Here is a 55,095-nt window from a genome sequence, read left to right as displayed (position 1 = left end):
GTCTGCTCGGTGACTGCCGACAGCTCTTCGGCAGCGCTGGCGATCTGGGTGACGCCGTCACCGATACCGCTGATCAGTTCGCGCAGGCCCTGGGTCATGCGTTGCATGCTGGCTTGCAGTTGGCCGAGTTCGTCGCGACGTTGCACCAGCAGGTCCTGGCTCAAGTCGCCGCTGGCCACGCGTTCGGCGGCGCTGAGGGTCTGGCGCAGGGGCACGACGATCTGCCGGGTGATGGCCCAGGCGGCAATGATGCCTAGCAGCAGGGCCAGGGCACTGGCTCCGCCCAGTAGGGTCTTGGCCTGCAGGGCACCACTGTTGCGCACGGCGGTCTGCGATGCGGTCATCTGCGTACCGGCATCCATCAACACCTGGCCCTGTACAACCATGCGTTGCAAGGTCTGCTCCGCGCTGGTCTGCGCTGCGCCGAACTGGTTCACCGCATCGCGATAGGCGCCCATGGCATTGGCGGCATCATCGAGACTGGCGGCGTATTCGGCGGGCACCCTGGCCGGCAGGGCCTTGAGCACAGCGAGCGCCTGGTCGATGGCATCCAGCGCGGTCTGCTGGAATTCGGCCTTGCCGCTATAGGTGTAGCCGCGCACCTGGAAGCGCGCCTGCTGGAGCAAGGCGCTGGCCTGCACGATCTGTTGATAGAGGCTGATGTCGCCACCTTGCGCAAGGCGTTGCTGCACCTGACCGATCAGCGCAGCGGCCTTGTCGGCGCTGTCACCCAGCACACTGCGTGCGGCTTCACGGCGCTGGCCGGCCTGCTTGAGCTCGACGAAGGCCTGGCGGTATTGGCGCACGGCTTGACGCTGCTGCTCCAGGCGCTGGCGATCCTGCGGATGCTCGATCTGCCCGAGCATCATCTCGACCTGCTGCTCGAGCTTGCCGAGCGCTTTTTCCAGCTCGCCCGCCGATGCGTCGTCGCGATTGCGTTCGTACTGCTGGCGGGCGATGCGCAGGTCCTGGCTGTAGCCGAGGATCAAGGAGATGTTGCCCAGCTTGTCACCGCGGTCGATGATCGAGTCCATGCCGCGCCAGCCTGTGGCGGTGATCGCCATGGTCAACAACAGTACCAGGCCGAAGCCGGCCCCCAGTTTGCGACTGACGCTCACGTTTCCCAGCGACTGGACAACCTTTCCGTACATGACGATCTCCCCGGCGACTTGAAAAGCCAGAATTTTCTTGTGTTGCAAGGCCATCGGCCTGTTGGGGAGAAACTTGATGCCAGGATGCTGACCGAATGGTCAGAATATTCGGGAAAGCAGAGCCGTGACCGCCGTTTCCACGCGCAGGATGCGTTCGCCCAGTTGTACGGGGGCCAGGCCGGCCTTGCCCAGCAGTTCCACTTCGTAGGGAATCCAACCGCCTTCCGGGCCGATCGCCAGGGTCACCGGCCCTTGCACCGCGCGTGGGCAGGCCGGGTAGGGGCCGGGATGGCCAACCAGGCCGAGCGTGCCGTCGGCGATGGTGGGCAGCCGGTCTTCGACGAAGGGTTTGAAGCGCTTTTCGATGATGATTTCCGGCAGCACGGTGTCACGGGCCTGCTCAAGGCCCAGGATCAGGTTCTCGCGGATGCTGTCCGGCTGCAGGAACGGCGTCTGCCAGAAGCTTTTCTCGACCTTGTAGCTGTTGACCAGGATCAACCGTGGCACGCCGAGGGTGGCGATGGTCTGGAACAGACGGCGCAGCATCTTGGGGCGGGGGACGGCCAGCACCAGGGTGAGCGGCAGCTTTGCCGGTGGTTGCTGATCGAAGCTGACCCGCAGCTCGGCTTCGTGGCCCTCCAGGCGGATCACCTCGGCCTGGCCCATCAGGCCGCCGATGCGGCCCACGCGCAGGGTGTCGCCCACCGCCACGCGGTGGATGTCCTGCATGTGCGTGAAGCGGCGGTCGGCCAGTACGACACGGTCGGTCGCGACGAAGTCGGCCTCCTCGAGCAGCAGCAGGTTCACGCCTGGGTCGCTGGTGGCTGGTCGTTGTGGTCGTCCGCGGCTTCATCCTGCGGATGGCTGCGCTTGCGGATCAGGCCGCCGAACAGCACGCCGATCTCGAACAGCAGCCACATGGGCACGGCCAGCAGGGTTTGCGAGAAGATGTCCGGCGGGGTGAGGATCATGCCGACCACGAAGCAGCCGATGATCACGTAGGGACGGATCTTCTTCAGGTACTTCACATCGACAACGCCGATCCACACCAGCAGCACCACCGCCACCGGAATCTCGAAGGCGACGCCGAAGGCGAAGAACAGGGTCATGACGAAGTCGAGGTAGCTGGCGATGTCGGTCATCATCGACACGCCTTCAGGGGTGGCGCTGGCGAAGAAGCCGAAGATCAGCGGGAACACCAGGAAGTAGGCGAAGGCCATGCCGGCGTAGAACAGGATGATGCTGGAGATCAGCAGCGGGATGGCGATGCGCTTTTCATGGCGATACAGCCCCGGTGCGATGAAGCCCCAGATCTGCTGGAGGATGAACGGGATGGCCAGGAATAGCGAGACGATCATGGTCAGCTTGAACGGCGTGAGGAACGGTGATGCCACGTCGGTGGCGATCATCGTCGCGTTGGCCGGCAGGTGCGCACGCAAGGGTGCCGAGACCAGGGTGTAGATCTGCTGGGCGAAGGAGAACAGCCCGGCGAAGATCAGGAAGATAACGGCTACGCAACGCAGCAGGCGGGTGCGCAGTTCGGTCAGGTGCGAGACCAGCGGCATGGGCTGGTCGTGTTCCGGAGTTTCGCTCATGGGGCTCGGGGCGGCTGGTGCGGCTCAGGGGTGGTCGTGGGCGCCGCTGGGGCGGCATTGGCGTCGGCGACAGGTGCGGGAGTCTCGCTCGCGGCCGGCGTGTTCACGGGCTGCGCGGGCGGTGTCTGCGGGTTGAGGATGCGCTTGGCTTCCTGTTCCATCTGCAGGATGTGCTCGTTGTGCAACTGGCGGCGGATGTCATCGGCACCGATCTCGCGCTCGACTTCCATCTTGATGCTGTTGAAGCTGCGCTTGAGCCGGCCGATCCACAACCCCGCAGTACGCGCGGCGCCAGGCAGGCGCTCGGGGCCGAGCACCAGCAGGGCAACCAGGCCGACGAGCAGCAGCTCGCTGAAGCTGATGCCGAACATGGGTCAGTCTTTCCGTTGTGGCTCTTGGACCGGCTGAGCCTGGCCCTCGATGGTGTGCGGCTGGCTCAGCGGCGCGGTGTTGTGCGGCTGCTGGGTGGGTTGCACGGAAGGCTGGACAGGCGGCGGAGTCTGCTCTGCAGGCTTGCTCTCTTCCTCGTTCATGGCCTTGCGAAAGCCCTTGATCGATTCGCCCAGGTCGCTGCCGAAGTTCTTCAGCTTTTTGGTGCCGAACACCAGCACTACGACGACCAGCAGGACGATCCAGTGTTTCCAGTCAAAGATACCCATGGTGTACTCCCTTGAATGATGTGTAGCCTGAGCGGGCGTTATCGCAGGGCGAGCCCGCTCCTGCAGGGGCATGGCGATCAGGTCGGTTGGCGCGCGGCCTTCTCGTCATGGCCGGAAAGCCCGAAGCGGCGGTCGAGTTCGTCCAGTACCGCCTGTGGATGCTGCCCCAGTGCGCTGAGCATCACCAGGCTATGAAACCACAGGTCGGCGGTTTCATAGATGACATCACTGTAATCCTTGCTCACGGCGGCGTCCTTGGCGGCGATGATCGTCTCGATCGACTCTTCGCCAAGCTTCTCCAGAATCTTGTTCAGACCCTTGTGGTAGAGGCTCGCCACGTAGGAGCTGTCGGGGGCCGCCTGCTTGCGTTGTTCGAGCACTTCAGCCAGGCGATCGAGTGTGTCGCTCATGTTCAGTGCCCCGCGTGGTAGATAGTGTCAGGATCTTTCAGGACCGGGTCGACGATCTTCCATTCACCGTTTTCGAAGACACGATAGAAGCAGCTTTCACGGCCGGTATGGCAGGCGATATGACCCAGTTGCTCGACCATCAGGATGACCACGTCGGCGTCACAATCCAGGCGCAGCTCATGCAGTTTCTGCACATGGCCGGACTCTTCGCCCTTGCGCCACAGCTTGCCCCGCGAGCGCGACCAATAGATGGCGCGGTTCTCGGCGGCAGTCAGGGCGAGCGATTCACGGTTCATCCAGGCCATCATCAGCACACGCCCGGTCTTGTGGTCCTGGGCGATCGCCGGTACCAGGCCATCGCTGTTCCACTTGATCTCGTCCAGCCAGTCTTTCATCGTCGACTCCAAAACAGGCCCGCTCCCGTACCGGACCCTTTGCGCCTAGTGTGCCAGCCAGCAGCGCGGCTGGCTATCGGCGCACGATCAGGTAGAGCCCGGCAGCCAGCATCAGCCACGCCGGCCAGGCGGCCGGGGCGCTGAGGCTCGCGGCACCGGCGGCCAGGGTCGCGCCACCACCGAGCAGGCCGGCACCGAGCAGGCGCAGCGCCCAGTTGTCGCCCGCCCGGCGGCGCTCTGGCAGTTGGGGGTCGTGCAGGTGCGGTTGCGACAGGCGCTCGAGCAGGTCGCGGGTCATGTCGGCCAGGTGCGGCAACTGCTCGGCCTGGCTGTAGAGGTTGCCGAACACCGCCTTGGGGCTCATGCGCTCGCGCATCCAGCGTTCCAGATAGGGCTTGGCGGTGCTCCACAGGTCCAGGTCAGGGTACAGCTGGCGCCCCAGGCCTTCGATGTTGAGCAGGGTTTTCTGCAGCAGCACCAACTGCGGCTGAACTTCCATATTGAAACGACGGGCCGTCTGGAACAGGCGCATCAGCACCTGGCCGAAGGAAATATCCTTTAACGGTTTTTCGAAGATCGGCTCGCATACAGTGCGGATCGCCGCTTCGAATTCGTTGACCTTGGTGTGTGCCGGCACCCAGCCCGAATCGATGTGCAACTGCGCCACGCGACGGTAGTCGCGCTTGAAGAAGGCGATCAGGTTGCGTGCCAGGTAGTCCTGGTCTTCGGCGGTCAGGCTGCCGACGATACCGCAGTCGATGGCGATGTACTGCGGGCTCCACGGCTTGACCGTGCTGACGAAGATGTTGCCCGGGTGCATGTCGGCGTGGAAGAAGCTGTCACGGAACACCTGGGTGAAGAACACCTCGACACCGCGTTCGGCCAGAAGCTTCATGTCGGTGCGCTGGTCGGCCAGGGTGGCCATATCGGTGACCGGCACGCCATAGATGCGTTCCATCACCAGCACTTTCGGGCGGCACAGGTCCCAGTACACCTGCGGCACGTACATCAGCTCCGAGCCTTCGAAGTTGCGCCGCAGCTGGCTGGCATTGGCTGCTTCGCGCAACAGGTCGAGCTCGTCGTAGATGGTCTTTTCGTAATCGCTGACCACTTCCACCGGGTGCAGGCGGCGGGCATCGGCGGACGCCCGTTCGGCAACCTTGGCGATCAGGAACAACCACGCCAGGTCCTGGGCGATAACAGGCTTGAGCCCCGGGCGAACCACCTTGACGACCACCTCTTCGCCGCTCTTGAGACGTGCCGCATGTACCTGGGCGACCGAGGCCGAGGCCAGCGGCTCGACGTCGAAGCGGCTGAACACCTCGCCGACTTTCGCACCGAGCTGCGCTTCGATCAGCGCCACGGCTTTCTGTGGGTCGAATGGCGGCACGCGGTCCTGCAGCAGCATCAGCTCGTCGGCGACGTCCGTTGGCAGCAGGTCGCGGCGGGTGGAGAGCAGTTGGCCGAACTTGATGAAGATCGGCCCCAGGTCCTGCAGGGCCAGGCGCAGGCGCGCGCCGCGGCTGAGCTCGCTGGGCTTGCGCGGCAGCCAGCGCCAGGGCAGCAGCAGGCGGATGCTCAGCAGCCACCAGGGCAGGGGCAGGTCGAACAGCAGGTCATCGAGGCGGTAGCGGATCACGACGCGCTGGATGCGCAACAGACGGCGGACGGCGAGCAGCTTCATGCGTTATCGCTGGAATCAAGAGTGTGGGAAAGGCGACGGATGCGCGCCTCGAGACGTTCGATATCGACCTTCAGCGCATCGAGCTCGCTGAATGCCGCTTCGGCTTCGCGCTGCCCGACCAGGGTACGCGATTCCTCGGCCAGGTACTCGGACAGATTCTGGCTGAACCGCGACAGGCCCTGCCGGCTCCAGCGTGCGCGCAGGCGCAAGTGGCCGGCGATCAGCGCGGTGGGGACCGGCCCCAGCCAGCGCGACAGCTCGTACTCCCAGTCGAGCTCCAGGTCCTGGAGCACGCCGACCAGGTCGAGCAACACCGCGCTGTCGCCATGCAGTTCGACCTGCGGGCTGTGCAGCACGGCGTTCTTGTCCGTGGCGAAGGCCAACTGGGCCAGGCTGCCGGCCGGCGCACGCAGGGTGCAGTCGACCTCGCCCTCCCAATGCGCAGCGAGCATCAAGCCTTCGTCATCGGGCAGGATGAACAACTGCAGGGCGGGCTGGCGGCAGTCGATGGCGATCACCTTGCCTTCCAGTGCACCCAGGCGCGGCAGCGCCGTGCTGTCCATACGCAGCACACGGTTGAGCCCGTGCTCGACGCTGGCGAGCAGCCCGGCCAGGAGCATCAGGGTTTGATTCCCCGGTGCACGGCGACGATGCCGCTGGTCATGTTGTGGTAGGTGACGCGGTCGAAACCGGCATCGACCATCATGCTTTTCAGCGTTTCCTGGTCCGGGTGCATGCGGATCGATTCGGCCAGGTAGCGATAGCTTTCCGAGTCGTTGGTGATCAGCTTGCCGGCCAGGGGCATGAAGGCGAAGGAGTAGGCGTCGTAGGCGCGCGACATCAGTTTGTTGGTGGGCTTGGAGAACTCCAGCACCAGCAGGCGGCCACCAGGCTTGAGCACACGCAGCATCGAGCGGATGGCTTCATCCTTGTGCGTCACGTTGCGCAGGCCGAAAGCGATGGTCACGCAGTCGAAGTGGTTGTCGGGGAAGGGCAGCTTTTCAGCATCGGCCTGGACGAACTCGATATTGCCGGCCACGCCGCGGTCGAGCAGGCGATCGCGGCCAACCTTGAGCATCGATTCGTTGATGTCGGCCAGTACCACCTGGCCGGTCGGGCCGACCAGTCGCGAGAACTTGGCAGCCAGGTCACCGGTGCCGCCGGCGATGTCGAGCACGCGGTTGCCGGGGCGCACACCGGACAGCTCGATGGTGAAGCGCTTCCACAGGCGGTGCATGCCGCCGGAGAGCACATCGTTCATCAGGTCGTACTTGGCGGCCACGGAGTGGAAGACCTCGGCGACCTTCTTCGCCTTCTGGCTCTCGGGGACGTCCTGGTAGCCAAAGTGGGTGGTGGGTTCGGCGTGGTCGCCTTTGCGCTGGTCGTTCATATCGCTTCACCGAAAAAAATTACCGCCATTCTAGGGCGAACGGGCGGATTTGTCTTGGCGGGGTGTGCCGTCTCGCGGGCGCGGGCATAATGCCGATTATGTCTTCATTGCCTGGATACCCCGCATGACTCAGATCAGCGTCGAACGCAAACATTCCCTCGGTCGCGAAGCTGCCCGGGCCAAGGCTGAAAGCCTGGTCGACAAGCTGTCGCGCGAGTACGACCTCAAGGCCACCTGGAACGGCGACCGCGTCGATGTCGCGCGCAGCGGCGCCAACGGCAGCGTGCACATCGGCGAGGACAGCATCCGTGTCGAGCTGAAGCTGGGCATGATGCTGTCGATGATGAGCGGGACCATCAAGGGCGAGATCGAGCGCGCGCTGGACAAGGCGCTGGCCTGAGAACCGGGGCTGCCTGGCGGCCCTGACCCCTCACCTTAGGGTGAGAATTCTAATTTCCCACCCTATCTTCATGCTCAAGCCCGCATTTCAAGGGCAGTTCCTCCATCCACATCGAACGTGAGGTGCAGAGCATGGCCAAGTTGACCCTGAAAAAGAAAGAAGACGCCCAGGACAGCACCCTGAGCGAAGTGCGCGGCTACGCGCGCAAGATCTGGCTGGCAGGCATCGGCGCATACGCCCGGGTCGGCCAGGAAGGCTCGGAGTACTTCAAGGAGCTGGTCAAGGCCGGTGAAGGCGTCGAGAAACGCGGCAAGAAAACCCTCGACAAGAAGCTCGACGCGGCCAACGGCCAGCTCGATGAAGCGGCCGAGGAAGTGAGCCGGGTACGTGGCAAGGTCGAGGTCCAGCTCGACAAAATCGAAAAGGCTTTCGACGCACGGGTGGCCCGCGCCTTGAATCGCATCGGCATTCCGTCTAAACATGACGTTGAGGCGTTGTCCATCAAACTCGAACAGCTGACCGAGTTGCTCGAGCGTGTCGCGCGCAAACCATAAGGAGAGCAGGATGGCTGGCAAGAAGAACACCGAAAAAGAAGGCAGCTCCTGGATCGGCGGGATCGAGAAGTACTCCCGCAAGATCTGGCTGGCAGGCCTGGGGATCTACTCCAAGGTCGACCAGGATGGCCCCAAGCTTTTCGATTCGCTGGTGAAGGATGGCGAGAAGGCTGAAAAGCAGGCGAAGAAGGATGCCGATGCGGCCAAGTCGGCGACTACCTCGCGAGTCTCCGATGTGAAGGATCGCGCGCTGGGCAAGTGGAGCGAGCTGGAAGAGGCCTTCGACAAGCGTCTGAACAGTGCAATCTCGCGTCTGGGCGTTCCTAGCCGTAACGAGATCAAGGCGCTGCACCAGCAGGTCGACAGCCTGACCAAGCAGATCGAGAAGTTGACAGGCGCCTCAGTGGCACCGGTGTCCAAGGCCTCGGCGTCGAAGTCCGCAGCGAGCAAGACCGCTGCCAAGCCATTGGCCAAGGCTGCGGCGAAACCCGCTGCCAAGCCAACTGCCAAGACTGCTGCGGCAAAACCCGCTGCCAAGACCGCCGCGGCTAAACCTGCGGCCAAGCCCGCTGCCAAAGCTGCAGCTGCCAAGCCGGCCGCCAAGCCTGCGGCGAAACCCGCAGCCAAGCCGGTAGCCGCCAAGCCTGCGGCAGCGAAGAAACCTGCTGTGAAGAAAGCCCCGGCCAAGCCGACTGCAGCCAAGCCGGCTGCCGCGAAGCCCGCCGCTCCGGCCGCAACCACGGCACCGGCAGCAAGCGCAGCAGCAACTGGCAATACGCCGTCGGCACCGGTGAGCCCAGCTAGCCAAAGCTGATATCGCGGCGTGCGTTTCGCGGGCAAGTCGCATCGGTGAACCGCCGCTGCGACTTGCCCGCGAATGCGTCAGTGGCAACACCGCAACTTCAGCCCCTACACTTCCAGATATTTCCCCGCCAACTGCTCCGCCGCCCTGCGCGCCGGTTCCTGCAGATGCGGTGCCACCAGCATCATCACCTGGTACACCACGATCCCCACATCGCCCTCGCGCCCCAGTACCCGCTGGTAATCCAGCGAGAACAGCAGTGTCAGCGTGATCTGCTCCACCAGTTGCCCCAGCGCCTGGGTCTCGCTCACCACCAATCCCTGGCTCTTGAGACTGGCCAGCAGCGCCGCCAGGGTGCGCTTGATCGCATTGATCAGCCCGCGCATGCCGCGTGCCAGCTTGGGCAGGCGGCCGGTGAGATTGGACAGGTCCTGGAACAGGAAGCTGTACTGCGCCATGCGCTCGACGATCAGGTGCAGGAACAGCCAATAGTCCTCGGCATCCAGGCGCACCTCCAGTGGTGGATCGAGCAGCGGCATCAACTCGTCTTCGAACCGCTCGAACAGGCCCAGTACCAGCGGCTCCTTGCCGTGGAAGTGGTAGTAGAGGTTGCCCGGGCTGATGCCCAGCTCGTTGGCGATCTCCAGGGTCGAGACGTTCGGCTCGCCCTGGCGGTTGAACAGCTCAAGGGCGCAGGCCAGGATGCGGTCGCGGGTCTTCATGGGCTCAGCGTGCCATCACGTAGGTGCCAGGCGCCGGCCCGAGCGGTGGGTAGGAGGGGCTGCCCAGTTCGGTCTTCGGCGGTCTGAGGCTGCCTGAGCGGCGTGAGATCCACCCCAGCCACTGCGGCCACCAGGTGCCGTCGCTACGGGTGGCATCGTGGAACCAGGCGCGAGGGTCGCTGGAGAGCCGAGGGTTTTCCAGGTAATAGGCCTTGGGGTTGCCGGGAGGGTTGATGATGCTCTGGATGTGCCCGCTGTGCGACAGCACGAAGCGTCGCTCGCCGCCCAGCAGCAGGGCCGAGCGATACACCGCGTCCCAGGGTGTAATGTGATCGTTGCTGCCAGCCACGGTAAAGCTGTCGACCGTGACCTGCCCGAGGTCGATCGGTGTGCCGCACACCTCCAGGCCACCCGGCTGCACCAGTGGGTTGAGCTTGAAGAAGTCCAGCAGCTCGCCGTGCAGGGCTGCAGGCAGGCGAGTGTTGTCGGCGTTCCAGTAGAGAATGTCGAAGGCGGGTGGCGTCTTGCCGAGCAGGTAGTTGTTGACCCAGTAGTTCCAGATCAGGTCGTTGGGGCGCATCCAGGCGAAGATCCGCGCCACCTCGCCGCCATCGAGCACGCCGCGCTGGTAGGAGCGTCGCTTGGAGGCCTCGAGGGTCTGTTCGTCGGCGAACAGGCTGGCAGGGCTGTCGAACTGGCTGTCGAGCAGGCTCACCAGGTAGGTGGCGCTGCGCACCTTGCGCAAGCGCCCCTTGACCTGCAGATGCCCCTGCAGCGCGGCCATGGTCAGCCCGCCGGCACAGGCGCCCATGAGGTTGGGGTCGCGGTTGCCGCTGATGCTGCGACAGGCGTCCAGCGCTTCCTCCAGTGCCTGTACGTAGCTCGAAAGGCCCCATTCGCGGTGGCACGGGTCGGGGTTGCGCCAACTGACCATGAACACCTGCAGGCCGTTCTTGAGCATGTATTGCACGAAGCTGTTGGTCGGCCCCAGGTCGAATACATAGAACTTGTTGATCTGCGGCGGCACCACCAGCAGCGGGCGGGTGTACTGTTTTTCGCTCATCGGCTTGTACTGGATCAGCTCCAGCAGCTCGTTGCGAAATACCACCGCGCCGGGGGTGGCGGCCAGATTGCTGCCGACTTCGAAGGCGCGATCGTCGACCTGGCGCGGCAGGCCGTCGTTGTGGCGCAGGTCGTCGAGCAAGTGGGCGAGGCCGCGCACTACGCTCTGGCCACCGGTGTTGAGCATTTCCTTGACCGCCAGTGGGTTGAGCAGCGAGTTGCTTGGTGAAACGGCGTCGGTGAGCAGGTTGAACAGAAAGTGCGCGCGGGCTCTGTCGTCATCGTCCAGCGAGCTTTCCTCGATCCACTGGCGGGTCTGCTTCTGCCAGGCCAGGTAGGCCTGCAGGCCGCGCCGGTAGAAGGGGTTCTGGCTCCAGGTCGGATCGCTGAAGCGCGCGTCCCGAGGGTGCGGCTGGTGGGGTGTGTCGCCGAGCAGCACGCGGCCCAGCTGGCCGCCGAGGCTCAGCAGATGGTGGGCGGTGTGCAGCGGATTGCGCAGGCCGATGCGTCCGACCTGACGCAGGGTCGAAATCAGGTCGCGACCGCGCAGGCCGGCAATGGCGTTCTGCACGTTCATGCTGGTGGCCGGGATCGGTGTCGTCCCCTTCGCCGGTTTGTCCTTCATGGCAACAATCCCTCGTCGATCCTTGTCTGCGGTGCTGCCTTCGCGGGCAAGCCCGCTCCCACCTGCACTGGATCTGTGGGAGCGGGCTTGCCCGCGAAGGCAGCACCGCCGAGTAACTGAATGTCCTGGCGCCCGCTTACCTGCGCGCCACCGGCCGCGGATGCATGACCGCACGCTGACGCTCTTCCTGGAGGAATTTCATGATGATCGGGGCGACGGCCTCGGCGCGGGTGATCAGGAACAGGTGGCCATCATCGATTATGTGTAGCTGGGCATTGGGAATTCGCCAGGCCAGCAGGCGCATGTTGATCAGCGGAATCAGCGGGTCATCGTCACCGGCCAGCACCAGGGTCGGCTGGTGGATCTTGTGCAGCCAGTGGATGCTCGTCCAGCCAAGCCCCGCGAACAGTTGCCAGTAGTAGCCGGTCTTGCCCCCGGAGCGCACCTTGGAGGCGTGGTGCAACGCCAGGTCCGGGTCGCGGCGGAAGGCGCCGCCATAAATCATCGGCGCAATGCGGATCACGTGCGACGGCTGCACATAGCGCCGCGGGCTGGCCATCATCCACAACACCTTGGGCTTGCCGGGCACCATGAAGGCCCCCGCAGCGGTGGCGGCGAGCACCAGTTTCTTGCAGCGCTCGGGATAGTCGTGGGCAAACTGCTGGGCCAGCGCCCCGCCCCAGGACACGCCGATGACATTGACCTGGCCGTAGTCCAGGTAGTCGAGCATGCGTGCGGTGAGCTTGGCCAGGCCCGGGAAACGATAGGGGTGGCGGGGCGTGGACGAGCCGCCGACACCGGGTACGTCGAAGGGGATGACCTCAAGGTCCGGGTCCAGCGCCTCGATGAATGGGAATACCAGCTCGAGGTTGGCGCCAATGCCGTTGAAGATCAGCAGCGGCGTCAGGTGTGGCTTGCCGGGGCGGACGGCGGTGCGGATGGACTGGTTGTCCAGCTCGACGGTCCTGAATACGTAGGGTTGCGACATGCGCCTGACTCTGTGATGGATGAAGCGCCGCAGCCCGCCGGGTGGCCGCGGCGGTGCGACTCAACGCTCGTGCACGTAGGTCCCCGGGGCCGCTTCGCCCGCGCTGTAGGCGCGATTGCCCAGGCGCGTCGGTGCTTTCTTCAGCTCACCGGCGCGTTCACCCAGCCAGGCCTGCCAGTGCAGCCACCAGGAGTCGGCGTGCTTGATCGCGTTCTCCTGCCAGGCCAACGGGTCGTCCGGGCGGTCTTCACCGGTCAGGAAGCGCGCCTTGGGGTTGCCTGGCGGGTTGAGGATGCTCTGGATATGGCCGCTGTTGGAGAGCACGAACTCGATCTTGCCGCCGAACAGGTGCGCCGAGCGGTAGCACGACTGCCAGGGGGTGATGTGGTCGGCGGTGCCGGCGACGCTGTAGATATCGCACTGCACTTTCTTCAGGTCGATGGCGGTGCCGGAGACTTCCAGCGCGTCGGCGCGGGTCAGCGGGTTGGTCTTGAACATCTCGATCAGGTCGCCGTGGAAGGCGGCCGGCAGGCGTGTGGTGTCGTTGTTCCAGAACAGGATGTCGAAGATCGGCGGCTCGTTGCCGAGCAGGTAGTTGTTGACCCAGTAGTTCCAGATCAGGTCATTGGGACGCATCCAGGCGAACACCTTGGCCATGTCGCTGCCTTCGAGCACGCCGGCCTGGTAGGAGTGGCGCTTGGCGGCTTCGAGGGTCTGTTCGTCGACGAACAGTGCCACTTGGGTATCGACCGTGGTGTCGAGCACGCTCACCAGCAAGGTCAGCGAATTGACCTTGGTTTCGCCCAGCGCGGCGTAGTGGCCCAGCAGCGCGGTGCAGGTGATGCCGCCGGAGCAGGCACCGAGCATGTTCAGGTCCTTGCTGCCGGTTATGGCCAGCACCGCGTCCACTGCTTCCTTGAGGGCGTCGATGTAGGTCGACAGACCCCACTCGCGCTGGGCCTTGGTCGGGTTGCGCCAACTGATGATGAAGGTCTGCTGGTTGGAGCGCAGGCAGAAGCGCGCCAGGCTCTTTTCCGGGCTGAGGTCGAAAACGTAGAACTTGTTGATCTGTGGCGGCACTACCAGCAGCGGGCGGCTGTGCACCTGCTCGGTGATCGGCCGGTACTGGATCAGTTCCAGCACGTCGTTGCGAAACACCACTGCACCTTCGCTGGTGCCGAGGTTCTTGCCAACCTCGAAGGCTTCCATGTTCACCTGGCTGGGCATGCCGCCATTGTTGACCATGTCCTTGGCGAGGTTGGACAGGCCATCGAGCAGGCTCTTGCCGCCCGTCTCGAAGAAGCGCTTGACCGCCTGCGGGTTGGCCAGTGTGTTGGTCGGCGCCATGGCTTCGGTCATCAGGTTGATGACGAACTGGCCGCGGCTGACATCCTGGGGCGACAGGTCACTCTCGGCGATCCAGTCGTTGAGCTCCTTGCGCCAGGCCAGGTAGGTCTGCAGGTAACGGCGATAGAGCGGATTCTGGCTCCAGGCCGGATCGCTGAAGCGACGGTCATCGCTCTCGGGATGCAGGTTGGACTTGCCTAGCAGCACGTTTTTCAGTTCCAGGCCGAAATGGGCCACATGCTTGGCGCTGTGCAACGGCTGACGCACCGCCTGGCGCAGTACGGTGCGCGCGGAGCTCAGCAGGTCCTTGCGACGAATGCCGATGACCGGATTCAGGCCGAGGGTGTTTTCCGAGGCCTGTTTCTGCAACTCATCGTTGTTCTTGTTACTCATCTACGACGCTCCGTTGTCCTGAGACGAGTACCGGCTGGCTGTGGCGGGTACACAGACGACCGCCCGGTACTGCTGCTCGGGTGACCAGTGATAACGAACAGATGCAGGAACTTGCCAGCCCCATTGGTTACCCGACTTTCATGCAATGCGCAAGACAGCCAGTCATTGGCTGTCTGTAAGTCATTCAAACAGAACACATTAGAAAATGCGCTCTAACGCCTGGGAAGCTTGACCTAGAGCATGAGCTTGACCACTGACTCGACCGGGTCGCGGGATTTGCCGGCTTTGTGCAGTTCGTCGAGGTACTCGGCCCACAGCTGTTCCTGGCGCAGGCACAGTTGCTCGAGGTATTCCCAGGTGAACAGGCCGCTGTCGTGGCCGTCGTCGAACGTCAGTTTCAAGGCGTATTGGCCGGCAGGTTCCAGGCCGCTGAGGCCGACGTTGATCTTGCCGAACTGCAGGATGGGGTTGCCGTGGCCCTGGACCTCGGCGGAGGGGGAGTGCACGCGCAGGAACTCGGCGGGCAGGTGATAGACCTCGCCGGGGGCGTAGGTAAGTGTGAGGGTTTTCGAGGCTTTGTGCAGGTTGATGGCGGTGGGGAGACGGGCCATGGGGGGAAATCTCTCGGGAGCTGATGGAACAAGCTTCCAGCTTCTGATGGAGGGATTCAAGGGCCCATTCGCGGGCAAGCCCGCTCCCCAGGGGCACCACATACTTCGGCATTGTGGTGACCTCTGGGGAGCGGGCTCGCCCGCGGTGGTGGTATTACAGGATGTAACGCGACAGGTCTTCGTTCTGCGCCAGCTCACCGAGGTGGCTGTTCACATAGGCGGCGTCGATGTTGATCGGCGTCTCGTCATGGGCGCTGGCCAGGTCGCCGGCACTGAACGACACCTCTTCGAGCAGGCGCTCGAGCAGGGTGTGCAGGCGGCGGGCACCGATGTTCTCGGTCTTCTCGTTGACCTGGAAGGCGATCTCGGCCAGGCGCTTGATGCCTTCGTCGGCGAAGGCGATGTGCAGGCCTTCGGTCTTGAGCAGCTCGCGGTACTGTTCGGTGAGCGAAGCGTGCGGCTCCTTGAGGATGCGCTCGAAGTCCTGCGGCGTCAGGGCCTTGAGCTCGACGCGGATCGGCAGGCGGCCCTGCAGCTCCGGTACCAGGTCGCTCGGCTTGCTCAGGTGGAACGCACCGGAGGCGATGAACAGGATGTGGTCGGTCTTGACCATGCCCAGCTTGGTGTTGACCGTGCAGCCTTCGATCAGCGGCAACAGGTCGCGCTGCACGCCTTCGCGGGACACATCGGCGCCGCCGACGTTGCCGCGCTTGGCCACCTTGTCGATCTCGTCGATGAACACGATGCCGTGCTGCTCGACGGCTTCCAGGGCCTTGGCCTTGAGCTCTTCCTCGTTGACCAGGCGGCTCGCCTCCTCGTCACGGACCATCTTCAGCGCTTCCTTGACCTTCAGCTTGCGTGCCTTGCGCTTGCCTTTGCCCATGTTGGCGAACAGGCTCTGCAGCTGGTTGGTCATCTCTTCCATGCCGGGCGGCGCAGCGATTTCGACGCCCACCGCATCGGCGACTTCGATCTCGATTTCCTTGTCGTCCAACTGGCCTTCACGCAGGCGCTTGCGGAACAGCTGGCGAGTGTTGGAGTCGCTGCTGGACTGCTGGGCTTCCTCGTTGAAGCTGCTGACCCGCGCCTGCGGCAGCAGGGCGTCGAGGATGCGGTCTTCGGCGGCGTCTTCGGCGCGGTGGCGCACACGGACGATTTCCTGCTCGCGCAGCATTTTCAGCGCAGCATCGGCGAGGTCGCGGATGATCGACTCGACATCACGGCCAACGTAACCGACTTCGGTGAACTTGGTCGCTTCGACCTTGATGAACGGAGCATTGGCGAGCTTGGCCAGGCGTCGGGCGATTTCGGTCTTGCCGACGCCGGTAGGGCCGATCATCAGGATGTTCTTGGGGGTGACTTCGGCACGCAGCTCGGCAGGCAGCTGTATGCGCCGCCAGCGGTTGCGCAGGGCGATGGCGACGGCACGCTTGGCGTCGTCCTGGCCGATGATGTGGCGGTTGAGTTCGTGGACGATCTCGCGGGGGGTCATGGACATGGTGAATTGGGTCCTGGGGTGTGGTGAGTCAGCGTGGGAAAAAGTCCCGCAGTGAGCGGGACACCAGATCAGCTGATCACTCGGCCAGGTCCTGCTCCTCGATGGTCAGGTTGTGGTTGGTGAACACACAGATGTCACCGGCGATATTCAGTGCGGTCTCGGCGATTTCGCGGGCCGAGAGATCGGTCTTGTTCAGCAGGGCGCGGGCTGCGGCCTGGGCGTAGGCGCCACCGGAACCCATGGCGATCAGGCCGTCTTCGGGTTCGACCACGTCACCGTTACCGGTGATGATCAGCGAGGCGTCCTTGTTGGCCACGGCGAGCATGGCTTCCAGGCGGCTCAGCGAGCGGTCGGTGCGCCACTCCTTGGCCAGTTCGACGGCCGCACGCACCAGGTGCCCGGAGTGCTTCTGCAGTTGCGATTCGAAGCGCTCGAACAGGGTGAAGGCGTCGGCGGTGGCGCCGGCAAAGCCTGCAATGACCTCGCCGTTGTACAGGCGACGGACCTTCTTGGCGTTGCCTTTCATGACGGTGTTGCCGAGGGATACCTGGCCGTCGCCGCCCATGACGACTTTGCCGTTACGGCGGACAGAAACGATGGTGGTCAAGAGAGAGTCTCCACGCAGCGGGGCGAAAATGCCTGTTGCAGACTCATATGGGGGGAGGTGGGAAGGATTTCAACCGGGGGGGATGAATGGTCGGATTGGCAGTGGCATTGAAGTGGGGCCTTCGCGGGCAAGTCGCAGCGGCGGTTCGCTGCTACGACTTGCCCGCGAAGAGGCCTACTCAGGCCTCGTGGCAGACATGCCCATCGACCAGGGTGTAGCGCACTGCGCCCGGCAGGCAATGCCCGATGAACGGGCAGTTTTCGCCACGGGAGAACCACTGCTCGCCGGCCACGGTGGAGGCGCTCGGGTCGAACAGCACCAGGTCTGCCGCACCACCGACCTTCAGCTCGCCCGCCGGCAGGCGCAGCGCCTGGGCCGGGCCGCTGGACAGCCGTGCCAGCAGGGTCGGCAGGTCGAGCAGGCCGTCCTCGACCAGGGTCATGGCCAGCGGCAGCAGCAGTTCGACACTGCTGATCCCCGCTTCGGTGGCGCCGAACGGTGCCAGCTTGGCATCGCGCTCGTGGGGCTGGTGGTGGCTGGAGATCGCCTGGATGACGCCCGACTTCACCGCCTCGCGCAGGCCATCGCGGTCGGCCGGGGTGCGCAGCGGTGGCTGTACGTGGTACAGGCTGGAGAAATCGCGCAGCGCCTCGTCGGTGAGGATCAGCTGGTACAGCGCCACGTCGGCCGTGACTGGCAGCCCCAGTTGCTGGGCCTGGGCGATCAGCCGTGCGCCGCGGGCGCTGGTGATCTGGGTGAAGTGCGCTCGCACGCCAGTCTGTTCGACCAGCAGCAGGTTTCGCGCCAGCGCCACGGTCTCGGCGGTTTCCGGTATGCCCGGCAAGCCAAGGAAGCTGGCCATGGCACCTTCGTGGGCCAGGCCTCCGGCTGACAGGTCGCGGTCCTGGGAGTGGAACACCACGGTCAGGTCGAAGGTGGCGGCATATTCCAGGGCGCGGGCCAGGGTCCGGTTGTTGGGGATCTCCTTGAGGCCGTTGCCGAAGGCCACGCAGCCGGTGTCGCGCAGGGCCACCAGCTCGGCCAGTTGCTCGCCTTCCAGGCCCTTGGTCAGGGCGCCAATCGGGTAGACCTTGCTGTTGGCTGCCTCGCGGGCGCGGTCGAGGATCAGTTCCGCGACGGCCGAGGTGTCGAGCACCGGTTTGGTCTGCGGCGGGCAGCACAGGCTGGTGACGCCGCCGGCCACGGCCGCGCGGGTTTCGCTGGCAATGTTGCCCTTGCGGCTGTAGCCCGGCTCGCGCAGGGCGACGTCGAGGTCGACCAGGCCAGGTGCGGCCACCAGGCCGTCGGCCTGGATCGTGCGGCTGGCGCTGAAGCCTGCTGGCGCTGCGCCGAGGGCAAGGATGCGACCGTTCTCCAGGTGCAGGTCGGTGATCTGGTCCAGGCCGCTGCTGGGATCGATGACCCGTGCGCCGATGATGCTGATGGTCACAGGGCGTTCTCCTGGTCGAGTTGACGTTGCGCGTTCTGGCCGCTCATGGCCATCGACAGTACGGCCATGCGCACGGCGATGCCGTAGGTCACCTGGTTGAGGATCACCGAGTGCTTGCCGTCGGCCACCGCCGATTCGATTTCCACGCCCCGATTGATCGGGCCCGGGTGCATGACGATGGCGTCCGGCTTGGCGCCGGCCAGGCGTGCGGTGGTCAGACCGAACAGGCGGTAGAACTCGCCCTCGCTGGGCAGCAGGCCACCGGCCATGCGCTCACGCTGCAGGCGCAGCATGATCACCACGTCGACGTCCTTGAGGCCCGCGGCCAGGTCGGTGTAGACCTTGACCCCGTACTGCTCGATACCGATCGGGATCAGCGTCTTCGGGCCGATCACACGGATGTCCGGGCAACCCAGGGCCTTGAGCGCGAGCATGTCGGAGCGGGCTACGCGCGAGTGCAGGATATCGCCGACGATCGCCACCGAAAGGTTCTCGAAGCTACCCTTGTGCCGACGGATGGTCAGCATGTCGAGCATGCCCTGGGTCGGGTGGGCATGGCGGCCATCGCCGCCGTTGATCACCGCGACCTCCGGGCACACGTGCTCGGCGATGAAGTGCGCGGCGCCGGAGTCGGAGTGACGCACGACGAACATGTCGGCAGCCATCGCTTCCAGGTTGCGCAGGGTATCGAACAGGGTCTCGCCCTTGCTGGTCGAGGAGGTCGACACGTTCAGGCTGATCACGTCGGCCGACAGGCGCTGGGCGGCCAGTTCGAAGGTGGTGCGGGTGCGGGTGGAGTTCTCGAAGAACACGTTGCACACGGTCTTGCCGCGCAGCAACGGAACCTTCTTAACGGCCCGGGCGCCAACTTCGAGGAAGGAGTCGGCGGTGTCGAGGATCTCGGTGAGCAGTTCGCGGGGCAAACCGTCGAGCGAGAGGAAATGGCGTAGCTGGCCCTGATCGTTGAGCTGCAGCGGGCGCTTGGCGTCGAATGGCGTCATCGCGGGGGACTCTTAAAGGGCGGATGCGGGGGCGAGGTCCTGGCGCTCGAGGGCGAGCGGGGCGGGTCCGGTCAATTTTACCCGTTCATGGGCCGCCAAGGACAGCGTCGCACCGAGCACATTCGGGCGGATCGGCAATTCGCCTGCATCCAGGTCGAGCAGGCAGACCAGGGTCACGCTGGCCGGGCGCCCATAGTCGAACAGCTCGTTGAGCGCAGCGCGGATGGTTCGACCGCTCATCAGCACGTCATCCACCAGCACCAGGTGCTGGCCTTCGATCTCGAACGGCAGCTCGGACGGGCGCACCTGCGGGTGCAGGCCGTTCTGGCTGAAGTCGTCGCGGTAGAACGACACGTCGAGGGTGCCCAGGGGGCTCTGGTCGCCAAGCGCTTGCTGCAGGGCCTGGGCAACCCACACGCCACCGGTGCGGATACCGATGAAACGTGGGTCGGCGATGGCGCGGCGCGCCAGGTGGGCGCGAAGGTCGACGGCCATCTGCCGGATCAGGTCGGCGGGATTGGGTAGGCTCATTGCGTGCTCCTTGGGGCGCCGGCATCGCCGGCAGCAAAGCGGATGGTCAGGTATTGGCCTCCAGCCAGCCCTGCAGCAGCAGTGCAGCGGCGATGGCGTCGACCGGGTTGTCGCGGTAGCTGCCACGCTGGCCGCCACGGGCCATCTGTTCGCCCTTGGCCTCGAAGGTGGTCAGGCGTTCGTCGTGGGTATGTACCGGCAGGTTGTAGCGTCCATGCAGGCGGCGGGCGAACTTCTCCGCGCGTTCGCTCATCTCGCTGGGCGTGCCGTCCATGTTCAGCGGCAGGCCGACGACGATGGCGTCGGGTTTCCATTCCTTGATCAGTTTCTCGACCTGGTTCCAGTCCGGCACGCCGTTCTGTGCCTTGAGCGTACACAGTTCGCGGGCCTGGCCGGTGATGACCTGGCCGACGGCGACGCCGATCTGGCGGGTGCCGTAGTCGAAGCCCAGCAGCAGGCGCAGCTCGGCCATCAGGCGTGCCCTGCCTGGCTGGTCAGCAGACTGAGGTTGATGCCCAGGCTTTGCGCGGCGGCCTGCAGGCGCTGCTCGCAGGCCATGCCGAAGAGGATCTCGGGGTCGAACGGGCAGTTGAGCCAGGCGTTATCGGCCAGCTCCGCCTCGAGCTGCCCGGCTTCCCAGCCGGCGTAGCCCAGGGTGATCAGGCTCTGCTTCGGGCCGACGCCCTCGGCGATGGCGAACAGCACATCCTGTGATGTCGACAGCGACAGGCCTTGCAGCTCGATGGTGGCCTGGTAGGTGCATTCGGCGCTGTGCAGCACGAAGCCGCGGTCGGTCTGCACCGGGCCACCCTGGTAGATCGGGATCTGCAGGGTGCTGGCAGGCGGTTCCTCATCCGGGCGCAACTGCTCGAGGATATCGGCCAGGTTCAGCTCCTGCGGGCGGTTGACCACCAGGCCCATGGCGCCGTTGGCGTTGTGCTCGACGATGTAGGTGAGGGTCTGGGCAAAGTTCGGATCGACCATGTGCGGCATGGCAATCAGGAACTGGTGCTTGAGATAGCTCGGCGTGAGGGTTTTCATGAGGGGTAGTGTGGCGTCAGGTGGCGAGGCTGACAAGCTGGCTGTGCGGTGTATGTACCGGCCCCATCACGGGGCAAGTCGCAGCGACGGGCCGACACAGCCCGTACCGGTCAATTGCTCGACAGCCGGTCCCCACGCGCGAAGCGCCAGGTGCGGATGATCTCCAGGCGGTCGAACTCCGCCAGGTCCCCGGTGAACGGCGCGAACGGTGCCGCAAGGCGAACGATGCGCTGGGCGGCCTGGTCCAGCACCGGCTGCCCGGAGGATTCCAGCACCAGCACTTCATACAACGAACCGTCGCGGTTGATCGACACCATCATCCGCAGGCTGCCGTACATCTGCTGGCGTCGGGCTTCTTCCGGGTAATTGAGGTTGCCGATCCGCTCGACTTTCTTGCGCCATTCCTCTTTGTACCAGGCCCCCTTGTCGCGCATGGTCGAGGCCGCGTTGAGACGATGGATGCGGGGGCGCTTGGCATACAACTGCTGTTCGTTGGACAGCTCGGCCTCGAGGCTGGCGATCTGGCTCGACAACTGCGAGCTGTCGAAGTCCGGCACCGGTGCGGGGGGCTTGGGTTGAGGCTTGCTTTCCTTTGGCGCGGTTTCGGCTTTCTGCGGTTTCGCTGCCTTGGTCGTCACCACGGATTTTGCCGGCGACGCCGGCGTTTCCGGCCGGGCTGCCGGAGGCGGGGTGATCTTGTTGACCTTGCTGTCCTGGAATGGCGCCACTTCGGTGGTGGTGGGCACGGCTTTCTTGTCCAGGGTGCCACTGCCCTGCTGGTTGTCCTGGGCCTGGTAGTCGGCTTTCTCCGGCGCTTTCTCGCTCTTGAAGGTGGCCAGGGTGATATCCATGGTCTGGCGGACTTCGGCGGGCTTGACCACGCTGAAACCCACCCCGAGGATCAGAGCAAGGTGCACCAGGGCGGCAAGAAACAGCGTGAAACCGAGCCGGTCCACCGGGCGAACGCGCGGTGGCAGCAGGTCGGATGGGATGTCGGCAGGCAGCGTCATCGGGTATCCAGCAACCGCAGTGGGGCAGCAGGTCGAGTGAAATGGACCGGCATCATACCCCACTCCAGGGTTTTGCTACGCGTCGGTGGTCAGCGCGCCTTGAGCTTGCGATCAATGGCGTCCATCAGCTGGCCGCCGATATGGGTGTTGTAGGCAGCATCGATCTCGCGGATGCAGGTCGGGCTGGTGACGTTGATCTCGGTCAGCGAGTCGCCAATCACGTCCAGGCCGACGAACAGCAGGCCCTTTTCGCGCAGGGTCGGTCCAACCTGGGCGGCGATCCAGCGGTCGCGCTCGGTCAGCGGACGGGCTTCGCCACGGCCACCAGCGGCCAGGTTGCCACGGGTCTCGCCGCTGGCCGGGATGCGTGCCAGGCAGTAGGGCACCGGCTCGCCGTCGATCATCAGGATGCGCTTGTCGCCATCGACGATCTGCGGCAGGTAGGCCTGCGCCATGATCTGCTGGTGGCCATGCTGGGTCAGGGTTTCGAGGATCACCGAGAGGTTCGGGTCGCCCTGGCGGTGACGGAACACCGATGCGCCGCCCATGCCGTCGAGCGGCTTGAGGATCACATCGCCATGGGTAGCGGCGAAGGCGCGCAGGATGTCGGCGCGGCGGCTGACCAGGGTTGGCGCCATGCATTGCGGGAATTGCGTGGCGAACAGCTTTTCGTTGCAGTCACGCAGGCTCTGCGGTTTGTTGACGATCAGCACGCCTTCGCGCTCGGCCTGCTCCAGCAGGTAGGTACTGTAGACGAACTCCATGTCGAAGGGGGGATCCTTGCGCATCAGGATCACGTCCAGCTCGCTCAACGCGCTGTCCTGCTCATCGCCCAGCTCGAACCAGTGCGCCGGATCGGCGAACACTTTCAGCGGTCGCATCTGCGCACGGGCCTGGCCGGCACCCAGGTAGAGGTCGCGCTGCTCCATGTAGAACAGGCTCCAGCCACGCTCCTGCGCCGCCAGCAGCATGGCCAGCGAGCTGTCCTTCTTGTAGGAAATGGACGCGATGGGGTCCATGACAATCCCGAGACGAACGCTCATGGGGTAATTCCTCTTGGCGGCAGGTGGCCGCGATGGCACGAAAGAAAAGTGGCTCAGGGTGGCGCCGGGAACGCGGCCGGTCAAGGGGGAGGCAGATGGAATGCCTACCCGGACTGTGTTAAAAATGCCAGTCAGAGCGCTGCATGGCAGCCCTCGAGGTTTCATTCCTGGCTTGGCGATGGGTGACGCATTTCATGGAACAGCCCCTGAAGGTGATGGTGATCGACGATTCCCGCACCATCCGCCGCACCGCCCAGATGCTGCTGGGCGAGGTGGGTTGCGAGGTGATCACCGCCAGCGACGGTTTCGATGCCCTGGCCAAGATCGTCGATCACAAGCCGCGGATCATCTTCGTCGATGTACTGATGCCGCGCCTGGACGGTTACCAGACCTGTGCGGTGATCAAGCACAACAGTGCGTTCAAGGATATTCCGGTGATCCTGCTGTCGTCGCGTGACGGCCTGTTCGACAAGGCCCGCGGCCGGGTGGTCGGCTCCGATCAGTTCCTCACCAAACCGTTCAGCAAGGAAGAACTGCTCGACGCGATCCGTGCCCATGTGCCCGGATTCGCCGTGCAGGCACAACACGCACCCTGACCGCGCCCGCCCTGGCGCGGTCTTCATTTTCCTGATGGGGAAACCGTATGGCCCGAGTGCTGATTGTCGACGACTCGCCGACAGAGATGTACAGATTGACCGAATGGCTCGAGAAGCATGGCTACCAGGTGCTCAAGGCCAGCAACGGTGCCGATGGCGTGGCCCTGGCCCGCCAGGACAAGCCGGATGCGGTGCTGATGGACATCGTCATGCCCGGCATGAACGGCTTCCAGGCCACCCGCCAGCTCAGCAAGGACCCTGAAACCAGCGCCATCCCGGTGATCGTGGTCACCACCAAGGACCAGGAAACCGACCGCATCTGGGCCACGCGCCAGGGCGCTCGCGATTTCCTGACCAAGCCGGTGGAAGAGGACGCGCTGATCGCCAAGCTCAAAGAGGTGCTGGGCGCTTGACCACACGCCCCCAGGGTGCGTCGCTGACCGCCTTCGAGCTGTTGTTGGACATCGACCGCCGCTGCCGCCTGCTGGTGGCCGACCAGCCGCTGCAGGACACGCGCCTGCAGCAGTGGAGCGGTATCGGCTTTCGCATCGCCGGGCAGTGGTTCGTCGCCCCCATGGGTGAGGTGGCTGAAGTGTTGCGCGAGCCGCGCAGCAGCCGGGTGCCTGGGGTGCAGCCATGGGTGTGCGGCGTGGCCAACCTGCGCGGTCGCCTGCTGCCGGTGATGGACCTGTCGGCGTTCTTCGGCCTTGGGCCGGCAGCCTCGGGCAAGCAGCGCCGCGTGCTGGTGCTGGACCACGACGACCTGTTCGTCGGCCTGTTGGTGGATGAAGTGGTCGGCTTGCAGCATTTCGACCTGAGCAGCCTGGAGCTGTCGCCCCCGCAGCCACTGATCCGCGCCGCGGCGCGTTTCGTCCAGGGGCATTTCCCGCGTGAGCGCAACTGGGCGATCTTCAGCCCCTTCGCCCTGGCCCAGGCGCCAGGCTTTCTCGATGTGGCGTTGTAGAGGACCCTGCGACAGTGAACAAGCCCGCTCCAACCGTCGTTCCCGAAGCCGTGGCCCAGCGCCCGCGTAGCACTGCGCAGATCACTGTGCTGTTCGTGGTGCTGATCCTGTCGATCGTGCTGCTGTTCGCCAACTTCGCCTACCTCAACACCCAGTCCAACCACGACAAGCAGTACATCGGCCATGCGGGCGAGTTGCGCGTGCTGTCCCAGCGCATCGCCAAGAACGCCACCGAGGCGGCGGCGGGCAAGGCCCTGGCGTTCCGGCTGCTGTCCGATGCACGCAACGATTTCGAGCGCCGGTGGAAGTACCTGCGCGAGGGTGACAAGGCCACCGGCCTGCCGCCAGCGCCGGCCACGGTGCGCGACGAGATGGACGCGGTGCGCCAGGACTGGGAAAACCTGCGGCGCAACACCGACACCATCCTGGCCAGCGAGCAGACCGTGCTGTCCTTGCACCAGGTGGCGGCGACCCTGGCCGAAACCGTGCCACAGTTGCAGGTCGAGTATGAAAAGGTCGTGGAAATCCTGCTGCAGAGCGGTGCACCGGCCAGCCAGGTGGCCGTGGCCCAGCGCCAGTTGCTGCTGGCCGAGCGGATTCTCGGTTCGGTCAATACCGTGCTGGCCGGTGACGATACCTCGGTGCAGGCCGCCGACACCTTCGGCCGTGATGCCAGCCGCTTCGGCCAGGTGCTCGAGGGCATGCTCGGTGGCAATCCGGCGATCCAGGTGACCCGTGTCGAAGACCCGGACGCGCGTGCGCGCCTGGCCGAGATCGCCGAGCTGTTCCAGTTCGTTTCCGGCTCGGTCGACGAAATTCTCGAGACTTCACCGGAGCTGCTGCGGGTGCGCGAGGCCGCGAGCAACATCTTCAGCCTGTCGCAGACCCTGCTCGACGAAGCCTCGCACCTGGCCAACGGTTTCGAGAACCTGGCCGGGCGCACCCTCGACACCGTCGGCGGCTATGTGCTCGGCCTGCTGGCGCTGGCCTCGATCATCCTCATCGGCCTGGTGATGGTCCGCGCCACCAACCGGCAACTACGCGACACGGCGGAGAAGAACGAGCGCAACCAGCAGGCGATCATGCGCCTGCTCGATGAAATCGAAGAGCTGGCCGATGGCGACCTGACGGTGACGGTGTCGGTCACCGAAGACTTCACCGGCGCCATTGCCGACTCGATCAACTTCTCGGTGGACCAGTTGCGCGACCTGGTGGCGACCATCAACCACAGCGCCGAGCAGGTCGCCGCTGCGGTGCAGGACACCCAGAACACCGCACGCCAGCTGGCCAAGGCCTCGGAACACCAGGCCGACCAGATCAGCGAGGCGTCGCTGGCGGTGGGCGACATGGTCGAGTCGATCGACCGGGTGTCCGCCCACGCCTACGAGTCGGCCAAGGTCGCCGAGCGTTCGGTGGCCATCGCCAACAAGGGCAACGAGGTGGTGCACAACACCATCCATGGCATGGATAACATCCGCGAACAGATTCAGGACACCGCCAAGCGCATCAAGCGTCTGGGGGAGTCTTCTCAGGAAATCGGCGACATCGTCAGCCTGATCGACGACATTGCCGAACAAACCAACATCCTGGCCCTCAATGCGGCAATCCAGGCTTCGCTCGCGGGTGAAGCCGGGCGCGGCTTCGCCGTGGTCGCTGACGAAGTGCAGCGCCTGGCTGAGCGTTCGTCGTCGGCCACCCGACAGATCGAAGCGCTGGTGCGAACCATCCAGGCCGATACCAACGAAGCGGTGATCTCCATGGAACAGACCACCGCCGAAGTGGTGCGTGGTGCACGTCTTGCCCAGGACGCAGGCGTGGCCCTCGCCGAAATCGAGGGCGTGTCGCAGAACCTGGCCGAGCTGATCCACAGCATTTCCGACGCGGCGCAATTGCAGACATCCTCGGCCGGGCAGATTTCCCACACCATGGCGGTGATCCAGCAGATCACTGCGCAGACCTCCGCCGGTTCCGGCGCTACCGCCGACAGCATCCGTCACCTGGCCAGAATGGCCAGCGAGATGCGCCGTTCGGTGTCTGGTTTCACCCTGCCGGCCCCGGCCGAGCGGCGCTGAGGAGAGGTCTATGGCCGTTACGGCAATGAGCCCCGAGCGTCACGACACGGTCGCCCTGAGCTGGACCAAGGCGGCCATCGCCGATTGCCTGGGCCAGGCGCGCCAAGCGCTGGAGCGTTTTTCCAGCGAGCCGGGCGACCCGGCCTTGCTGGGGTTCTTCGTCGACAACCTGCATCAGGTGCAAGGGTGCCTGACGATGCTTGAGCTCAATGGCGCGGCGCGCCTGGCCGAGGAGTTGGAGTTGCTCGGGCGTGCCCTCTTCGAGGGCCAGGTCAGCCCGCGTGGCGACTGCCTGGGTGCGCTGTTCCGCGGCCTTGAGCAATTGCCGCCCTACCTCGAGCGCCTGCGGGGGGCGCGCCACGACCTGCCGTTGGTGGTGCTGCCGTTGCTCAATCAGTTGCGCCTGTGCCGCGGCGCCGAGCCGCTGGCCCAGGACAGCCTGATGGGAGAGGCGGCGCAGCGCCTGGCGGGGGCCCACGATCTGGCCAACCTCGACCTGTCGCTGGGCAACTGGCGCGACCAGTTGCAGGCCGGTCAGGGCCGCGATGCCCTGCGCTCGGTGATCACTGCCCTGTGCGACGACCTGGTGCGGATCAAGGAGCGGCTCGACCCCTTCGTACGGGGGGATAACGAGCAGCGCGACCCACTCGATGTGCTGATCGCGCCGCTGCGCCATGTTGCCGATACCCTCGCAGTGCTGGGCTTCCAGCAGCCGCGCCGGGTCATCATCGACCAGGTGCTCGCCTTGCAGGCCCTGGCCCAAGGCGAACGTGCCGTGGACGATGCGGTGCTGATGGATGTGGCTGGTGCCCTGTTGTACGTGGAGGCGACGCTCAACGGCATGGTGGGCGGCCTTGCCGAGGGCCTGGAAGGCGGCATGCCCGGCTCGGACGTGACCGAGATCCGCCAGCGGGTGTTCGAGGAGTCGCTCTCGGTGCTGCAGCAGGCCAAGGACCTGATCGGCGACTGCCTGGAATCCGGTTGGCCTCGCCAGCGTCTGCAGCCCCTGCCGGGCCTGCTGCAGCAGGTGCGTGGCGCGTTGGCGATGCTGATGCTGCCGACCGCCTCCGAGGTGTTCGGGGTGTCGGCCGATTATGTGCAAGGCTGGTTGTCGCATCTTGAGCAGGAGCCACCGGAGCAGGAGCTGGCCCACCTGGCCGAGGCCCTGAGTGCGGTGGAGTGCTACCTGCAATGGCGTGTCGCCGACCCGCTGGCCGATGCCCAGCGTTTTCTCGACATGGCCTGCGCCAGTCTGGCCGCCCTTGGCCTGCGCTGCAGCCAAGCGCCGGTCATGGCTGAGCCGCAGCGTGCCGATGACGGCATCGACGATGAGCTGCGCGAAGTGTTCCTGGAGGAAACCGCTGAACTGCTGCCGGAGATCGAACGCCAATGGTTGCGCTGGCGTGCCGACAACCAGCAACGCGACGCGCTTGTCGAACTGCGCCGTGCCTTGCATACGCTCAAGGGCAGCGGGCGGATGGTGCACGCAGGCGCCGTGGCCGAGCTGGCCTGGGGCGCCGAGCATCTGCTCAACCGTGTGCTGGAAGGACGCATCGTGCTCAGCGGCGAGGGCGCCGTGGCGCTGCAACAGGCCTTTGTGCACCTGCCAGACCTGCTCGCCGACTTTGCGGTGGGTCAGATACCCCGGCTGGCCGATGTCGAACAGCTCAGCAGCCACCTGCACGCCCTGGCGGTCAACGACACCGCGTCTGCCAGCGACAGTGACGGGCTCGATCCGCAACTGCTGGAGATCTTTCGCAACGAGGCCCAGGGCCATCTGGCCAGCCTCGACAGTTTTCTCATGGCTGCCAAAGGCCAGGACACCCCGGTCAGCGACAGCCTGCAACGCGCGCTGCATACCCTCAAGGGCAGCGCGGCCATGGCCGGGGTGATGCCGATCGCAGAGCTTGCCACCGCCTTCGACCGCCTGGCGCGTGAATACAAGGTGCACCAACTGCCGTTGGAAGTGGCGGATATCGAATGGCTGGAAGCGTCGCGCAGCCTGTTCCAGCTGGGCCTGGCCCAGCTTGAGCGCACACCGTTGGCACCGATTCCTGGCGCTGCGCAACTGATCGAGCAGGTCGGCGAAGCGGTGGATGCACGCCTGGCGGTGCTGCAGGACGCAGCGCCGCACACCCGCCGCAACCGTCGTGATCCACAACTGATCGCCAGCTTCCTGGCTCAGGGCATGGATATCCTGCTCGATGCCGAGTCGCTGTTGTCGCGCTGGCAGGAGCATCCGCGTGAACGCCAGGAGCTGGACACGCTGCTTGACGAACTGACGACCCTGGCCCATGGTGCGCACCTGGCCGATTTCTGGCAGGTGGATGAGCTCTGCGAAGCGCTGCTCGATCTGTATGGGGCGGTTGAGGAGGGCAGTCTGGTCGCCAACGGGCATTTCTTCGCCCAGGCGCGGCAGGCCCACGAAGCCCTGATCGACATGCTCGACGAGATTGCCGCCGGGCAGGAGGTCACCCCGCGCAGCGAGTGCCTGGATGGCTTGCGTGCGCTGCTGGACGGGGCGCTCGACCCGGCGGCAACCGGGCTGGTGGGCGAGCAGGGCGTGACCCCGCTGGCCACGGCCATGGACCTGCCGGAGCCGGCAGTGGTGCAGTTGTTCCTCGACGAGGCCGGCGACATTCTCGACAGCGCCGATCAGGCTTTGCAGCGCTGGCGACAGGAGCCGGAAGCCAGCTCGGCGGTGTCCGCGTTGCAGCACGATGTGCAGACCTTGCGCGGCGGTGCGCAGATGGCCGCGATTGGCGCCATCGAAGTGCTCGCCCAGGAGCTGGCGTTGCTCTACGAAGGGCTGGTCGATCGGCGGTTGGCCGCCAGCAGTGCGCTGTTCGAGCTGCTGCAGCGCAGCCATGCGGCGCTGGGCCAGATGCTCGACAGCCTGCGCCAGGGCGAGCTGCCGTCTTCTGCGGTGGCACTGCTCGGCGAGTTGCGTGAGTTCCGCCATGCGCCGGTCAGCGAGCCGGAGGGGGCAGAAACACCCGGCGACAAGGAGCTGCTGGAAGTCTTCCTCGAAGAAAGCTCGGACATCGTCGAAAGCGCTGCGGCTGCATTGGCGCGCTGGCAGGCCGACCCGCGCAGCAGTGTCGAGGTGGAAAACCTGCTGCGCGACCTGCACACCCTCAAGGGCGGCGCGCGCATGGTGGAAATCGCCGCCATCGGCGACCTGGCCCATGAGCTGGAGTTTCTCTACGAACTGCTCGCTGCTGGCCGCCTGCCGCCGACGCCCGCGCTGTTCAGCCTGCTGCAGAACTGCCACGACCGTCTCGCGCACATGCTCGACGCCGTACGTTTGGGGCAGCCGCTGCACGCGGCAACGGCGCTGATCGACTACATTCGCAACTTCTCCAGTGCGGCGCTGACCGACAGCGCCGCCGGCCAGCCGCCGGTGGAGGCCGCGCCGCTCGATGTGCCGAGCGCTGCACCCGAGCGAGCGCCGGGGGACATGGTCAAGGTCGATGCCGAACTGCTCGACGACCTGGGCAACCTGGCCAGCGAGCACGCGATCATTCGTGGTCGCATCGAGCAGCAGGTCAACGATGCACAGTTCGCCTTGAGCGAAATGGAAACCACCCTGGAGCGCATGCGCGACCAGTTGCTGCGCCTGGACAACGAAACCCAGGGCCGCATGTCCAGCCGCTGGCAGGCCGAGGGCGACGCCTACGACGATTTCGACCCGCTGGAAATGGACCGCCATTCGCAGTTGCAGCAGCTGTCGCGGGCCTTGTTCGAATCGGCTTCCGACTTGCTCGACCTCAAGGAAACCCTGACCCTGCGGGCCCAGGAGGCGCATGGCCTGCTGCAGCAGCAGGCGCGGGTCAACAGTCAGTTGCAGGAAGGCCTGACCGCCACCCTGATGGTGCCTTTCGAGCGCCTGGTGCCACGCCTGCAGCGCGTGGTGCGGCAGGTGGCGAGCGAGCTGGGCAAACAGGTCGAACTGGTGGTCGGCAACGCCGAGGGCGAATTGGACCGCAGCGTGCTCGAGCGCATGGTCGCGCCCCTGGAGCACATGCTGCGCAACGCCGTCGACCATGGCCTGGAGCCGCGCGAGGTGCGCCTGGCGGCAGGCAAGCCGGAGCAGGGCACCATCCACCTCAACTTGCTCCACGAGGGCGCCGACATCGTCATCGAGATGAGCGACGACGGCGCCGGGGTGCCGCTGGAGGCGGTTCGCAAGAAGGCCATCAAGCGCGGCTTGCTGGCGCCGCAGGCGCAGCTCAGCGATCACGAGATCTTGCAGTTCATCCTGCGTCCGGGGTTCTCCACGGCCGAGAAGATCACCCAGATTTCCGGGCGCGGGCTGGGCATGGATGTGGTCCATGAAGAGGTCAAGCAGTTGGGCGGCTCGATGAGCATCGAGTCCAGCCCAGGCAAGGGGGCACGCTTCCAGATCCGCTTGCCGTTCACGGTATCGCTGAACCGGGCGCTGATGGTGCACCTGGGCGAGGAGCAGTACGCCATCCCGCTCAACACCATCGAGGGCATCGTCCGCGTGCCGCCCGCCGAGCTCGAGGCCTGCTACCAGCTGGATCCGCCGCGCTATCGCTATGCAGGGCACGCCTACGACCTGCGCTACCTGGGCGAGCTGTTGCAGGATGTCGGCCGTCCGCGCCTGCTGGGGCAAAGCCTGCCCTTGCCGGTGCTACTGGTGCATGCCCAGGAGCAGTCGTTCGCGATCCAGGCCGATGGCTTGTCGCCGAGCCGCGAAATCGTGGTGAAAAGCCTGGGGCCACAGTTCGCTGCGGTCCCGGGCTTGTCTGGTGCGACCTTGCTCGGTGATGGGCGGGTGGTGCTGATTCTCGACCTGCTCGGTCAGCTGCGCGGCCAGCAGCGACGCCTGGCGCGGTTGCCGGTGGGTGACGGCGAGCGGCGCCAGCTGTTCGGCCCGGCGGCGCGGCGTCCGTTGCTGGTGATGGTGGTCGATGATTCGGTCACCGTGCGCAAGGTCACCAGCCGCCTGCTGGAACGTCACGGCATGAGCGTGTTGACCGCCAAGGACGGGGTCGATGCGATGGCCCTGCTGGAGGAACACCGTCCTGACGTGCTGCTGCTGGACATCGAGATGCCGCGCATGGACGGCTTCGAAGTGGCGACGCGGGTGCGGCGTGACAACCGCCTGCACGACTTGCCGATCATCATGATCACCTCGCGTACCGGGCAGAAACACCGCGACCGGGCCATGGCCATCGGCGTCAACGAATACCTCGGCAAGCCTTACCAGGAGTCGCTCCTGCTTCAGAGCATCGCCCACTGGAGCCAGCCTCATGCTTGAACATATCGCCGGTCAGCGCAGCAGCCTCACCGGGCTGTTGCTGCCCCTGGGCGACCGCACCCTGGTGCTGCCCAACGTTGCGGTGGCCGAGCTGATCGGCGAGCGTGCGTTCGTCTGCGAGCTGCATGAGCCGGCCTGGCACATGGGCTGGATCGCCTGGCGCCAGCAGTGTCTGCCGCTGATAGGCTTCGAGGCCGCCTGTGGCGGTGAAACGCCCTGTGGCGAGCGGGCGCGGATCGTCGTGCTCAACGCCTTGGGCGATACCGGGCTGCGCTACCTGGCGCTGCTGCTGCAGGGGATCCCGCGCTCGTGCAAGCTCGACAGCCAGTTGAACTATGTGGACGTGCCGCTGGGGGCGCTGGAGCTGGCGGCGGTGCAGGTGGGCGAGCAAGTGGCGCGAGTGCCGGACCTGGCAGCGCTCGAGCGGCTGGTGCGTGACGCGGATCTGCAACCTTCGGCGCAGTAGGATGATGCTCGTGCGGGCCCTGTCGCGCCACTGCCCGCCAGGAACCCATTGGCCTTGTGGAGGTCTGAGCCTGCATGTACTACGGTGAACGCTTAAACGCCTGGACCCACCTGGTCGGTGCTGTCCTGGCCTGTATCGGTGCCATCTGGCTGATCGTCGTCGCGGGCTTGCAGGGCGACCCCTGGAAGATCGTCAGCTTCTCCATCTACGGCTTCACGCTGCTGTTGCTCTACAGCATTTCCACGCTCTATCACAGCACGCGCGGCCGGGCGAAGGTGGTCATGCGCAAGCTCGATCACCTGTCGATCTACCTGCTCATCGCCGGCAGCTATACACCGTTCTGCCTGGTCAGTCTGCGCGGGCCCTGGGGCTGGAGCCTGTTCGGCATCGTATGGGGCCTGGCGGTGATCGGCATGCTCCAGGAGATCAAACCGCGCTCCGAGGCACGGATCCTCTCGATCATCATCTACGCGGTGATGGGCTGGATCGTGCTGGTGGCGGTCAAACCGTTGCTCCACAGCCTCGGTGGCGCCGGCTTTGCCTGGCTGGCGGCCGGCGGTGTGCTGTACACCGTCGGCATCATCTTTTTCGCCTTCGACAGCCGCTTTCGCCACTGGCACGGCATCTGGCACCTGTTCGTCATCGCTGGCAGCCTGATGCACTTCGTCGCGGTGTACTTCTACGTGCTATAGGGGGCTGATCTTAGAAATCGCCCCACAGCTGCTGCGCCACCGATAGCGCCACCACCGGCGCCGTCTCGGTGCGCAGTACGCGAGGGCCGAGGCGGGCGGCGTGGAAGCCGGCGCCCTTGGCCTGATCGACTTCGGCATCGCTCAAGCCACCCTCAGGTCCGATCAGAAAGGCCAGACGTGTCGGTTTGTCGTGGCTGGTCAGCGGCTCGGCCACCGGGTGCAGGACCAGCTTGAGATCGGCATCGCTGTCTTTCAACCATTCGGCCAGGGTCACCGGCGGGTGGATCACTGGCAGCGTGGAGCGCCCGCATTGTTCGCAGGCGCTGATCGCCACCTGGCGCCAGTGAGCCAGGCGCTTGTCGGCGCGCTCGTCCTTCAGACGCACTTCGCAGCGCTCGCTGACGATCGGGGTGATTTGGTTGACGCCCAGCTCAGTGGCTTTCTGGATCGCCCAGTCCATGCGCTCGCCACGGGACAGCCCCTGGCCGAGGTGGATGTGCAGCGGCGAATCGGGCTGGCCGGGCAGGGCCTGGTCGAGGCTGACCCGCACGGATTTCTTGCCCACTTCGAGCAACTGGCCGAGGTATTCCTGGCCGCTGCCGTCGAACAGTTGCACGGCGGCGCCGACGCTCATGCGCAGCACGCGGCCGATGTAGTGGGCCTGGGCCTCGGGCAACTCGTGCTCGCCAAGGCTCAGGGGGGCGTCGATGAAGAAACGGGACAGTCTCATGGTTCGGCTCGGGGCAAAGGGTGGACATGGACCCTGTGGCAGGGTGGGCATGGACCCTGTGGGAGCGGGTTCACCCGCGAATGCGGCGGTGCGGCCACCATCGTATTCGCGGGTAAACCCGCTCCCACAGGGTGCGCGTGGGGACTGAGGCCTAGCCCGGATCGCGGAAGTCGGGATGGAAATCGGCCGGCACCGCCACGCTGACACTGTCACGGGTGGCGATATCGATGCCTTCGCTGGCCACTTCGGCCAGGAAGTCGATCTGCTCCGGGGTGATCACGTAGGGCGGCAGGAAATACACCACGCTGCCCAGCGGACGCAACAGCGCGCCGCGGGTCAGGGCATGCTCGAAGACCTTCAGGCCGCGGCGTTCCTGCCACGGATAGGCGACCTTGCCGGCCTTGTCCTTGACCATCTCGATGGCCAGAGCCATGCCGGTCTGGCGCACTTCGGCCACGTTCGGGTGATCGACCAGGTGCGCGGTGGCGCTGGCCATGCGCGCCGACAGCGCTTTGTTGGCATCGATCACCTGGTCCTGCTCGAAGATGTCCAGGGTCGCCAGCGCCGCGGCGCAGGCCAGTGGGTTGCCGGTGTAGCTGTGCGAATGGAGGAAGGCGCGCAGGGTCGGGTAGTCGTCGTAGAAGGCCTGGTACACGTCATCGGTGGTCAGGCAGGCGGCGAGCGGCAGGTAGCCACCGGTCAGGGCTTTGGACAGGCAAAGGAAGTCTGGGCGGATACCGGCCTGCTCGCAGGCGAACATCGTGCCGGTGCGGCCGAAACCGACGGCGATTTCGTCATGGATCAGGTGCACACCGTAACGGTCGCAGGCTTCGCGCAGCAGCTTGAGGTAAACCGGATGATACATGCGCATGCCGCCAGCGCCCTGGATCAGCGGCTCGACGATGACCGCGGCGATCGTGGCGTGGTGTTCGGCCAGGGTCTGCTCCATGGCTGCGAACATGTTGCGCGAGTGTTCCTCCCAACCCATGCCTTCAGGGCGCAGGTAGCAATCGGGGCTGGGCACCTTGATGGTGTCGAGCAGCAGGGCCTTGTAGGTTTCGGTGAACAGCGGTACATCGCCGACCGACATCGCGGCGATGGTTTCGCCGTGATAGCTGTTGGTCAGGGTGACGAAGCGCTTCTTGGCGCCTTGGCCCTTGTTCTGCCAGTAGTGGAAGCTCATCTTCAGCGCCACTTCGATGCATGACGAGCCGTTGTCGGCGTAGAACACTCGATCCAGCCCGGCCGGGGTCATGGCCACCAGGCGCTCGGACAGCTCGATCACCGGCTGATGGCTGAAGCCTGCAAGGATGACGTGTTCGAGCTGGTCGACCTGATCCTTGATGCGCTGGTTGATGCGCGGATTGGCATGGCCGAAGACGTTGACCCACCAGGAGCTGACCGCGTCCAGATAGCGCTTGCCCTCGAAGTCCTCGAGCCAGACACCCTCGCCGCGGCGAATCGGGATCAGCGGCAGGCTCTCGTGGTCTTTCATCTGGGTGCAGGGGTGCCACAGGACCTTGAGGTCGCGCTGCATCCACTGTTGATTCAGGCCCATGGGCGGATCTCCTGGCTGGGGTGGCAAGTAGGACGGCGTAAGCCTAAGCAAAGGCACCCCCAGGAACAACCTTGGATTTTGTGCAGGCTTGTGTGGGAGCGGGCTTGTCGGGACGCCGAACCGCTACGAAAGGCTCAACATAGAAAACCGAACCATTCGAAGCACTTGATAGCGCTGTGCTGGCAGGCTCCTGGGACCTGACGTATTCTTAGCGCATCTCTCCTGGGGAGATCCTCCCCACTTACATTTCGCTTCTGATCCGGAGTTCGCCGACATGGCTGCTGCTTGGGTGCGCCTGTGCGCGTTGGTATTGATTGGTGCATCCAGCGCTGGTGCGCTGGCGAAGGACAAGACCCCCACGGCCATTGTCGTCGGTGGTGGCCTGGCCGGCCTGACGGCAGCCTACGAGCTGCAGTCCAAGGGCTGGCAGGTGACCCTGCTCGAAGCCAAGGGCGGCATGGGTGGCCGTTCGGGGCTGGCGACCAGCGAGTGGATCGGCAACAACAAGGCGCAACCGGTACTCAATCAATACCTGGACCGCTTCAAGCTGGAAACCTTGCCTGCGCCCGAGTTCGTGCGTACCCCAGGCTACCTGATCGACGGTGAGTACTTCAGCGCGGCCGACCTCGCCACCAAGCAGCCCGCGACCGCCGAGGCGATCAAGCGCTACGAGAAGACCCTCGATGACCTGGCCCGTTCGATCGATGACCCGCTGAACCCGGCTGCCAACAGCACGTTGTTCGCCCTCGATCAGATCAACGTCTCCACCTGGCTGGACAAGCTGCAACTGCCAGCGACCGCCCGTCAGTTGATCAACCAGCAGATCCGTACCCGCTATGACGAGCCCTCGCGCCTGTCGTTGCTCTATTTCGCCCAGCAGAGCCGGGTCTATCGTGGGGTTGGCGATCGTGACCTGCGTGCGGCACGCCTGCCTGGCGGCAGCCCGGTACTGGCACAGGCCTTCGTCAAGCAACTCAAGACCATCAAGACCAGTTCGCCGGTCACCGCCATCGTCCAGGACAAGGACGGCGTCACCGTCAAGGTGGGGGCCGTGGGCTACCAGGCTGACTATCTGGTCCTTGCCGTGCCGCTGCGCGCGCTGGCCAAGATCCAGATGACGCCGGGACTGGACAACCAGCATCTGGCGGCACTCAAAGGCACCAACTACGGCTGGCGCGACCAGTTGCTGCTCAAGTTCAAGAACCCGGTCTGGGAGAGCCGCTCGCGTATGTCGGGCGAGATCTTCAGCAACGCAGGCCTGGGCATGCTGTGGATCGAACCGGCGCTCAAGGGCGGTGCCAATGTGGTGATCAACCTGTCCGGCGACAACGCCCGCCTGCTGCAGGCCTTCGGTGACAAGCAGATGGTCGACCAGGTGCTGATTCGCCTGCATGCCTTCTACCCTCAGGCTCGTGGCGCCTTTACCGGTTACGAGGTCAAGCGCTACAGCACCGACGCCGGCACCGGCGGCGCCTACCTGGCCTACGGGCCGGGGCAGATCAGCAAGTACTGGCGTCTGTGGGAGCGCCCGGTGCAACGTGTCGCCTTTGCTGGCGAACACACCGATGCACTTTACCCGGGCACCCTGGAAGGCGCGCTGCGCAGTGGCCAGCGTGCCGCGGGCCAGGTCGAGGACCTGGCCGCTGGCAAATCCTTCGATCCAGTGGTCAAGGCGGCGCCGGTCGCTGCTGCTGCGGGCGCTGCGGCAGTCGGCGCGGCAGCCGCCAAGGACAACAAGCCTGGCTTCTTCTCCCGTCTGTTCGGTGGCGACGACAAACCGGTGGCCAAGACCGAGCCGGTGACCAAGGCCGCCGAGCCGACACCCGCGCCGCCAGCTCCTGCTCCTGCAGCCGCACCAGCGGCGCCGGCCGTTGCGCCTGTGGCCAAGGAAGAACCGGTCAAGGCCCAACCCGCCAAGGCTGCACCGACCAAGGCGGCACCTGCCAAGCACGCACCAGCGCACAAGCCGCCGGCCAAGCAGGCCAGCAAGACGGAGCCGGTGAAGAAGGCCGCCGCAAAAGCCGAGCCCGTCAAGAAGAAACCCTCGACCGACACTCAGGCCAAGGCCAACTGATTGGTCATTGCGGGCACTCGTGGCATTGCCGCGATGTGCCCGCGCTGTTGCCTGCCCTGGCAAGTCCCCCGCGTTCGCCTACTGTTAATGTTTTCTTAATTAGATGAATTCAAAATAAGCTATCGATTTTTTCGATTATAAGAAGCGGACTTTTCCGCTTTATTTCGATACTTATCGCGTTATCTTGTGCACAGCTTTCACGGGGAATACGCCAACATGCAACTGCGCAATTCTGCTTCTCGCTATGGTGCGGTCAGCATCTTCCTGCACTGGGGCGTGGCCCTTGTCGTATTCGGGTTGTTCGGTCTGGGCCTGTGGATGGTCGGTCTCGACTACTACGATCCTTGGCGCAAAGCCGGGCCCGACCTGCACAAGAGCATTGGCCTGGTATTACTGGCTGTCATGCTGCTGCGCGTACTCTGGCGTTTGATCAGCCCACCTCCACCGGCTCCGGCCAGCCACGGGTCACTCACCCGCATGGCCGCCAAGCTGGGGCACCTGGCGCTGTATCTGGGGTTGTTCGCGGTCATGGCCGCCGGCTACCTGATCTCCACTGCCGATGGTGTCGGCATTCCGGTATTCGGCCTGTTCGAAGTACCGGCACTGGTCAGCAACCTGCCCGATCAGGCGGACACTGCCGGTGTGATTCACCTGTATCTGGCCTGGGGGTTGGTGATTTTCGCCATCCTGCATGCCCTGGCAGCCTTGAAACACCATTTCATTGACCGTGACGCGACCCTGGCTCGTATGCTGGGCCGCAAAGCTTGACTCTCAACCTCAATTGCAAAGGAAGGAAGTAAGGATGTTGAAAAAGACTTTTGCCGCCCTGGCGCTCGGTACCGCTCTGATTGGCGCTGGTCAGGCCATGGCCGCTGACTACAAGATCGACAAGGAAGGCCAGCATGCTTTCGTCGACTGGAAGATCAGCCACCTGGGCTACAGCTTCATCCACGGCACATTCAAGGACTTCGACGGTTCGTTCTCCTGGGACAGCGCCAAGCCTGAAGCCAGCAAGATCAGCGTCGACCTGAAGACTGCCAGCCTGTGGTCCAACCATGCCGAGCGCGACAAGCACATCGCCAGCGCCGACTTCCTGGACGTGAAGAAATATCCCGACGCCAAGTTCGTCTCCACGGCCGTCAAGTCCACCGGTGACAAGACTGCCGACGTGACCGGCGACCTGACCCTGCATGGCGTGACCAAGCCGGTCACCTTCAAGGCCGTGTTCAACGGCGAGGGCAAGGACCCGTGGGGTGGCGAGCGCGCTGGCTTCAACGCCAAGACCACGCTGAACCTGAACGACTTTGGCATCAAGGGCCCAGGCCCGACTTCCCAGACCCTGGATCTGGACATCAGCCTGGAAGGCGTGAAGCAGAAGTGATTCGCGTCATCTGAAACGACAAGGGGCCGCAATGCGGCCCCTTGTCGTTTCTGTCAGCCCTTGCGGGTCAACAGCGCCGGACGCTCGCCGCGGGGGCGGCTCGGCAGGTCATCCAGTTGCTCGGGCGTCGGGTAACGGTCGAGCTTGGATTCCTTGCGGATGATCACAGGCGTGCTCTGCGACTCGCGCGGATTGCGCACGGCAGGTTCCTGGCGGTTGCTGTCGTCCCGGCGCGCACGGCCCGGGTTGCCATCGCGGCGTGCACCACCACCATTGTTGTTGCGGGGGCGCTTCTCGCCAGAACCCTGGCCGCCCTGGCGCTGGCCGCCGCTACCGTTGTTGTTGCGAGGCTGGCCCGATCCCGAACGCTGCCCCTGGCCTTGGGCCTGGCCGCCGTTGCCGCCCGGGCGACGGTTGCGGCCCTGGTTCTTGCCGTTCTGGTAAGGGCTGACGTAGTCGGCGCGGTTGCCGAAGTTGTCGATATCGTCGTCCAGGAACTCTTCCGGGTCGCGATCGGCGGGTACTTTGGGGGCATTGCCTTGGGCCTGGCCGGCCTGCTGCTGACGCGGCTTCCTGTTGTCGCGCTGCTTGCGTGGCTCCTGCTTCTTCTGCTGCGGCTTGTCGCCTGCAGTGCCCTTGTCGGCAGGCTTGTCGGCGGCCTGTTGCTTGGTCTTGCCTTTGTCCTTGCCCTTGTCCTTGCGTCCGCCGCTGCCTTCCTTGCTGCCTTCGGCACGTTGCTGCTGGTTGCGCCCGCCGCGGCCGTTGTTCTGCTGGCGTTCGCGCACCTCGGGTTTCTCGGCCTCGACCTGCGAGGCATCGAAGCCCATCAGGTCGCCATCCGGGATCCTCTGCTTGGTCACCCGCTCGATGCTCTTGAGCAGTTTCTCTTCGTCAGGTGCCACCAGCGAAATGGCTTCACCGGAGCGGCCAGCACGGCCAGTACGACCGATGCGGTGAACGTAGTCTTCCTCGACGTTGGGCAGTTCGAAGTTGACCACGTGCGGCAACTGGTCGATATCCAGGCCACGGGCGGCGATGTCAGTGGCGACCAGCACTCGCACGCTGTTGGCCTTGAAGTCGGCCAGAGCCTTGGTGCGCGCATTCTGGCTCTTGTTGCCGTGGATCGCGGCAGCGGTCAGACCGTGCTTTTCGAGGTACTCGGCAAGGCGGTTGGCGCCGTGCTTGGTACGGGTGAAGACCAGCACCTGTTCCCAGGCGCCGAGGGTGATCAGGTGGGCCAGCAGCGCACGCTTGTGGCTGGCAGGCAGGCGGTAGACGCGCTGCTCGATACGCTCGACGGTGGTATTGGGCGGCGTGACCTCGATGCGCTCGGGGTTGTGCAGCAACTTGTCGGCGAGGTCGGTGATGTCCTTGGAGAAGGTCGCCGAGAACAGCAGGTTCTGGCGCTTGGCCGGCAGGCGTGCGAGGACTTTCTTCACGTCATGGATGAAGCCCATGTCGAGCATGCGGTCGGCTTCGTCCAGAACGAGAATTTCCACCTTGGACAGGTCGACGCTGCCTTGTCCGGCCAGGTCGAGCAGACGGCCCGGGCAGGCGACCAGAACGTCGACACCCTTGGCCATCGCCTGGATCTGTGGGTTCATGCCGACGCCGCCGAAGATGCAGGCGCTGATGAAGTTCAGGTCGCGGGCATAGATCTTGAAGCTGTCGTGGACCTGTGCGGCCAGTTCGCGGGTCGGGGTCAGGACCAGGACGCGCGGTTGGCGCGGGCCGTGACGCTGCGATTTGTCGGGGTGACCACCTGGGAACAGGCGCTCGAGGATCGGCAGGGCGAAGCCACCGGTTTTACCAGTGCCAGTCTGCGCGGCGACCATCAGGTCGCGGCCTTGCAACACGGCGGGAATGGCCCGCTGTTGCACCGGGGTAGGCTGGGTGTAGCCCGCAGCCTCGATAGCGCGGACAAGTGCCTCGGAGAGACCGAGGGAAGCAAAGGACATGGGCAATCCTGTTCTCGTTTGGGCTGGGCCCTGTGGGATGTTCTGCCTGGCGCGACTGGCATCGGTGGGATGCGATCGCGTCCGGTCCAGCTGGGCTTACACTGCGCATCCTGGAGGCGGCGGGCGGGCACTTGAGGGTGCGTCGCTGCTGGTCGAGATGCCTTTTGCGAGGCCGAGCGTCCGGGCGTGAGCCGGGCGGGAAGGCCCGAGTATAACAGAGCTATCGCGATGTGCTGCGATCCTGCTGCTCAACGGCGTCGAGAAAATGTTCGGCGGAGTTTGCGTTGCGCGCATGCTGGGCAGTACAGGCGCGCTGCACGATGGCCAGCGGCGCAGTGCTCAGGCGTGTTGTGCGTCGATCAGGTGCCGTTCGATTCTTGGTGGCGCGTGCCGAGTTGCGGGGTGTCGCGGTTGCAGGGCTGTATCGAGGGAAACCTGGCATCAGCTTGAATGATCAAGGCTCCAATCTACGTTCGGAGCCTTAATCATTTCTTAAGCTGTTGTTACCAAAAGGTTTCAGCGTGGCAGCTTGAGATTGTTCCAGATCGCCAGGCTCGGCTCGGCCTGGTTCAGCGTGTAGAAGTGCAGGCCCGGTGCGCCACCTTGCAGCAGCTCTTCGCACATCTTGCTGATCACTTCTTCACCGAATGCCTGGATGCTGGCGGCATCGTCGCCGTAGGCTTCCAACTGCTTGCGGATCCAGCGCGGAATCTCGGCACCACAGGCGTCGGAGAAGCGCGCCAGCTTGCTGTAGTTGGTGATCGGCATGATGCCGGGCACTACCGGAATATCCACGCCCAGCTTCTGTACGCGCTCGACGAAGTAGAAGTAGCTGTCGGCGTTGAAGAAGTACTGGGTGATGGCGCTGTCGGCACCGGCCTTGACCTTGTGTACGAAGTTGGCCAGGTCGTCCTCGAAGTTGTGCGCCTGCGGGTGCATTTCGGGGTAGGCGGCAACTTCCAGGTGGAAGTGGTCACCGGTTTCCTGGCGGATGAACTCGACCAGGTCGCTGGCATGGCGCAATTCGCCACTGGCCATGCCCATGCCGGATGGCAGGTCACCGCGCAGGGCGACGATGCGCTTGATTCCGGCCGCCTTGTATTCGGCGATCAGGGCGCGCAGGTCGTCCTTGCTGTCGCCGACGCACGACAGGTGCGGGGCTGCCGGGACCTTCACTTCGTTTTCCAGTTGCAGCACGGTGTTCAGCGTGCGGTCGCGAGTCGAGCCGCCGGCGCCGTAGGTGCAGGAGAAGAAGTCGGGGTTATAGGTGGCCAGTTGACGGGCAACGGCCATGAGTTTTTCGTGACCGGCATCGGTCTTGGTCGGGAAGAACTCGAAACTGTAGCGGCGTTCCTGGGACATCGGTCGTTCCTCTGGCAGCGTGCTTCAAGCGCCAAGCTGCAAATAAAAGCCAGATCGGTGATGGCCGATCTGGCTTGGGCGTCGTTCAGATCCTTGCGCTGCTGCGGCGCGCAGTGCACGCCGCTCGCCGCTTAGTAGCGGTACGCGTCGGGCTTGAACGGGCCTTCGACAGTCACGCCGATGTACTCGGCCTGCTGTGGGGTCAGCTGGGTGACTACACCGCCGAAGCCGCGGACCATTTCCAGGGCCACTTCTTCGTCGAGCTTCTTGGGCAGCACTTCGACGGTCAGGCGCTCGGCCTTCTTCGCAGCTGGCAGCTCGGCGAACTTCTGCTCGAACAGGAAGATCTGCGCCAGTACCTGGTTGGCGAACGAGCCGTCCATGATGCGGCTCGGGTGGCCGGTGGCGTTGCCCAGGTTCACCAGACGACCTTCGGCCAGCAGGATCAGGTAGTCGTCATTCTGCGGATCGAAGGTGCCGGCGCCGGTGCGGTGGATCTTGTGCACCTGTGGCTTGACCTCTTCCCATGCCCAGTTCTTGCGCATGAAGGCGGTGTCGATCTCGTTGTCGAAGTGACCGATGTTGCAGACCACTGCGCGCTTTTTCAGGGCCTTGAGCATGTTGGCGTCGCAGACGTTGACGTTACCGGTGGTGGTGACGATCAGGTCGATGCGGCCCAGCAGGTCCTTGTTGATGCCAGCTTCGGTACCGGTGTTGATACCGTCCTTGAACGGCGAGACCACTTCGAAGCCGTCCATGCAGGCCTGCATGGCGCAGATCGGGTCGACTTCGGTGACCTTCACGATCATGCCTTCCTGACGCAGGGACTGGGCCGAGCCCTTGCCCACGTCGCCGTAGCCGATCACCAGGGCCTGCTTGCCCGACAGCAGGTGGTCGGTGCCGCGCTTGATGGCGTCGTTCAGGCTGTGACGGCAGCCGTACTTGTTGTCGTTCTTGCTCTTGGTGACCGAGTCGTTGACGTTGATCGCCGGGACTTTCAGCTCGCCTTTGGCTAGCATGTCCAGCAGGCGGTGCACGCCAGTGGTGGTCTCTTCGGTCACGCCGTGGATCTTGTCCAGCATGGCCGGGTATTTCTTGTGCAGGATTTCGGTCAGGTCACCGCCGTCGTCCAGAACCATGTTGGCGTCCCAGGGCTGGCCATCTTTCAGGATGGTCTGCTCGATGCACCACTCGTACTCCTGCTCGGTTTCGCCTTTCCAGGCGAACACCGGGATACCGGCAGCGGCGATGGCGGCAGCAGCCTGGTCCTGGGTGGAGAAGATGTTGCAGGACGACCAGCGCACTTCGGCGCCCAGGGCGATGAGGGTCTCGATCAGCACGGCGGTCTGGATGGTCATGTGGATGCAGCCGATGATCTTGGCGCCCTTGAGCGGTTGCTCGGCTTGATACTTGCGGCGCAGGCCCATCAGTGCGGGCATTTCCGATTCGGCGATGATGACTTCCTTGCGGCCCCAGTCGGCCAGGGAGATGTCGGCGACCTTGAAGTCGGAAAAACCAGCGGGCGTGTTTACAGCGCTCATGAAGAGCCTCCATTCGTAGTGTGCGAATGGGCGCCGTTGTGCGTTGAGCGTCCGCAGCAGCGGACAACGCCCCATCCGAGCCTGACAGGTGAACCTGCTGCAGCGCCCCTCGGACAGGTGGCGGGATGACCACCGCAGCGGGTGGCCATTGGAAAACGGCGAGATTATAGCCGCGCCCGTGTGACACACCCAAGACTTTCTGTCGATTTATCGCGACGATAGTCGATGTTCAATGGAGGCTGACCGGCGGGTCTGCCATCATTACCCCACGTCAGTCAGGCACGTCAGGAGTTGTAATGAATTTCCACACGCGCAAATGGGTAAAACCCGAAGACCTCAATCCCAACGGCACCCTGTTCGGTGGCAGCCTGTTGCGCTGGATCGACGAGGAAGCGGCGATCTACGCCATCGTCCAGTTGGGCAACCAGCGGGTGGTGACCAAGTATATTTCCGAGATCAACTTCGTCAGCGCCTCGCGCCAGGGCGAGATCATCGAGCTGGGTATCACCGCCACCGAGTTCGGTCGCACCTCGATCACCCTGCAGTGCGAAGTGCGCAACAAGATCACCCGCAAGAGCATCCTCACCGTCGACAAGATGGTCTTCGTCAATCTGGGCGAGGATGGCCTGCCGGCACCGCACGGGCGCACCGAGATCAAGTACATCCAGGATCAGTTCCCGGATTCGGCGGTGGAGTAGAGCTGGAAACCGTGCGGCGCACTTCGCGAGCTTGCCCGCGAAGTGCGCGCCATCGTAATCACGGCTGGGCGCTTACCCGTCGCACCACCTTGCCGATTGTCAGCCCCTGCACCAGGATCGACGACAGCACCACGATGTAGGTGATCGACAGCAGCAGGTCGCGTTCGTCGCCCACCGGCAGCGACAGCGCCAGGGCCACCGATACACCCCCGCGCAAGCCTCCCCAGGTCAATACCCGCACCGTGCCACGTGGCACTTCGCGCCAGCGCCGCAGCAAGACGATGGCTGGTGCCACGGTCAACAGGCGCGATGCCAGCACCGCGACCGCAAGCACGCCACCCGCTGCCAGGTGCAGCCAGTTGAACGGCAGCAGCAACAGCTCCAGGCCGATCAGGGCGAAGAGCAGGGCGTTGAGCATGTCGTCGATCAGCTCCCAGAAACCGTCCATGTAACGACGGGTCATGTCGTTCATCGCCAGGTTACGCCCCAGGTTGCCGATGATCAGGCCGGCTACCACCATGGCGATCGGCGCCGACACGTGCAGTTCGTAGCACATGGCCGAGCCGCCGATCACCAGCGCCAAGGTCAGCATCACCTCGACCTGATACTGCTCGATGCTCTTGATCATGCGGTAGGTGGCGTAGCCGATCAGCCCACCGAACACCACGCCGCCTACGGCTTCGCGGGCGAACAGGATGGCGGTGTCGGAAACGCTTGGCGTCTCGCCGAGCTGGATGATGCCCAGCAGCACGGTGAACACCACCACCGCGGTGCCGTCGTTGAACAGCGACTCACCGACGATGGTGGTCTTCAGCGGTTTGGAGGCGTTGGCGGTACGCAGTGCACCGAGCACCGCGATGGGGTCGGTCGGCGAGATCAGCGCGCCGAAGAGCAGGCAGTAGATCAGCGGTACGTCCCAGCCGAACATCGCGAACACCCAGTGGGCGAGATAGCCGATTACCACGGTAGCGATCAGAACGCCGATGGTGGCGAGCAGGCCGATTGGCCAGCGGTAGCTGCGCAGGTCGCCGAGGTTGACGTGCAACGCGCCCGCGAACAGCAGGAACGACAGCATCCAGTGCATCAGCAGGTCATTGAAGTCGATCTGGTTCATCAAGCCTTCGACGCGCTCCTCCAGGCCGGGAAAGCCGATCAGGCTCAGGCCTTGCAGGATCAGTGAGAACAGCAGGGCGGTGACCATCACGCCGATGGCGGGCGGCAGGCCGATGAAACGGTAGTTCACATAGGTGAGGAGGGTGGTGAGGCAGATGAACGCGGCAACTAATTCAAGCATCCTGAATCCTGTGACAATGGCTTCCAAGTCGTAACCCGAACAGCTCGGGCAGTTCTTTGATGGCCTGACGGAGCACTCGGGACACACCTTATGACCGGAATTATCAGGATCGTTCCTCAATTCACGGCTGAAGCGGCCCTGTAGGGGCAACTGTCTGGTTCAACATCTGACGGTCAGCGCATCCCTCTGTAGGAGCGGGCTTGCCCGCGAACACCGGCTTCGCCGGTGCCATGCACCGCGGTGTATTTTTCGCGGGCAAACCCGCTCATACAAGCGCTGTCCGGATCGCGTATATAGTGACTCGAGTCTTGCCTAAGGAACCTCCACGCGTGCTGGCAACTTCCCTCGTCCTGGTCGCGGCCCTGTTGCATGCCACCTGGAACACCCTCATCAAGTTCAGCGCGGAGCGCCTGCTGGTGATCGCCAGCATGGACGCGGTGGCGCTGCTCTTCGCGGTGCTCGCGGTGGCGTTCGTCGAGCCCCCTCCGGCCGCGATCTGGCCGTGGCTGCTGGCCTCGGCGCTGGCCGAGCAGGTCTATCGTGTCCTGCTGATCAAGGCCTACCGGGTCGGTGACCTGGGCCTGGTCTATCCTCTGATGCGTGGATTGTCGCCGCTGGTGGTGCTGGGGCTGACCCTGGCTTTCGCCGGTGAGTCGCTGAGCGGCCAGCAGATCATTGGCATCCTGCTGATCCCCTGCGGCATGGCTTGTCTGCTCTGGCAGGGCGGTGGCGGTGATCGGTTGCCCTGGTCGATGCTGCCGGTGGTGGCGCTGATCGGCCTGTGTATCGGTTGTTACACCTGGTTCGACGGCCAGGCGGTGCGCCTGTGGGGTAAACCGTGGGATTACCTGGTCTGGCTCACTCTGCTGAGTGCCTGGCCGTTCCCGGTGCTGGCGGGCGTGGCCCGACGTGCACCCTTCGTGCTGTTCTGGCGCAGCCAATGGCGACTTGGATTGGCGGTCGGGCTGTGTGTATTGCTGAGTTACGCCCTGGTGTTGTGGGCCATGCATCTGGGGTCGGTGGCGGAGGCGGCGGCGCTGCGGGAGGTCAGTGTGATCCTGGTGGTGCTGTTGGGCATGCGCTACCTCAAAGAACCTTTTGGCGGCCCGAGACTCCTAGCTTGCGGGCTGGTCCTGGCAGGCATGCTGGTGATGAAGCTCTGACCTTTCTGAACGAGGAGCCTGTCCATGACCGTTGCCCTGTGGTGCATCCTGATCGCCCTGGTCCTGCCGCCTTTGTGCGCATTGATTGCCAAAGTCGCCAGTGGCCGTTTTGGCTTGAGCGACAACCATGATCCGCGAGCCTTTCTCGACACGCTCTCGGGCCTGCCTCGGCGCGCCAATGCGGCGCAGCAGAACGGCTACGAGGCGTTTCCAGCCTTTGCCGCAGCGGTGCTGGTGGCGGATATCGTCGGCAACGCCGAGCAGGTGACCCAGGATGTGCTGGCGGTGCTGTATATCACCAGCCGCCTGCTGTACATCATCTGCTACCTGGCGGACTGGGCAGCGTTGCGCTCGCTGGTGTGGTTCGCCGGATTGGCGTTGATCGTGTCGTTGTTCGTCGTATCGGCATGAAGCTATCGCGGGCTTGCCCCGCGATAGCTTAACCATCGATCACGGCACCTTCGGCACTTCAGGCAGCGCAGCCCCCTTGGGCCACAGCATCCAGATCTGCCCCTGCTGTTTCATGTTCCCTGCCAGCTCGCCGGCCTCGGGGCCGGTCCCCCAGAACAGGTCGGCGCGCACCTCGCCGGTGATCGCGCCGCCGGTGTCCTGCGCACCTACCGGGCGCACCACCGGCGAGCCATCCGGTCGGGTGGTGGACAGCCACAGCAGGCTGCCCAGTGGAATCACCTTGGGGTCGATGGCCACGCTGTAGCCTGCGGTCAAGGGCACGTTGAGCGAGCCGCGCGGGCCCTCGTTGCTGTCGGGGCCTGCGGCGAAGAACACATAGCTCGGGTTGCTCGCCAGCAGCTCCGGCACCCGTTGTGGGTTGGCCTGGGCCCAGGCGTGGATGCTGCCCATGGTCACGTCTTCTTTCTTCAACTGGCCCTGGTCCACCAGCCAGCGGCCGATCGGTCGGTAAGGGTGGCCGTTCTGGTCGGCGTAGCCCAGGCGCAGCTGGCGGCCGCTCTCCAGTTGCACGCGACCGGAGCCCTGGATCTGCAGGAACTGCAGGTCCATCGGGTCGGTCAGCCAGGCCAGCACCGGCGCCTTCACACCCTGGCGGTTGATCACTTCGGCGGTGTCGTAGGGCTTGAGCACACGACCTTCGATACGACCGCGAAGGCGTTTGCCCTTGAGCTCCGGGTATACGCTGGCCAGGTCGACCACGATCATGTCGTCGGGAGGGCCATAGACGGGGACCTGGGCTTGTGCGGTGCGCGTCAGGCTGCCTGGGTAGACCGGTTCGTAGTAACCGGTGATCAGGCCGTTGGCGTTGTTCTCGGCGGAGCGCAGGCCGTAGACCTGCAGGTTCTGTTGCAGGAAGGCACGTACCTGGGCGGGATCGCCCGGCACCGCAGCCGCCGCGCTGCACGTCGCAGCCCAGACCGGGTCGCGCTTGAGTTTCTCGCAGCCGTTGCGCCAGGCCTGGAAGCCAGCGACCAGGTCGCTGTCAGTGACGCTCGGCAAATCTTGCCAGGTGGCACCGGCATAGGTGGCGATGGCGTGCGGCTCGGGCTTGGTGCCCTCGCCGCCGTTGCAGCCGGCCAGCAGGGCCAAGGCCGGGAGCACCCAGGCGAGAGGGCGCAAAGCAGATTTCATAAGCGGGGTCCTGTTACGGGCGGAGATGAACATTCGCCCTTGTCTTTTGTGTGGCTATTGGTCTTTGCCCGACGGGCGGCGATACTGGCGGCCCGTTCATGCAGGCCGAAGAGACCGTGATGTTCAAGCGATTGACCGTAGTGCTGCTCGCCACCCTGACCCTGACCGCTTGCGAGCGTATCGATCCGAACTCGCCATTGGGCCAGCGCAAGGCAATCTTCAAGGACATGCTCAAGACCAGTGAAGACCTGGGCGGCATGTTGCGCGGCCGCTTGCCGTTCGATGGGGCGAGGTTCGCCGAAGGGGCGGTAAAGCTCGATACCCTGGCCCACGAACCCTGGCAGCACTTCCCGCAGGCTCGTGACGGGGGAGATAGCAGCGCCCGGCCTGAGGTCTGGGAGCGCCAGGCGCGTTTTCATGACCTGGCCCGCCAGCTCGAGAGCGTTACCGGCGAGCTGGTCGGTGTGACCCGCAGCCAGCCATTGGATGCTGCTGGGCTGAAGGTACCGATGGACCGCGTCGAGGCTGCGTGCAAGGCCTGTCATACCGAGTTTCGCAATCATTGATGATCTGCGGTGCCCTGTGTGAGAGCGACCGCGTTTGCCGTTGGCCTCAGCGCTCCAGTTCGTCGACCGCTTCCTGAAGTTCCTTCTTGGCGTCGGCGAGCTTTTCCTTGCGCTTGTTGATCTTCTCCGAGTCGCCCTTCTTCATGGCCTTGTCCAGGTCCTTGGTGCGCTGGTTCACCTCATGCCGGGCGTCGAGCACCTTCTGCTCGCGCTCCTTGCGCAGGCTGCTATCGGTGCAGTTGGCCGTGACTTCGCTCAGGGCTTTTTCCAGGCCTGCGACCTGGGCACTGTTGTTGTGCGCGCGGGCTTCGCTCAACTGGTTTTCGATGGCGCTGCGCTTGGCGGCGCAGCCGGTCAGGCCGGGCTCGGGCTGGGCGGCCTGCAGGGGACCGGCGGCCAGGCCGACGGCAGCCAGCAGAACGAGCGTGGAAACTGATTTCATGAACTAGAGCCTCTTTTCGGGGCAGGGCGGCAAAAAGGGAAATCCTGCCCTGATTTTGCCCATTTGGAAACCGCAATGGACTGATCGCTGGCAAGATGAGGAAAGTGCCCACGTAATCAGTGCATTACACGGACTTGCAGTAATTTCTGGAAACGAAAAAGCCCCTGTCGATCACTCGCCAGGGGCTTTTGTCAGGCCGGGTGCTTACAGGCCGGCGGCGTCGCGCAGGGCGGCGGCGCGGTCGGTGCGCTCCCAGGTGAAGGTGGTGAAGGTGTCGTCACCCACGGTCTTCTGCTGCGGCTCACGGCCGAAGTGACCGTAGGCAGCGGTCTCCTGGTACATCGGGTGCAGCAGGTCGAGCATGGTGGTGATCGCGTAGGGGCGCAGGTCGAAGCACTCGCGCACCAGCTGGATGATCTTGTCGTCGGACACCTTGCCGGTACCGAAGGTGTTGATCGAGATGGAGGTCGGCTGGGCTACGCCGATAGCGTAGGAGACCTGGATCTCGCAACGTTCGGCCAGGCCTGCAGCGACGATGTTCTTGGCCACGTAGCGACCGGCGTAGGCGGCGGAGCGGTCGACCTTGGACGGGTCCTTGCCGGAGAACGCGCCACCACCGTGACGGGCCATGCCGCCGTAGGAGTCGACGATGATCTTGCGGCCGGTCAGGCCGCAGTCGCCCACCGGGCCGCCGATGATGAAGTTGCCGGTCGGGTTGATGTGGTACTGGGTGCCCTTGTGCAGCAGTTCGGCCGGCAGGGTGTGCTTGACGATCAGCTCCATCACCGCTTCCTGCAGGTCTTTCTGCGACACTTCAGGGTTGTGCTGGGTCGACAGGACCACCGCGTCGATACCGACCACCTTGCCGTTCTCGTAGCGGCAGGTGACCTGGGACTTGGCGTCCGGGCGCAGCCACGGCAGCAGCTTGGACTTGCGCGCTTCGGCCTGACGCTCGACCAGACGGTGCGAGAAGCAGATCGGCGCAGGCATCAGCACTTCGGTTTCGTTGCTGGCGTAGCCGAACATCAGGCCCTGGTCGCCTGCGCCCTGGTCTTCCGGCTTGGAGCGGTCGACGCCCTGGGCGATGTCCACCGACTGCTTGCCGATGATGTTCATCACGGCGCAGGTGGCGCCATCGAAGCCGACGTCGGAGCTGTTGTAGCCGATGTCGATGATGACCTTGCGCACCAGGTCTTCCAGATCGACCCAGGCCGAGGTGGTGACTTCGCCGGCGATGATGGCGACACCGGTCTTGACTAGGGTTTCACAGGCTACGCGGGCGTATTTGTCCTGGGCGATGATGGCGTCCAGGACCGCGTCGGAAATCTGGTCGGCGATCTTGTCCGGATGCCCTTCGGACACGGACTCGGAAGTGAAAAGGGAGTATTCGCTCATCTCGAGGGGTTCCTAAAATTTACCGATGTGTGTGTCGCCAGCGGCCCGCTGGAAATGGCGGACCTGAATCTGGAAACCGTTACGCAAGCCAACATAGAGGCTGTCCCCTGGGGTCAGCCCCGCAGCATTGGCCCAACGGGCCAGGTCGTCCTGCTCGAAGCCCAGCCAGAGGTCGCCGCAGGCGTCCCGCGCCCACCCCTGGTCATGGCTGCACAGCTCGGTGACCAGCAGGCTGCCGCCCGCCTTCACCCGTTTGGCCAGCAGGCGCAAGGCCAGGGCCGGGTCGCTGAAATGGTGCAGGACCATGTTCAGCACAACGCAGTCGGCTTCCACATCCGTTGCACCCAGTGCATCGGCCAACTGCAGGATTACATTATCCAGGCCTTCACGTTCGCAGACCTGGCGCGCCAGCTCGAGCATGGTCGGGCTGTTGTCCATCGCCGTGACCTGGGCGAAGCGCTGTGCCAGGTCGGGCAGGAAGCCGCCATCGCCGGGGCCAACCTCCAGGGCGCTGGCGTCGCTGCCAAAGCTCAGCTTGTCGAGCAGGGACAGCAGGCTTTCGCGGTATTGCGGCACGCCGGCGATCAGGTCCTGCTGGGCACGGAATTTTTCTTCGACGCGCTGGAAAAAGTCTTGGCTGGTGGCCGCGCGGCGCTGCTGCACCTGGGCAATACGCGCCTGCACGTCGTCCGGCAGGGCCAGTTCGTCGATTTCTTCGAGCAGGGCCGCATGCAGGCGTCCGCCCTGGCGCAGGCTGTCGGGCAGGGCGCGGCGATAGAAGATCGCATTGCCTTCACGGCGCGTGGCCACCAGTTCGGCCTGGGCCAGCACCTTGAGGTGGTGGCTCATGCCGGACTGGCCGATGTCGAAGATCTGCGCCAGCTCCAGTACGCCGAACGAGTCGCTGGCCAGGGCGCGCAGGACATTCAGGCGCAGCGCATCGCCACTGGCCTTGCACAGGGCAGCCAGTGCGTCGCTTTGCTGGGGTATCGCTTGCGCACGCAGGTTCATGGGGCGGCAGTCTAGACAGGCATCGTTGCCCTGGCAAGGCAATATCAAAAAGTTTTGATATTGCCTGATGGATGGCTGATGCCTGCCTCCGGGAGGCGTGTGGGTGGGTTCACTCGCGCAAAGCATGACGCCGGTCCCACGTTTTTTACCCGAAGTGCCACCCAATCACAGGAAAAATCCCCGACTGCGACCATCCGTCATTGCCCCGAAGGCCCCCAGTGGGCGAAAATGGCCGCCTTTTTTCGTTTCACCACTTATTCAAGCCTCAGGAGATAAGCGATGCCCAGCCGTCGTGATCGTGCCAACGCCATTCGTGCCCTCAGCATGGATGCCGTGCAAAAGGCCAACAGCGGCCATCCAGGTGCCCCCATGGGCATGGCGGATATCGCCGAAGTGCTTTGGCGCGACTACCTCAAGCACAACCCGAGCAACCCGAATTTCGCCGACCGTGACCGCTTCGTGCTGTCCAACGGCCATGGCTCGATGCTCATCTATTCGCTGCTGCACCTGACCGGCTACGACCTGTCCATCGATGACCTGAAGGCGTTCCGCCAACTGCACAGCCGTACCCCGGGCCACCCGGAATATGGCTACACCCCAGGCGTCGAGACCACCACTGGCCCGCTCGGCCAGGGCATCGCCAACGCGGTCGGTTTCGCCCTCGCCGAGAAAGTGCTGGCAGCGCAATTCAACCGTGAAGGCCACCATATCGTCGACCACAACACCTACGTGTTCCTGGGCGATGGCTGCATGATGGAAGGTATTTCCCACGAAGTCGCCTCGCTGGCCGGCACCCTGGGCTTGAACAAGCTGGTCGCCTTCTACGACGACAATGGCATCTCCATCGACGGCGAAGTCCACGGCTGGTTCACCGACAACACCCCGGCGCGCTTCGAAGCCTACAACTGGCAGGTCATCCGCAACGTCAACGGCCACGACGCCGAAGAAATCAAGATGGCGATCGAGACCGCGCGCAAGAGCGACCGTCCGACCCTCATCTGCTGCAAGACCATCATCGGTTTCGGCTCGCCGAACAAGCAGGGCAAGGAAGACTGCCACGGCGCGCCGCTGGGCAACGACGAAATCGCCCTGGCCCGCAAGGAACTGAACTGGAACCACGGCCCGTTCGAAATCCCGGCCGACATCTACGCCGAGTGGGACGCCAAGGAAGCCGGTGCCAAGGCCGAAGCCGAGTGGAACCAGCGCTTCGACGCCTACGCCAAGGCCTTCCCTGAACTCGCCGCCGAGTTCAAGCGCCGCGCTGCTGGCGACCTGCCGGCCGACTTCGCCGAGAAGGCCCAGGCCTACATCAATGAAGTCGCCGCCAAGGGCGAGACCATCGCCAGCCGCAAGGCCAGCCAGAACACCCTCAACGCCTTCGGCCCGCTGCTGCCCGAGTTCCTCGGTGGTTCGGCGGACCTGGCCGGTTCCAACCTGACCCTGTGGAAAGGGTGCAAGGGTGTCGAGGCCAATGACGCCAGCGGCAACTATGTGTTCTACGGCGTGCGCGAGTTCGGCATGACCGCCATCATGAACGGCGTGGCCCTGCACGGCGGCCTGGTGCCTTACGGCGCCACCTTCCTGATGTTCATGGAATATGCCCGCAACGCGGTGCGCATGTCGGCCCTGATGAAGCAACGCGTCATCCACGTCTACACCCACGACTCCATCGGTCTGGGCGAAGACGGCCCGACCCACCAGCCGATCGAGCAACTGACCAGCCTGCGCAGCACGCCGAACCTGGACACCTGGCGTCCGGGTGACGCGGTCGAGTCGGCCGTTTCCTGGAAAGCCGCCCTCGAGCGCAAGGACGGCCCTTCGGCGCTGATCTTCTCGCGTCAGAACCTGCAGCACCAGGAGCGCAGCGCCCAGCAGATCGCCGACATCGCCCGTGGCGGCTACGTGCTCAAGGACTGCGCCGGCGAGCCTGAGCTGATCCTGATCGCCACCGGTTCCGAAGTGGGCCTGGCGGTCCAGGCGTTCGACAAGCTCAGCGAGCAGGGCCGCAAGGTCCGCGTCGTGTCGATGCCAAGCACCAGCGTGTTCGACGCCCAGGACGCTGCCTACAAGCAGTCGGTACTGCCGTTGGAAGTCGGTGCGCGTATCGCCATCGAAGCTGCCCATGCCGACTTCTGGTACAAGTACGTCGGCCTCGAAGGCCGCGTCATCGGCATGACCACCTACGGCGAATCGGCCCCGGCCGCCGCGCTGTTCGAGGAGTTCGGCTTCACCCTGGAGAACATCCTGGGTACCGCCGAAGAGCTGCTGGAAGACTGATGTAACGATCTGCGGGCGGTGTCGCCCTTGTTCGCGGGCAAGCCCGCTCCCACAGAGGTTGCAATTGACCTTGTGGGAGCGGGCTTGCCCGCGAATGCCGCACCGCAAATCCTGCAGACTGACGACAATCGATCTGTTTCGTGAGCGCTGAATGTCCCACCCTCGTCCCTACAAAGTTGCACTCAACGGTTACGGCCGCATCGGCCGCTGTGTCCTGCGCGCACTGTTCGAGCGGGGGGCGAAGGCCGGTTTCGAGATCGTTGCGTTGAATGACCTGGCCGACCAGGCCAGCCTGGAGTACCTGACGCGCTTCGACTCCACCCACGGGCGGTTCCCCGGCGAGGTGAGAGTTGACGGCGACTGTCTGCATATCAATGGCGACTGCGTGAAAGTCATGCGCAGTGCCACCCCTGAAGGCATCGACTGGGCCGCGCTGGGCATCGACCTGGTGCTGGAGTGCTCCGGTGCCTACAACACCCGCGCCGATGGCCAGCGTTTTCTCGAAGCCGGTGCGCCGCGCGTGCTGTTCTCGCAGCCGATGGCCAGCGAGGCGGACATCGATGCCACGGTGGTCTACGGTATCAACCAGCATCGCCTGACCGGCGACGAACTGCTGGTCTCGAACGCCTCCTGCACCACCAACTGCGGCGTGCCGCTGCTGCGCGTGCTGGACCAGGCTTTCGGCATCGAGTACGTGCAGATCACCACCATCCACTCGGCGATGAACGACCAGCCGGTGATCGACGCCTACCACCACGAAGACCTGCGCCGTACCCGTTCGGCGTTCCAGTCGGTGATCCCGGTGTCCACTGGTCTGGCGCGCGGCATCGAGCGCCTGTTGCCGGAACTTGCCGGGCGAATCCAGGCCAAAGCGGTACGCGTGCCGACCGTCAACGTCTCGTGCCTGGACATCACCCTGCAGACTGCCCGTGACACTACGGCTGCCGAGGTCAACCGGGTGCTGCGCGAGGCGGCGCTGGACGGCCCGCTCAAAGGC

Annotated in this window: 52 protein-coding genes, 1 pseudogene and 1 riboswitch (1 of these 54 running past the window's edge); of the genes and pseudogenes, 19 read left to right on the top strand and 34 right to left on the bottom strand. The window is 64.6% G+C overall.

Translation table 11 applies throughout. The annotated features are described in order from the left end of the window. Positions 1-89 precede the first annotated feature (89 nt). The 10 genes and pseudogenes from ACTYOL_RS25595 to ubiE form a co-directional block, all read right to left on the bottom strand. Positions 90-1,034: pseudogene (locus ACTYOL_RS25595) on the bottom strand (methyl-accepting chemotaxis protein); the annotation flags it as partial. 216 nt (positions 1,035-1,250) lie between these two features. Beyond that, a complete protein-coding gene (locus tag ACTYOL_RS25590) occupies positions 1,251-1,958 on the bottom strand; it encodes a 16S rRNA (uracil(1498)-N(3))-methyltransferase (RefSeq protein ID WP_444757285.1) in 708 nt (235 codons plus the stop codon). After that, complete coding sequence (tatC, locus tag ACTYOL_RS25585; RefSeq protein ID WP_063546576.1) at positions 1,955-2,746, bottom strand: twin-arginine translocase subunit TatC; 792 nt, start codon at positions 2,744-2,746, stop codon at positions 1,955-1,957. The genes ACTYOL_RS25590 and tatC overlap by 4 nt, the downstream gene beginning before the upstream one ends. Next, positions 2,743-3,117 (bottom strand): Sec-independent protein translocase protein TatB, encoded by a 375-nt coding sequence (tatB, locus tag ACTYOL_RS25580; protein WP_197893370.1) that lies wholly within the window; start codon positions 3,115-3,117, stop codon positions 2,743-2,745. Before tatB ends, tatC begins: the two co-directional genes overlap by 4 nt. A gap of 3 nt (positions 3,118-3,120) precedes the next feature. Further along, a complete protein-coding gene (locus tag ACTYOL_RS25575; RefSeq protein ID WP_054894793.1) occupies positions 3,121-3,405 on the bottom strand; it encodes a twin-arginine translocase TatA/TatE family subunit in 285 nt (94 codons plus the stop codon). A 77-nt stretch (positions 3,406-3,482) separates the two neighbouring features. After that, positions 3,483-3,815 carry a phosphoribosyl-ATP diphosphatase gene (locus ACTYOL_RS25570; RefSeq protein WP_054894792.1) on the bottom strand — a complete coding sequence of 111 codons (333 nt, stop codon included), beginning with the start codon at positions 3,813-3,815 and terminating at the stop codon, positions 3,483-3,485. A 2-nt stretch (positions 3,816-3,817) separates the two neighbouring features. Continuing rightward, positions 3,818-4,210 (bottom strand): phosphoribosyl-AMP cyclohydrolase, encoded by a 393-nt coding sequence (gene hisI / locus ACTYOL_RS25565; RefSeq protein ID WP_054894791.1) that lies wholly within the window; start codon positions 4,208-4,210, stop codon positions 3,818-3,820. A gap of 73 nt (positions 4,211-4,283) precedes the next feature. After that, the gene (gene ubiB, locus ACTYOL_RS25560; protein WP_444757284.1) at positions 4,284-5,894 is read right to left on the bottom strand and encodes a ubiquinone biosynthesis regulatory protein kinase UbiB; all 1,611 of its coding nucleotides are present in this window, start codon (positions 5,892-5,894) and stop codon (positions 4,284-4,286) included. Then, complete coding sequence (locus ACTYOL_RS25555) at positions 5,891-6,514, bottom strand: ubiquinone biosynthesis accessory factor UbiJ (protein WP_444757283.1); 624 nt, start codon at positions 6,512-6,514, stop codon at positions 5,891-5,893. Before ACTYOL_RS25555 ends, ubiB begins: the two co-directional genes overlap by 4 nt. Further along, entirely contained in the window at positions 6,514-7,284 is a 771-nt protein-coding gene (gene ubiE / locus ACTYOL_RS25550; RefSeq protein ID WP_054894788.1) for a bifunctional demethylmenaquinone methyltransferase/2-methoxy-6-polyprenyl-1,4-benzoquinol methylase UbiE, read from the bottom strand. The genes ACTYOL_RS25555 and ubiE overlap by 1 nt, the downstream gene beginning before the upstream one ends. A 124-nt stretch (positions 7,285-7,408) precedes the next feature. On the opposite strand from ubiE, the gene ACTYOL_RS25545 reads away from it, so the two are divergent. The 3 genes from ACTYOL_RS25545 to ACTYOL_RS25535 all read left to right on the top strand — a co-directional run bounded on the left by ACTYOL_RS25545 (position 7,409) and on the right by ACTYOL_RS25535 (position 9,052). After that, positions 7,409-7,684 carry a polyhydroxyalkanoic acid system family protein gene (locus tag ACTYOL_RS25545; RefSeq protein ID WP_063546572.1) on the top strand — a complete coding sequence of 92 codons (276 nt, stop codon included), beginning with the start codon at positions 7,409-7,411 and terminating at the stop codon, positions 7,682-7,684. 131 nt (positions 7,685-7,815) lie between these two features. Beyond that, the gene (locus ACTYOL_RS25540; protein ID WP_063546570.1) at positions 7,816-8,238 is read left to right on the top strand and encodes a phasin family protein; all 423 of its coding nucleotides are present in this window, start codon (positions 7,816-7,818) and stop codon (positions 8,236-8,238) included. A 10-nt stretch (positions 8,239-8,248) separates the two neighbouring features. Next, entirely contained in the window at positions 8,249-9,052 is an 804-nt protein-coding gene (locus tag ACTYOL_RS25535) for a phasin family protein (RefSeq protein ID WP_054894784.1), read from the top strand. A gap of 95 nt (positions 9,053-9,147) precedes the next feature. Here ACTYOL_RS25535 and ACTYOL_RS25530 read toward each other — a convergent pair whose 3' ends face one another. From ACTYOL_RS25530 to gshB, 14 genes are all read right to left on the bottom strand, one after another. Then, positions 9,148-9,762, bottom strand: a complete 615-nt coding sequence (locus ACTYOL_RS25530; RefSeq protein ID WP_197893364.1) for a TetR/AcrR family transcriptional regulator — start codon at positions 9,760-9,762, stop codon at positions 9,148-9,150. A gap of 4 nt (positions 9,763-9,766) precedes the next feature. After that, positions 9,767-11,449, bottom strand: a complete 1,683-nt coding sequence (gene phaC, locus ACTYOL_RS25525) for a class II poly(R)-hydroxyalkanoic acid synthase (RefSeq protein ID WP_444757282.1) — start codon at positions 11,447-11,449, stop codon at positions 9,767-9,769. A 136-nt stretch (positions 11,450-11,585) separates the two neighbouring features. Beyond that, a complete protein-coding gene (gene phaZ, locus ACTYOL_RS25520) occupies positions 11,586-12,437 on the bottom strand; it encodes a poly(3-hydroxyalkanoate) depolymerase (RefSeq protein ID WP_444757281.1) in 852 nt (283 codons plus the stop codon). A 60-nt stretch (positions 12,438-12,497) separates the two neighbouring features. Next, positions 12,498-14,177, bottom strand: a complete 1,680-nt coding sequence (phaC, locus tag ACTYOL_RS25515; RefSeq protein ID WP_063546562.1) for a class II poly(R)-hydroxyalkanoic acid synthase — start codon at positions 14,175-14,177, stop codon at positions 12,498-12,500. Between the two features lie 233 nt (positions 14,178-14,410). Further along, on the bottom strand, positions 14,411-14,788 hold the full coding sequence (locus tag ACTYOL_RS25510) for a gamma-butyrobetaine hydroxylase-like domain-containing protein (RefSeq protein WP_063546560.1): 378 nt from the start codon (positions 14,786-14,788) through the stop codon (positions 14,411-14,413). Positions 14,789-14,942: 154 nt separating this feature from the next. Then, positions 14,943-16,286, bottom strand: coding sequence for an ATP-dependent protease ATPase subunit HslU (gene hslU, locus ACTYOL_RS25505; RefSeq protein WP_444757280.1), 1,344 nt, complete (start codon positions 16,284-16,286; stop codon positions 14,943-14,945). A gap of 76 nt (positions 16,287-16,362) precedes the next feature. Continuing rightward, positions 16,363-16,893 (bottom strand): ATP-dependent protease subunit HslV, encoded by a 531-nt coding sequence (gene hslV, locus ACTYOL_RS25500; protein ID WP_054894845.1) that lies wholly within the window; start codon positions 16,891-16,893, stop codon positions 16,363-16,365. Between the two features lie 178 nt (positions 16,894-17,071). Further along, positions 17,072-18,343 (bottom strand): dihydroorotase, encoded by a 1,272-nt coding sequence (locus ACTYOL_RS25495; protein ID WP_054894844.1) that lies wholly within the window; start codon positions 18,341-18,343, stop codon positions 17,072-17,074. Continuing rightward, positions 18,340-19,344 carry an aspartate carbamoyltransferase catalytic subunit gene (locus ACTYOL_RS25490; RefSeq protein WP_444757279.1) on the bottom strand — a complete coding sequence of 335 codons (1,005 nt, stop codon included), beginning with the start codon at positions 19,342-19,344 and terminating at the stop codon, positions 18,340-18,342. Before ACTYOL_RS25490 ends, ACTYOL_RS25495 begins: the two co-directional genes overlap by 4 nt. 12 nt (positions 19,345-19,356) lie before the next feature. After that, a complete protein-coding gene (gene pyrR / locus ACTYOL_RS25485; protein ID WP_444757278.1) occupies positions 19,357-19,875 on the bottom strand; it encodes a bifunctional pyr operon transcriptional regulator/uracil phosphoribosyltransferase PyrR in 519 nt (172 codons plus the stop codon). A 46-nt stretch (positions 19,876-19,921) separates the two neighbouring features. Further along, positions 19,922-20,347 carry a Holliday junction resolvase RuvX gene (ruvX, locus tag ACTYOL_RS25480; RefSeq protein ID WP_054894841.1) on the bottom strand — a complete coding sequence of 142 codons (426 nt, stop codon included), beginning with the start codon at positions 20,345-20,347 and terminating at the stop codon, positions 19,922-19,924. Then, positions 20,347-20,916, bottom strand: a complete 570-nt coding sequence (locus tag ACTYOL_RS25475; RefSeq protein ID WP_125931242.1) for a YqgE/AlgH family protein — start codon at positions 20,914-20,916, stop codon at positions 20,347-20,349. The genes ruvX and ACTYOL_RS25475 overlap by 1 nt, the downstream gene beginning before the upstream one ends. 110 nt (positions 20,917-21,026) lie before the next feature. Further along, entirely contained in the window at positions 21,027-21,926 is a 900-nt protein-coding gene (locus ACTYOL_RS25470) for an energy transducer TonB (RefSeq protein WP_444757277.1), read from the bottom strand. Positions 21,927-22,015: 89 nt separating this feature from the next. Beyond that, positions 22,016-22,969 (bottom strand): glutathione synthase, encoded by a 954-nt coding sequence (gene gshB / locus ACTYOL_RS25465; protein ID WP_444757276.1) that lies wholly within the window; start codon positions 22,967-22,969, stop codon positions 22,016-22,018. Positions 22,970-23,163: 194 nt separating this feature from the next. Here gshB and ACTYOL_RS25460 point away from each other — a divergent pair, with 194 nt between their 5' ends. The 7 genes from ACTYOL_RS25460 to trhA all read left to right on the top strand — a co-directional run bounded on the left by ACTYOL_RS25460 (position 23,164) and on the right by trhA (position 33,046). After that, complete coding sequence (locus tag ACTYOL_RS25460) at positions 23,164-23,565, top strand: response regulator (RefSeq protein ID WP_065863864.1); 402 nt, start codon at positions 23,164-23,166, stop codon at positions 23,563-23,565. Between the two features lie 47 nt (positions 23,566-23,612). Next, positions 23,613-23,978: a twitching motility response regulator PilH gene (gene pilH, locus ACTYOL_RS25455; protein ID WP_012274551.1), complete on the top strand. Its 366-nt coding sequence runs from the start codon at positions 23,613-23,615 to the stop codon at positions 23,976-23,978. Further along, positions 23,975-24,529 (top strand): chemotaxis protein CheW, encoded by a 555-nt coding sequence (locus ACTYOL_RS25450; RefSeq protein ID WP_065863863.1) that lies wholly within the window; start codon positions 23,975-23,977, stop codon positions 24,527-24,529. Before pilH ends, ACTYOL_RS25450 begins: the two co-directional genes overlap by 4 nt. Positions 24,530-24,579: 50 nt before the next feature. Then, a complete protein-coding gene (locus ACTYOL_RS25445; RefSeq protein ID WP_370671316.1) occupies positions 24,580-26,601 on the top strand; it encodes a methyl-accepting chemotaxis protein in 2,022 nt (673 codons plus the stop codon). A gap of 10 nt (positions 26,602-26,611) precedes the next feature. Beyond that, the gene (locus ACTYOL_RS25440) at positions 26,612-31,888 is read left to right on the top strand and encodes an Hpt domain-containing protein (protein ID WP_444757275.1); all 5,277 of its coding nucleotides are present in this window, start codon (positions 26,612-26,614) and stop codon (positions 31,886-31,888) included. Continuing rightward, complete coding sequence (locus tag ACTYOL_RS25435) at positions 31,881-32,354, top strand: chemotaxis protein CheW (RefSeq protein ID WP_444757274.1); 474 nt, start codon at positions 31,881-31,883, stop codon at positions 32,352-32,354. The genes ACTYOL_RS25440 and ACTYOL_RS25435 overlap by 8 nt, the downstream gene beginning before the upstream one ends. Positions 32,355-32,428: 74 nt before the next feature. Beyond that, complete coding sequence (gene trhA / locus ACTYOL_RS25430; RefSeq protein WP_444757273.1) at positions 32,429-33,046, top strand: PAQR family membrane homeostasis protein TrhA; 618 nt, start codon at positions 32,429-32,431, stop codon at positions 33,044-33,046. A 10-nt stretch (positions 33,047-33,056) separates the two neighbouring features. Here trhA and ACTYOL_RS25425 read toward each other — a convergent pair whose 3' ends face one another. Together ACTYOL_RS25425 and ACTYOL_RS25420 are read right to left on the bottom strand one after the other, a co-directional pair. Beyond that, complete coding sequence (locus tag ACTYOL_RS25425; protein ID WP_197892025.1) at positions 33,057-33,776, bottom strand: 16S rRNA (uracil(1498)-N(3))-methyltransferase; 720 nt, start codon at positions 33,774-33,776, stop codon at positions 33,057-33,059. Between the two features lie 151 nt (positions 33,777-33,927). Continuing rightward, complete coding sequence (locus ACTYOL_RS25420) at positions 33,928-35,334, bottom strand: adenosylmethionine--8-amino-7-oxononanoate transaminase (protein WP_054894831.1); 1,407 nt, start codon at positions 35,332-35,334, stop codon at positions 33,928-33,930. A gap of 274 nt (positions 35,335-35,608) precedes the next feature. On the opposite strand from ACTYOL_RS25420, the gene ACTYOL_RS25415 reads away from it, so the two are divergent. The 3 genes from ACTYOL_RS25415 (at position 35,609) to ACTYOL_RS25405 (ending at position 38,789) form a co-directional block, all read left to right on the top strand. Next, positions 35,609-37,408, top strand: coding sequence for a flavin monoamine oxidase family protein (locus ACTYOL_RS25415; RefSeq protein ID WP_063546538.1), 1,800 nt, complete (start codon positions 35,609-35,611; stop codon positions 37,406-37,408). Between the two features lie 216 nt (positions 37,409-37,624). Continuing rightward, a complete protein-coding gene (locus tag ACTYOL_RS25410) occupies positions 37,625-38,176 on the top strand; it encodes a cytochrome b (protein WP_065863857.1) in 552 nt (183 codons plus the stop codon). A gap of 34 nt (positions 38,177-38,210) precedes the next feature. Next, positions 38,211-38,789, top strand: a complete 579-nt coding sequence (locus ACTYOL_RS25405) for a YceI family protein (protein WP_054894828.1) — start codon at positions 38,211-38,213, stop codon at positions 38,787-38,789. A gap of 53 nt (positions 38,790-38,842) precedes the next feature. On the opposite strand, the gene ACTYOL_RS25400 is transcribed toward ACTYOL_RS25405, so the two are convergent. From ACTYOL_RS25400 to ahcY, 3 genes are all read right to left on the bottom strand, one after another. Beyond that, complete coding sequence (locus ACTYOL_RS25400) at positions 38,843-40,747, bottom strand: DEAD/DEAH box helicase (RefSeq protein WP_178117563.1); 1,905 nt, start codon at positions 40,745-40,747, stop codon at positions 38,843-38,845. A 516-nt stretch (positions 40,748-41,263) separates the two neighbouring features. Continuing rightward, the gene (gene metF, locus ACTYOL_RS25395; RefSeq protein WP_065863854.1) at positions 41,264-42,109 is read right to left on the bottom strand and encodes a methylenetetrahydrofolate reductase [NAD(P)H]; all 846 of its coding nucleotides are present in this window, start codon (positions 42,107-42,109) and stop codon (positions 41,264-41,266) included. A 131-nt stretch (positions 42,110-42,240) separates the two neighbouring features. Further along, positions 42,241-43,650: an adenosylhomocysteinase gene (ahcY, locus tag ACTYOL_RS25390; protein ID WP_065863853.1), complete on the bottom strand. Its 1,410-nt coding sequence runs from the start codon at positions 43,648-43,650 to the stop codon at positions 42,241-42,243. Between the two features lie 21 nt (positions 43,651-43,671). Next, positions 43,672-43,767: riboswitch (S-adenosyl-L-homocysteine riboswitch) on the bottom strand. A gap of 179 nt (positions 43,768-43,946) precedes the next feature. Here ahcY and ACTYOL_RS25385 point away from each other — a divergent pair. Further along, positions 43,947-44,348 (top strand): acyl-CoA thioesterase, encoded by a 402-nt coding sequence (locus ACTYOL_RS25385; RefSeq protein ID WP_054894823.1) that lies wholly within the window; start codon positions 43,947-43,949, stop codon positions 44,346-44,348. A gap of 58 nt (positions 44,349-44,406) precedes the next feature. Here ACTYOL_RS25385 and ACTYOL_RS25380 read toward each other — a convergent pair whose 3' ends face one another. Beyond that, positions 44,407-45,642: a cation:proton antiporter gene (locus ACTYOL_RS25380; protein WP_065863852.1), complete on the bottom strand. Its 1,236-nt coding sequence runs from the start codon at positions 45,640-45,642 to the stop codon at positions 44,407-44,409. Positions 45,643-45,971: 329 nt separating this feature from the next. Here ACTYOL_RS25380 and ACTYOL_RS25375 point away from each other — a divergent pair, with 329 nt between their 5' ends. Both ACTYOL_RS25375 and ACTYOL_RS25370 read left to right on the top strand, forming a co-directional pair. After that, complete coding sequence (locus tag ACTYOL_RS25375) at positions 45,972-46,805, top strand: EamA family transporter (RefSeq protein WP_444757272.1); 834 nt, start codon at positions 45,972-45,974, stop codon at positions 46,803-46,805. A gap of 24 nt (positions 46,806-46,829) precedes the next feature. Next, positions 46,830-47,216, top strand: a complete 387-nt coding sequence (locus ACTYOL_RS25370) for an MAPEG family protein (RefSeq protein ID WP_054894820.1) — start codon at positions 46,830-46,832, stop codon at positions 47,214-47,216. A 39-nt stretch (positions 47,217-47,255) separates the two neighbouring features. Here the strand turns inward: ACTYOL_RS25370 and mltA are convergent, their stop codons facing one another. Continuing rightward, on the bottom strand, positions 47,256-48,407 hold the full coding sequence (mltA, locus tag ACTYOL_RS25365; protein ID WP_444757271.1) for a murein transglycosylase A: 1,152 nt from the start codon (positions 48,405-48,407) through the stop codon (positions 47,256-47,258). Between the two features lie 119 nt (positions 48,408-48,526). Here mltA and ACTYOL_RS25360 point away from each other — a divergent pair, with 119 nt between their 5' ends. Continuing rightward, a complete protein-coding gene (locus tag ACTYOL_RS25360; RefSeq protein WP_200602778.1) occupies positions 48,527-48,973 on the top strand; it encodes a c-type cytochrome in 447 nt (148 codons plus the stop codon). A 46-nt stretch (positions 48,974-49,019) separates the two neighbouring features. On the opposite strand, the gene ACTYOL_RS25355 is transcribed toward ACTYOL_RS25360, so the two are convergent. From ACTYOL_RS25355 to ACTYOL_RS25345, 3 genes are all read right to left on the bottom strand, one after another. Then, a complete protein-coding gene (locus tag ACTYOL_RS25355) occupies positions 49,020-49,415 on the bottom strand; it encodes a DUF1090 domain-containing protein (RefSeq protein ID WP_054894818.1) in 396 nt (131 codons plus the stop codon). A gap of 204 nt (positions 49,416-49,619) precedes the next feature. Then, positions 49,620-50,810, bottom strand: a complete 1,191-nt coding sequence (metK, locus tag ACTYOL_RS25350) for a methionine adenosyltransferase (protein ID WP_054894817.1) — start codon at positions 50,808-50,810, stop codon at positions 49,620-49,622. 12 nt (positions 50,811-50,822) lie between these two features. After that, positions 50,823-51,821, bottom strand: coding sequence for a metalloregulator ArsR/SmtB family transcription factor (locus tag ACTYOL_RS25345; protein ID WP_065863846.1), 999 nt, complete (start codon positions 51,819-51,821; stop codon positions 50,823-50,825). 279 nt (positions 51,822-52,100) lie between these two features. On the opposite strand from ACTYOL_RS25345, the gene tkt reads away from it, so the two are divergent. Together tkt and epd are read left to right on the top strand one after the other, a co-directional pair. Next, the gene (tkt, locus tag ACTYOL_RS25340) at positions 52,101-54,098 is read left to right on the top strand and encodes a transketolase (RefSeq protein WP_444757270.1); all 1,998 of its coding nucleotides are present in this window, start codon (positions 52,101-52,103) and stop codon (positions 54,096-54,098) included. 151 nt (positions 54,099-54,249) lie between these two features. Beyond that, positions 54,250-55,095: the 5' portion of an erythrose-4-phosphate dehydrogenase gene (gene epd / locus ACTYOL_RS25335; RefSeq protein ID WP_153774251.1), read on the top strand. 216 nt of this gene lie beyond the right edge of the window; the window shows 846 of its 1,062 coding nt (coding positions 1-846); it begins with the start codon at positions 54,250-54,252; the stop codon falls past the right edge of the window.

Source organism: Pseudomonas sp. A014, from assembly GCF_052378495.1.
GTDB lineage: Bacteria > Pseudomonadota > Gammaproteobacteria > Pseudomonadales > Pseudomonadaceae > Aquipseudomonas > Aquipseudomonas machongensis.
Note: the sequence above shows the minus strand (reverse complement) of the source record. Positions and strands in the feature narration are given on the sequence as shown.

What these genes read in the sequence shown, in the direction of transcription:
- pilH (WP_012274551.1), top strand. Translation starts at nt 23,613, where the DNA reads ATGGCCCGAGTGCTGATTGTCGACGACTCGCCGACAGAGATGTACAGA.
- ACTYOL_RS25555 (WP_444757283.1), bottom strand. Translation starts at nt 6,514, where the DNA reads ATGCTCCTGGCCGGGCTGCTCGCCAGCGTCGAGCACGGGCTCAACCGT.
- ACTYOL_RS25410 (WP_065863857.1), top strand. Translation starts at nt 37,625, where the DNA reads ATGCAACTGCGCAATTCTGCTTCTCGCTATGGTGCGGTCAGCATCTTC.
- ACTYOL_RS25400 (WP_178117563.1), bottom strand. Translation starts at nt 40,747, where the DNA reads ATGTCCTTTGCTTCCCTCGGTCTCTCCGAGGCACTTGTCCGCGCTATC.
- hisI (WP_054894791.1), bottom strand. Translation starts at nt 4,210, where the DNA reads ATGAAAGACTGGCTGGACGAGATCAAGTGGAACAGCGATGGCCTGGTA.
- ACTYOL_RS25360 (WP_200602778.1), top strand. Translation starts at nt 48,527, where the DNA reads ATGTTCAAGCGATTGACCGTAGTGCTGCTCGCCACCCTGACCCTGACC.
- ACTYOL_RS25435 (WP_444757274.1), top strand. Translation starts at nt 31,881, where the DNA reads ATGCTTGAACATATCGCCGGTCAGCGCAGCAGCCTCACCGGGCTGTTG.
- gshB (WP_444757276.1), bottom strand. Translation starts at nt 22,969, where the DNA reads ATGAGCGTTCGTCTCGGGATTGTCATGGACCCCATCGCGTCCATTTCC.
- trhA (WP_444757273.1), top strand. Translation starts at nt 32,429, where the DNA reads ATGTACTACGGTGAACGCTTAAACGCCTGGACCCACCTGGTCGGTGCT.
- phaC (WP_444757282.1), bottom strand. Translation starts at nt 11,449, where the DNA reads ATGAAGGACAAACCGGCGAAGGGGACGACACCGATCCCGGCCACCAGC.
- ACTYOL_RS25370 (WP_054894820.1), top strand. Translation starts at nt 46,830, where the DNA reads ATGACCGTTGCCCTGTGGTGCATCCTGATCGCCCTGGTCCTGCCGCCT.
- ACTYOL_RS25345 (WP_065863846.1), bottom strand. Translation starts at nt 51,821, where the DNA reads ATGAACCTGCGTGCGCAAGCGATACCCCAGCAAAGCGACGCACTGGCT.
- ACTYOL_RS25530 (WP_197893364.1), bottom strand. Translation starts at nt 9,762, where the DNA reads ATGAAGACCCGCGACCGCATCCTGGCCTGCGCCCTTGAGCTGTTCAAC.
- mltA (WP_444757271.1), bottom strand. Translation starts at nt 48,407, where the DNA reads ATGAAATCTGCTTTGCGCCCTCTCGCCTGGGTGCTCCCGGCCTTGGCC.
- ACTYOL_RS25470 (WP_444757277.1), bottom strand. Translation starts at nt 21,926, where the DNA reads ATGACGCTGCCTGCCGACATCCCATCCGACCTGCTGCCACCGCGCGTT.
- ACTYOL_RS25380 (WP_065863852.1), bottom strand. Translation starts at nt 45,642, where the DNA reads ATGCTTGAATTAGTTGCCGCGTTCATCTGCCTCACCACCCTCCTCACC.
- ACTYOL_RS25510 (WP_063546560.1), bottom strand. Translation starts at nt 14,788, where the DNA reads ATGGCCCGTCTCCCCACCGCCATCAACCTGCACAAAGCCTCGAAAACC.
- ACTYOL_RS25405 (WP_054894828.1), top strand. Translation starts at nt 38,211, where the DNA reads ATGTTGAAAAAGACTTTTGCCGCCCTGGCGCTCGGTACCGCTCTGATT.
- ruvX (WP_054894841.1), bottom strand. Translation starts at nt 20,347, where the DNA reads ATGGCCGAGCTGCGCCTGCTGCTGGGCTTCGACTACGGCACCCGCCAG.
- tkt (WP_444757270.1), top strand. Translation starts at nt 52,101, where the DNA reads ATGCCCAGCCGTCGTGATCGTGCCAACGCCATTCGTGCCCTCAGCATG.
- tatB (WP_197893370.1), bottom strand. Translation starts at nt 3,117, where the DNA reads ATGTTCGGCATCAGCTTCAGCGAGCTGCTGCTCGTCGGCCTGGTTGCC.
- metK (WP_054894817.1), bottom strand. Translation starts at nt 50,810, where the DNA reads ATGAGCGAATACTCCCTTTTCACTTCCGAGTCCGTGTCCGAAGGGCAT.
- metF (WP_065863854.1), bottom strand. Translation starts at nt 42,109, where the DNA reads ATGTCCCAGGAACGCCGCTACAGTTTCGAGTTCTTCCCGACCAAGACC.
- ACTYOL_RS25575 (WP_054894793.1), bottom strand. Translation starts at nt 3,405, where the DNA reads ATGGGTATCTTTGACTGGAAACACTGGATCGTCCTGCTGGTCGTCGTA.
- ACTYOL_RS25460 (WP_065863864.1), top strand. Translation starts at nt 23,164, where the DNA reads ATGGAACAGCCCCTGAAGGTGATGGTGATCGACGATTCCCGCACCATC.
- ACTYOL_RS25570 (WP_054894792.1), bottom strand. Translation starts at nt 3,815, where the DNA reads ATGAGCGACACACTCGATCGCCTGGCTGAAGTGCTCGAACAACGCAAG.
- ubiB (WP_444757284.1), bottom strand. Translation starts at nt 5,894, where the DNA reads ATGAAGCTGCTCGCCGTCCGCCGTCTGTTGCGCATCCAGCGCGTCGTG.
- ACTYOL_RS25475 (WP_125931242.1), bottom strand. Translation starts at nt 20,916, where the DNA reads ATGAAAACCCTCACGCCGAGCTATCTCAAGCACCAGTTCCTGATTGCC.
- ubiE (WP_054894788.1), bottom strand. Translation starts at nt 7,284, where the DNA reads ATGAACGACCAGCGCAAAGGCGACCACGCCGAACCCACCACCCACTTT.
- ACTYOL_RS25540 (WP_063546570.1), top strand. Translation starts at nt 7,816, where the DNA reads ATGGCCAAGTTGACCCTGAAAAAGAAAGAAGACGCCCAGGACAGCACC.
- ACTYOL_RS25440 (WP_444757275.1), top strand. Translation starts at nt 26,612, where the DNA reads ATGGCCGTTACGGCAATGAGCCCCGAGCGTCACGACACGGTCGCCCTG.
- ahcY (WP_065863853.1), bottom strand. Translation starts at nt 43,650, where the DNA reads ATGAGCGCTGTAAACACGCCCGCTGGTTTTTCCGACTTCAAGGTCGCC.
- ACTYOL_RS25385 (WP_054894823.1), top strand. Translation starts at nt 43,947, where the DNA reads ATGAATTTCCACACGCGCAAATGGGTAAAACCCGAAGACCTCAATCCC.
- ACTYOL_RS25420 (WP_054894831.1), bottom strand. Translation starts at nt 35,334, where the DNA reads ATGGGCCTGAATCAACAGTGGATGCAGCGCGACCTCAAGGTCCTGTGG.
- hslU (WP_444757280.1), bottom strand. Translation starts at nt 16,286, where the DNA reads ATGTCCATGACCCCCCGCGAGATCGTCCACGAACTCAACCGCCACATC.
- ACTYOL_RS25535 (WP_054894784.1), top strand. Translation starts at nt 8,249, where the DNA reads ATGGCTGGCAAGAAGAACACCGAAAAAGAAGGCAGCTCCTGGATCGGC.
- tatC (WP_063546576.1), bottom strand. Translation starts at nt 2,746, where the DNA reads ATGAGCGAAACTCCGGAACACGACCAGCCCATGCCGCTGGTCTCGCAC.
- phaC (WP_063546562.1), bottom strand. Translation starts at nt 14,177, where the DNA reads ATGAGTAACAAGAACAACGATGAGTTGCAGAAACAGGCCTCGGAAAAC.
- ACTYOL_RS25545 (WP_063546572.1), top strand. Translation starts at nt 7,409, where the DNA reads ATGACTCAGATCAGCGTCGAACGCAAACATTCCCTCGGTCGCGAAGCT.
- ACTYOL_RS25490 (WP_444757279.1), bottom strand. Translation starts at nt 19,344, where the DNA reads ATGACGCCATTCGACGCCAAGCGCCCGCTGCAGCTCAACGATCAGGGC.
- ACTYOL_RS25415 (WP_063546538.1), top strand. Translation starts at nt 35,609, where the DNA reads ATGGCTGCTGCTTGGGTGCGCCTGTGCGCGTTGGTATTGATTGGTGCA.
- ACTYOL_RS25355 (WP_054894818.1), bottom strand. Translation starts at nt 49,415, where the DNA reads ATGAAATCAGTTTCCACGCTCGTTCTGCTGGCTGCCGTCGGCCTGGCC.
- ACTYOL_RS25425 (WP_197892025.1), bottom strand. Translation starts at nt 33,776, where the DNA reads ATGAGACTGTCCCGTTTCTTCATCGACGCCCCCCTGAGCCTTGGCGAG.
- phaZ (WP_444757281.1), bottom strand. Translation starts at nt 12,437, where the DNA reads ATGTCGCAACCCTACGTATTCAGGACCGTCGAGCTGGACAACCAGTCC.
- pyrR (WP_444757278.1), bottom strand. Translation starts at nt 19,875, where the DNA reads ATGAGCCTACCCAATCCCGCCGACCTGATCCGGCAGATGGCCGTCGAC.